Source organism: Mesorhizobium sp. WSM3868, assembly GCF_002294785.1.
In the GTDB taxonomy this organism is placed as follows: Bacteria; Pseudomonadota; Alphaproteobacteria; order Rhizobiales; family Rhizobiaceae; genus Mesorhizobium.
Window position 1 is genome coordinate 56,794 of the sequence record NZ_NSGB01000019.1, and the last position, 53,114, is coordinate 109,907.

Consider the following 53,114-nt stretch of genomic DNA (forward strand, 5'->3'; position numbering starts at 1 on the left):
AACGCTTCGGCGTGACCTCCACATGCAGGGCATCGTTCGGCATGTATAACACCAGGGCCGAAGTCGACGCTTTGGCCGATGCGCTGGAAAAGGCGCGAAAGTTCTTCGGATGACGATGATGGACGATGTGACCACCACCGCAGAGACCGCGCCGGAAACGGCCGGTAACGGCCTCGTCTCAGCCTCGGCGATCCCCGCCGATGAGCTGGCGAGGCTGACCGACGATATCGTCTCGGCGCTGAAGACGGTCTACGATCCGGAAATCCCGGCCGACATCTACGAGCTCGGCCTCGTCTACAGGATCGACATCGAGGACGACCGGACGGTCAAGATCGACATGACGCTGACCGCGCCGGGCTGCCCGGTGGCCGGCGAAATGCCGGGCTGGGTCGAGAACGCCGTCGGCGCCGTGGAGGGGGTTTCGGGCGTCGAGGTCAACATGGTGTTCGACCCGCCGTGGACACCCGACCGGATGTCGGAAGAGGCGCAGGTCGCGGTTGGATGGTACTAGCCAGCGACCCCACTAAGGTTGGCTGGCTTGCAGCAAAGGTGAAACTTCACCATCTTAAAGGCAGACTCATTCCGCGGGCCTTGAACCCGCGCGAACGTGGAGAACGACATGGGACGCTTCGCCGTCATCACGATGACCGACAAGGCCGCGGACCGCGTGCGTGAGATCGTCGCTACGCGCGACAACGCGCATGGGATCCGCCTTGGCATCAAGAAGGGCGGCTGCGCCGGGATGGAATACACGGTCGATCTGGTCACCGAGCCGAACCCCAAGGACGATCATATCGAGCGCGACGGCGCGCACGTCTATGTCGCGCCGGAAGCGGCGCTTTTCCTGCTCGGCACCGAGATGGATTTCGAGCAGACGACGCTGCGAACCGGCTTCACCTTCAGGAATCCGAACCAGAGTTCGGCCTGCGGCTGCGGCGAATCCGTCGAGCTGAAGCCGGCCGATCTCAAGGCGCTGGCCGAGGCGCGCGCTTCAAGCGCTGCCTAGGTGATCGCCGAGGCATATCGCTGGCGATGTGCCTGCTGTGACCAGGAGTTCACCGGACTTCCCACCGATATAGCCTTTGGCGCACCGGTGAATCCAGACGCGCTTGACGAGGTAGCTCGGTCGACCTTCCGCAAGAACGACGATTTTTGCGTGGTGAGCTACGCCACGGGGCAAACAGACCGCTTCATTCGTTGCCTGCTGCCCTTGCCCGTACCTCAGTTGTCCGAAGAGTTCTGTTTCGGTGTTTGGATGTCGGTCTCGGAAAGAAGCTGGAATGTCTATCGAGCCGGGTATGATAGCGGCCAATATGAGGACGAGCTCTGCTTCGGGTATTTGATGCACGACATTCCTGAATATCCGAGCTCGATGCACCTGCATGCCAATGTTGTGTTTCAGCCCGGCAATCTGCGTCCCAGGGTCTTTCTGCATGATGCAGACCACCCCTTGGTCGCCGCGCAGCGCGAAGGGGTGGATGTGAGGCAGATCGAGCGCTGGGTTGCGCTAACCCATCGCTGTTAGATGCAGGCTTAGTCTACCCACAAGCCGGTGCGCTTGTGCCAGTCGGCGATCGATTCTTCGGGATAGAGCTCGAACACCTTGTCGTTCCTGCCGATCGCCGGCTCGACCCAGCTCGCCTTGTATTTCAGCATCAGATGCACCTTTTCCGGCGGCTTCGGCAGGTCGCTGTCGATCGCCGAGGCGAAGGGGTGGACGAGGTCCGGCCAAGTCGGGTCGTAGAGCCAGAGCGCGGCGCCGCATTTCTTGCAGAAATTGCGCTCGCCGGTCGAGACCTCGCAGTGCGGATGCTCGTCGTCCTCGATCTCAGCGCGGTAGACGCCGAGATTGGGCTTGCCGGTGACCTTGAGCGTTTCGTTGTCGGCGCCGAGATTGATGGCAAAACCGCCGCCGCCCTGCTGCTTGCGGCAGATCGAGCAGTAGCAGAGCATGAACGGCACGGGCGTGTGACTTTCCACCTCGAAGCGGACGGCGCCGCAGCGGCAGGAGCCTTTGAGCAGGACAGGCATGGCGCGAAACTCCATTTCATGTCTCAACCTGTCAGCATGCTGTTGGTTGCTGCGATGACAAGGCCCACGCCGGATGAGATGCTTGCGGCATGGACAATGACCGCCTCGAAGAATTGTTCGAGAGCCTGGGGCCGATCAGCATCCGAAAACTGTTCGGCGGCAAGGGCATCTATTGCGACGGCGTCATCGTCGCGGTCGTGGTGCGCGGCGAACTGATGCTGAAGGCCGACGAGGAGACGATCCCCGAATTCGAGGCCGCCGGCTGCAGCCAGTGGACCTATACGGGCTCGCGGCACGGCAAGGAGGTGGCGATGCCCTATTGGAGCGTTCCCGACAGCGCCTTCGACGATCCCGACGAAATGGCAGTCTGGGCGCGGCGCGCTTATGAAGCGGGGCGGCGCGCGGGCAGATAAGGCCTACAGCGCCTTCGCGATCTCCGCCGCCAGCCGCGCATTGTTCTCGACCAGCGCGATGTTGGTCTTGAGGCTGCGGCCGCCGGTGAGCTCCAAAATCTTCGACAGGAGGAACGGCGTCACGGCTTTGCCGGTGATGTTCTGCGCTTCGGCCGCCTTCTGCGCGGCCTGGATGTAGCCGTCCATCTCGGCTGCCGGGATCTCGTCGTTCTGCGGCACCGGGTTGGCGACCAGAATGCCGCCGCCCAAGCCCAGCGCCTGCCGCGTGCGGTAGAAATGCGCGATGTCTTCAGGCGCATGCAACGTCAGCGGCGCGCGGAAGGGCGATTGCCTGGACCAGAAGGCCGGCATGGTCTCGCAGCCATGGCCGATGACTGGCACGCCGCGCGTCTCCAGCACTTCCAGCGTCTTTTCGATGTCGAGGATCGCCTTGGCGCCGGCCGAGACGACGACGACCGGCGTGCGCGCCAGCTCGTCGAGGTCGGCCGAGATGTCAAAACTCTTTTCGGCGCCCTTGTGCACCCCGCCGATGCCGCCGGTGGCGAAGACCTTTATGCCGGCCATGTGCGCGGCGATCATGGTGGCGGCCACGGTGGTGCCGCCGGTGCGCTTTTGGGCGACGGCAAAGCCGATATCGGCACGCGACAGCTTCATGGCGTCGCCGGTCATGGCAAGCGATTCGCGCTCGCCATCGGAAAGGCCAATCTTGATGCGGCCATCGACCACGGCGATCGTCGCCGGCACGGCGCCGCCCTCGGCGATGATCTGCTCGACCTTGGCGGCCATCGCGCCATTGTCGGGGTATGGCATGCCGTGGGTAATGATGGTGCTTTCCAGCGCCACCACAGGCCGCCCGGCGGCAAGCGCCTCCGCCACTGGCGGATGAATGTCGATGAAGGGGCGGGCGGTTTCGGGCGTCATGTCGGTTCTCCACTCCGGAGAAACTCCGGCAAGATAGTTTGTGGCCCTATGCCACCACCCGCGCCTCGTGCACAAGGGCAAGCGCCTGGCCAAAACTGCCGGCGGTGAAAGACGGTACCGCCTCGGCGCTCTCAATGGCGAGCATCGCTGCGGCAACACCTTCGCGCAGTGCCCTCCGCAAAGAGAGCCCGCGCAGCAGCGCGGCAACCGTGGCTCCGGTCAGGGCGTCGCCGGCGCCGGTCACGTCGGCAACTCGTCGCGGGGCGGGCGGGTCGATGGCGAAGACGCCCGATTGGTCGAAGCCGAGCACCGGAGCACTGCCGGCCGTGATCACGCCTGCCGTCAAGCCCAGTCGCCTGAGTTCCCCGACAAGATCGCGGCCGGAGATATCCGCACCAGCCAGCGCCGCCGCCTCTCGGCGGTTCATGAACAGCAGCGAAAGATTGCCGAGCAGCGGCGCTAGCCGCACCACCTTGGCTGGCGAGATGGCGATGGCGAAAACCGGCTTGTCGCCGGCTTGCGCAACCAGGCGCTCGAGGGCCGCCGTCGGCAGGTTCGCGTCGCAGAGGATCGCGTCTGCCTCGGCGATCGCCTCGCGCACCTTAGCGCGGCGGATCTGCTTGGGGAAGGCGAGGTCGTAAAGGCCCATATCGGCAAAGCCGACGATCAGCTCCCCCTCGCTGTCGATCAGCGCAGTGTAGCTCGGCGTCGTGCGGTCGAGGAACACCGCCGAAAGGTCGGCGATGCCGGCCTCGTTGATCGCCGATGCGACCGCCTCACCCGCCGCATCGCCGCCGCGCACCGAAAGCAGCGAGGCCGAGACGCCGCGCTTCACAATGCTGCGCAGCGCGTTGAAGACGCCGCCGCCGACATCCTCGCGCATGATGCCGGGATTGGATGCGGCGGGCACATAAGGGCCCGAGACCTGGCCGCGCCGGTCGATATGGGCGCCGCCCAGCGCCAGGATGTTTGGGGATGTCGGCATGCCGCGGAGGTGACCTCGTTGATTGTTTGCGTGCGCACACTAGGTTTCCGCGCATCGCCCCGCAATCGGGTCGCGATTCGGGCCGCCCGGATAACGAGATCTCGCTTGGATCAGCAGCACTGGTTCACGCCATCTCTAGTGAGACAAAAATAGAACAAATCCAGATATTGTTTGTTTTCCAGTCATTTGCTGCCTCTTGCCAGATGAGAACAAAAAAGGTACAAACTGGCAGGGATCACGGATTGTCCGGCCTTCATTGACGACCAAGGGGTGATGTATCATGGCTCAGAATAGTTTGCGGCTTGTAGAGGATAAGGCAGTGGACAAATCAAAGGCTCTGGATGCGGCGCTGTCGCAAATCGAGCGCGCTTTCGGCAAGGGCTCGATCATGCGGCTCGGCGCCAATGAGCAGGTGGTCGAGATCGAAACCGTGCCGACGGGATCGCTCGGGCTGGACATCGCGCTCGGCGTTGGCGGGCTGCCGCGCGGCCGCATCATCGAAATCTACGGGCCGGAAAGCTCGGGCAAGACGACGCTGGCGCTGCACACGGTTGCGGAAGCCCAGAAGAAGGGCGGTATCTGCGCCTTCGTCGATGCCGAGCACGCGCTCGATCCGGTCTATGCCCGCAAGCTCGGCGTAGACCTCGAAAACCTCCTGATCTCGCAGCCCGACACGGGTGAGCAGGCGCTGGAGATCTGCGACACGCTGGTGCGCTCCGGCGCCATCGACGTTCTGGTGGTCGATTCGGTGGCGGCACTGACGCCGCGCGCCGAAATCGAGGGCGAGATGGGCGATGCGCTGCCCGGCCTGCAGGCCCGCCTGATGAGCCAGGCGCTGCGCAAGCTGACCGCATCGATCTCGCGCTCCAACACCATGGTCATCTTCATCAACCAGATCCGTATGAAGATCGGCGTCATGTTCGGCTCGCCGGAAACCACGACCGGCGGCAACGCGCTGAAATTCTACGCCTCGGTGCGCCTCGACATCCGCCGCATCGGCTCGGTCAAGGATCGCGACGAAGTGGTCGGCAACCAGACCCGCGTCAAGGTGGTGAAGAACAAGCTGGCTCCGCCCTTCAAAGTGGTCGAGTTCGACATCATGTATGGCGAGGGCGTGTCGAAGACCGGCGAGCTCGTCGATCTCGGGGTCAAGGCCGGCGTGGTCGAGAAGTCGGGCGCCTGGTTTTCCTACAATTCGCAGCGACTCGGCCAGGGCCGCGAGAACGCCAAGCTTTTCCTGCGCGACAATCCGGACACGGCGCGCGAGATCGAGCTGGCGCTGAGGCAGAATGCCGGGCTGATCGCGGAAAAATTCCTCGAGAACGGCGGCTCCGAAGGCGGTGACGACGGCTTCGAGGACGAGGCTGGAGCGATGTAGGCAACTGCCGGAGTTCGGCCATAATCTGGATCCATTATCTAAAGCTGATGTAATCGAGTTCCCCAGTACTGCGTTCGAACCGCCGGCCTTGTGCCGGCGGTTTGCGTTTGGGGGGCGAGGACACAGGCCGCCCAGCCAGGAGGACTGGGCCTGGTTCCGTGTTTCTGGACAGGGTCAAGAGCTACGGCTAAAAGGCCAATCTATCTTCTGACACACGAAAGCCCATTTGCCGCCGGCCTGGCCGGCGGTTTTCGCGAAAAGGCAGTATCTATGAGTGGCGTGAACGAGATCCGGTCGACATTCCTCGACTATTTCCGCAAGGAGGGTCATGAGATCGTCGCCTCCAGCCCGCTGGTGCCGCGCAACGATCCGACGCTGATGTTCACCAACGCCGGCATGGTGCAATTCAAGAACGTGTTCACCGGCCTGGAGAAGCGGTCCAATTCGCGCGCCGCGACCGCGCAGAAGAGCGTGCGCGCCGGCGGCAAGCACAACGATCTCGACAATGTCGGCTACACCGCGCGCCATCTCACCTTCTTCGAGATGCTCGGCAATTTCTCGTTCGGCGATTATTTCAAGGAGCGCGCGATCGAGCTTGCCTGGAACCTGATCACCAAGGAATTCGGCCTGCCGAAGGACAAGCTTCTGGTCACCGTCTATCACACCGATGACGAGGCGGCCGGCTACTGGAAGAAGATCGCCGGCTTCTCAGACGATCGCATCATCCGCATTCCGACCTCTGACAATTTCTGGGCGATGGGCGACACCGGTCCCTGCGGTCCGTGCTCGGAGATATTCATCGATCGCGGCGAGCATATCTGGGGCGGTCCGCCCGGCAGCCCGGAGGAGGACGGCGACCGGTTCCTCGAATTCTGGAACCTGGTGTTCATGCAATATGAGCAGGTGACGAAAGACGAGCGCATCGACCTGCCGCGCCCGTCGATCGATACCGGCATGGGCCTGGAGCGCATGGCTTCGATCCTTCAGGGAGTGGAGAGCGTCTTTGAGACCGACCTGTTCCGGCATTTGATCGATGCGGCATGCTCGGCGCTCGGGCACGGTCACAACCAGGAGAACGCAGCATCCTTCCGCGTGATCGCGGATCATTTGCGCTCGTCATCCTTCTTGGTGGCCGACGGCGTGCTGCCCTCCAATGAAGGCCGCGGCTATGTGCTGCGTCGCATCATGCGTCGCGCCATGCGCCACGCCCAACTGCTCGGCGCCAAGGAGCCGCTGATGTGGAAGCTGGTGCCGGCGCTGGTGCGCGAGATGGGCCAGGCCTATCCGGAACTGGTGCGTGGCGAAGCGCTGATCACCGAGACGCTGAAGCTCGAGGAGACGCGCTTCCGCAAGACGCTGGTCCGCGGTCTCGGCCTGCTTTCGGAGGCGACGGAACAGCTGCACGCCGGCGCCATGCTGGATGGCGAGACGGCTTTCAAACTCTACGACACTTATGGCTTCCCGCTCGACCTGACGCAGGATGCGCTGCGCCAACGCGACATCTCGGTCGATCTTGCCGGCTTCACCGCTGCGATGGAGCGGCAGAAGGCGGAAGCGCGCGCGCATTGGGCGGGGTCGGGCGAAGCGGCGACCGAGACAGTCTGGTTCCCGGTGCGCGAGCAGACCGGCGCCACCGATTTCCTCGGTTACGAGACGGAAGAGGCGGAAGGCCTGATCCAGGCCTTGGTCAAGGATGGCAAGATCGTCGACAGCGCCGGGCAGGGCGACGCGGTTGCCGTCGTCGTCAACCAGACGCCGTTCTATGGCGAATCCGGTGGCCAGATGGGCGATACCGGCATGATGTCCGGCGACGGCTTCTCGATCGAGGTCACCGACACGCAAAAGAAGGCCGACGGGCTCTTCGTGCATTTGGGCAAGGTGACGCGCGGTACGATCAAGACCGGCGCTGCCGTGGAGCTAAAGGTCGATCACGCGCGCCGTTCGAAGCTGCGCGCCAATCACTCCGCGACGCATCTCATCCACGAGGCGCTGCGTGAGGTGCTGGGCACCCATGTCGCGCAGAAGGGTTCGCTGGTCGCGCCTGATCGCCTCCGCTTCGACATCTCGCACAACAAGCCGATCTCGGCCGAGGAGATCGAGGATGTCGAGCGCATGGCCAACGAGATCGTTGTGCAGAACAGTCCGGTGACGACGCGGCTGATGTCGGTGGACGATGCTATTGCCGAGGGCGCGATGGCGCTGTTCGGCGAGAAATACGGCGACGAGGTGCGCGTCGTTTCGATGGGCACCGGCCTGCACGGCGCCAAGGCCAACCGTCCCTATTCGGTCGAGCTCTGCGGCGGCACGCATGTCAGGTCGACCGGCGATATCGGCCTTGTGCGCATCCTGTCGGACAGCGCGGTCGCCGCCGGCGTGCGCCGCATCGAGGCGCTGACCGGCGAGGCGGCGCGCAGGCATCTCGACGAGCAGGACAAGCGCCTGAAGGCAGCCGCGGCGACCTTGAGGATCTCGCCGGCCGACGTTCCGGCGCGTGTCGAGACTTTGCTCGAGGAGCGCAAGAAACTCGAGAAAGAGCTCACCGAGGCGCGCAAGAAACTGGCCCTTGGCGGCGGCGCGGCCGTTGCCGATGCTCCGGCCACCAACGAGACGGTTGCGGGTGTCGGCTTCCTCGGCAAAGCGGTCAGCGGTGTCGCGCCGAAGGACCTGAAGCCGCTTGCGGATGCCGGTAAGAAGACGCTGGGCTCCGGCGTGGTCGTCTTTATCGGCGCCGGCGAGGACAACAAGGCGAGCGTGGTGGTCGGCGTCACCGACGACTTGACCGGCCGCTTCAGCGCTGTCGATCTCGTCCGTGTTGCGTCCGCCGCGCTTGGCGGGCAGGGCGGCGGCGGGCGCCCTGACATGGCGCAAGCCGGCGGCCCCGACGCCTCCAAGGCGGACGACGCCATCGCGGCGGTAAAGGCGGCGCTCGAAGCCGCTTAGTGTTCCTGTGTCAGGAAGGCTTTGCCGCTTTCAGGGCGCGCGCCATTCTGACAGAGTCGCCCCAGGTGGACAGCCAGATGAGGCAATCCGTGGCGACGGCGATCGCCGCGCGCAGGAGGAGAAGCAGCGGGCCTGGTGCCAGCAGATGCTCCTCGGCGTGACGCAGATGGGCCAGCTCTTCCTCGCGGATCGACAGGATGATGGCGTGCAGTCCGGGATCGCGCCCGGCTAGATAGTAGAGCTGGTCGTCAAGATGGCGGTGCACGGTCGCTTCGACAGCGGCGGTGCATGCCCATATGCCTTGTGGGCCGAGCAGGGCAGTGAGAAAGCCCAACAACCAACCACCCCAGCTCCAGAATTGCATGACGCGACATGGACGCGAGTTTCGCACCGGCATGGCGGCACGGAAGGCGGCGCAATGCTGGCGCTCGTGTCCAAGCATCTCCGACAAAGACGGCACGCAATCGCGCCAGAAGTGCCGGGCGACAAAGATTTGCGCTGAATAGATCCTGATCGCTCCAAATTCGCCTGCGTGGTTGACCCGGACTATCCTGGCTATGGTCAGCGCTTCGCGACCGGAAAGCTCATGCATTGGAGAAGCTTGCCCGCCTGACGATGCGATCCCACCAGTCCTGCATGTCTGGAAAGCGGGCAAGCAGCTTTCGCCCTTCGGCGACTTTGAGGAAATAGCCGATAATCGACGCCCCTTCGGCCGCGAAGATGTCGAGAGGGATGAGCTCGTAGTCGACGCCCTTTTCCTCCAGCGCCATTCGCGCGATGCGGACATAGACGCTGTAGTGGGCGCCGTAGAGAAGAGGCTTTGCCACTTCATTCCTCTTTGGCTTGGCTGTCCCGTATCCAGACGCGCAGCGTGCCGGTGGTCTGAAAGCCGCAGGTCAGTGCGTCATCCAGCCCGCCGCCGCGTTCATACCCGACTAGCGCGCGACTTTCAGCAAACGTATTGGCTGCGGCTCGCACAGCGTCTCGATAGGTCGGATTGCCATCCGTGGCAAAGACATTTGACAACCCGATCACGAGCTCGGATCTATTGGCTATGCAGCCGGCGGTGAAGCCGTCGGCCGTCCGTCGGCCAAGGATGGCGATGGCGGGGTCGGCCAGAACTGCAGTCGGAAAGAGACGGCCGCTGGAGCGACCTGCGCCACCCGTCCAGGCAAGTTCCCACATCTCCAAGCTGGCTGCGTCCCGAACGCGTTCCCAACCGGAGGGGGTCGTCGTTGGACGACTTAGGTCCATCCAGATCCAGCTTGCTTCGAAGAGTTGGCTGAACCCGAGCGGTCGGAGATCCAGACGGCAGAACCCATCCTTGACCGAAAAGCTGGCGGCAAGAACAGATCTCAGTCTGGTTATTTCTGCAAGTTGGATCGGTACGTCATCGGCATCCAACGTGGCGGCATTGGGGTAGTAAAGAGGTGCTTGCTCGTCGCTGGACCAGACGGAGCAGCTCCTCCGGTCGCTTAGCCCGTGCACCTTGAAAATAGCCTGGCAGAGGTCGGCATTGTTGCCAGCGCAAAGGCGGACCCTTTCGCTGGCAACAAGGCTCGGCACTTCTTACCCCATCGCCTTCTGCAGGTTCTCGTCGATCTTGTCGAGAAAGCCGGTGGTCGACAGCCAGGGCTGGTCGGGGCCGATCAGCAGCGACAGGTCCTTGGTCATGAAGCCGCCCTCGACGGTCTGGATGCAGACCTTTTCCAGCGTCTCGGCAAAGCGCTTGAGCTCGGCATTGCCGTCGAGCTTGGCGCGGTGGGCCAAGCCACGCGTCCAGGCGAAGATCGAGGCGATCGAGTTGGTCGAGGTTTCCTCGCCCTTCTGATGCTGGCGGTAGTGGCGGGTGACGGTGCCGTGGGCGGCTTCCGCTTCCACGGTCTTGCCGTCCGGCGTCATCAGCACCGAGGTCATCAGGCCGAGCGAGCCGAAGCCTTGCGCCACCGTGTCGGATTGCACGTCGCCGTCATAATTCTTGCAGGCCCAGACATAGCCGCCCGACCATTTCAGGCTGGAAGCGACCATGTCGTCGATCAGGCGGTGCTCGTACCAGAGTTTTCTCGCCTTGAACTCGGCCTCGAATTCCTTCTCGTAGACTTCCTGGAAGATGTCCTTGAAGCGGCCGTCATAGGCTTTGAGAATGGTATTCTTGGTCGAGAGATAGACCGGGAAGTTGCGCAGCAGGCCATAGTTCAGCGAGGCGCGAGCGAATTCGCGGATCGACTCGTCGAGATTGTACATGGCCATGGCGACGCCGGCGCCGGGCGCGTCGAAGACGTCATGCTCGATCACCTTGCCGTCTTCGCCGACGAACTTGATCGTCAGCTTGCCCTTGCCCGGGAAGCGGAAGTCGGTGGCGCGGTATTGGTCGCCGAACGCGTGACGGCCGACGACGATCGGCTTGGTCCAGCCGGGCACCAGGCGCGGCACGTTCTTCATGATGATCGGCTCGCGAAAAATGGTGCCGCCGAGGATGTTGCGGATGGTGCCGTTGGGCGACTTCCACATTTTCTTCAGCTTGAATTCCTCGACGCGCTGCTCGTCGGGCGTGATCGTCGCGCATTTCACGCCGACGCCGTATTTCTTGATTGCGTTGGCCGAGTCGACGGTCACCTGGTCATTGGTGGCGTCCCGGTTCTCGATCCCTAGATCGAAATAGTCCAGCTTGATGTCGAGATAGGGGTGGATCAGCTTGTCCTTGATGAACTGCCAGATGATGCGGGTCATCTCGTCGCCGTCGAGCTCGACGACCGGGTTCGCCACCTTGATCTTCGCCATGGAAAAAATGCCTCGTTGCTGGGGATCTGAACGGCCTTGCCCGTGGCTTCGGCCGGGGTTGGGCAGCGTATATCAAAGCCTTTTTGAGCGCGCAAACCGCGATCAGCCGATCGCAGACCGGTGTCGCGCTTGTGAATGCTTCATTTTCAGGCCCGGATGTGGCAGGGGACGCCGAAACGCCGCAAACCCCATGTACGGAGAGCCATGCCAGCCGCAAACGACACCGCCAAGACCGCCGGACCGGCGATCATCCTTGTCGAGCCGCAGCTCGGCGAGAATATCGGCATGGTCGCGCGCGCCATGGCGAATTTCGGCCTTTCGGAGCTGCGCCTGGTCAATCCGCGCGACGGCTGGCCGAGCGAGAAGGCGCGCGCCGCCGCCAGCCGCGCCGACCACGTCATCGATGCGACAACGGTGTTCGACGACCTTGCCTCGGCAGTGGCCGACCTCAACTTCGTCTTCGCCACCACCGCCCGCGAGCGTGACGGCTTCAAGCCGGTGCGCGGTCCGGTGGATGCGGGCAGGGCGCTCCGGGCCCGCGAGCAGGCGGGGCTGAGCACCGGAATTCTGTTCGGCCGTGAACGTTTTGGCCTCTACAATGAAGAGGTTGGTCTGGCTGACGAGATCGTCACCTTTCCCGTCGATCCTGGCTTCTCATCGCTCAACATCGCGCAGGCCGTGCTTTTGATGTCCTATGAATGGATGAAATCCGGCCTTGCCGAAGAGACCGCGACCAACTTCGCCGGACCGGAGCTCGTTCCGGCGACCAAGGAACAGCTGCACAGCCTGTTCACCTATCTCGAAGGCGCTCTCGAGGCGCGCGGCTATTTCCGCCCGGAAGAGAAGAGGCCTAAGATGGTCGACAATCTGCGCGCCGTGCTGACGCGGGCGGGATTCGCTGAGCCCGAGTTGAAGGTGCTGCGCGGCATCATCTCGTCGCTCCACAGGTTTTCGCCGGCAATGCCGCGCGGCGACGGCTCACCGGGGGATGATCCGAGGCGGGCGCCGGCTACGTGCAGGCGAACAACGGACAAAGAAAGTTAAAATCCGTAAGCTCCGAACCTTCAAGGTAACCGAATATTATGCGGTTTGGTTCATCGTTCTCGAAACGATGGGGCAGCAGATGTTTACGTCCAATATTGGCCGTCTGCATTTCTTCTTCTATTCGCTAGGTCTGTTCATAGCGGAAGCGGTAACGATCGTGCTCTGCATTGCCGCAACGACCGGCTTCGCGGGATTGATCAATTCGATGCCGGGTCCGTCGCGGCAAAGCCTGGCCGGCGCCGCGCTTGTTGTGTCGCTCGTCTTCGTCGCGCTGCGCGGCAACATCGCATGGCGCCGCAGCCGCGATGCCGATGGTTCAGGCTGGATCCTCTGGTCCTATATCGCCTTTTCCGGCATCTATGGATTGCTGCAGGCCGGAACGCTTCTGGTCATCGATTTCGGCAATCCTGAGAGCGCGCCCGGTGGCCTGAACCTGCTCGGCCTTGCCATATTCGGCCTCTGGTGCACGATCCTGTGGGCAAAGCCTGTGGCCGGCAGCAACATCGATGAGCTGACCGAGGTTTTCGACTTTGAAGGCTCGTTGCCGGCGGAGGCGCGCCCCGCGAGGGCGACAGCGAGCGTCGCTCCAGCTGCGCCACGGACTGCTGCGCAACCCGCGCGTCCGGCGCCGGCGCCGGCGCCGCAGCCGTTTGGCCGGGCGCGACCCGCCGGCTTCGGCAAGCGGGGGCTCTGAGTTGCGCAAAAGCTGCTGGCATCTGCCACTTCAAGACCATGATCGTTCAGGATAGAAGCGCGGTTGGCCAAATCTCGGGTCAGCTTCTTCCTGTAGTCGGATGACAATGAACGATCGATCAAACCAGCGTCCGATCCTGATGTTCGATTCCGGTGTCGGCGGACTGACGGTGCTGCGCGAGGCGCGCGTCCTGATGCCGGATCGGCGCTTCGTCTATGTCGCCGACGACGCGGCTTTTCCTTACGGCGCATGGGAAGAGCCGGCGCTCAAGGAGCACATACTCGCCCTGTTCGGCAAATTGCTCGACCGTCTGCAGCCGGCGATCTCAGTGATCGCCTGCAACACCGCCTCGACCCTGGTGATCGATGCGCTGCGCGAAAAATTTCCCGGTCATCTTTTTGTCGGAACGGTGCCCGCGATCAAGCCGGCGGCCGAGCGCACGCGGTCCGGCCTGGTTTCGGTGCTGGCGACCCCGGGCACGGTGAAGCGCCAGTACACGCGTGACCTGATCAGCAAATGGGCGCAGAAATGCCATGTCCGGCTCGTCGGCAGCGACAGGCTTGCCGCATTGGCCGAGATCTATATGCGCGAAGGTTTTGTCGACGAGGAAGCCGTGCGCGCCGAGATCGCGCCCTGCTTCATCGAGCACGACGGGCAGCGCACCGACATCGTCGTGCTCGCCTGCACCCATTATCCGTTCCTGGCCAACCGCATGCGCAAGACCGCTCCCTGGCCGGTCGACTGGATCGATCCGGCGGAAGCCATTGCCCGGCGCGCCATGTCGCTGCTGCAGCCTATCGGCGAACCGTCGGGCGAGACCGAGCCCGATATCGCCCTCTTCACCTCTGGTAAGGTGGATTTCGCCACGCGCAGGCTCATCCAGGGCTTTGGGCTGACCTCGCGCTAGCTGGAACTGCGATAGCGCCGCAGCGTTTCTCTTCCACCACCGCACAGGGAGAAATCGCATGCCAGCCAAATCGCAAGCCCAACAGAAGGCAGCCGGCGCAGCCCTTTCGGCCAAGCGCGGCGAGACCAAGAAAACCGAGCTTAAGGGTGCTTCGCGCGAGATGTACGAGTCCATGAGCGAGAAGCAACTCGAGGAGTTCGCCGAGACCAAACGCAAGGGACTGCCTAGCAAGAAGTCCTGACTTTGTGGCTGCCTGGCTCTCAAGTTGGTGCCTGGATAGAAACCCGCGGCATGCCACGACGTGGCGGATCTCGGCCATGCCAATGCCTGCCATCGCCGGCTCCGGCGTCATGACGGCAGAATGGTTGAGCCGGTGCGTCGCCGACACGAGCTTGACACCGGTTAAATCTCTGTTTAACAGGGCCACCAACACCGGGCGGCGACGTCCGGTGGTTTCTTTTGCATGGGCAAGACCTCACCGGAAGCCACTCTGTCGGCGGTCTTGTTCGAACTGACGTGTCCCGTGGGTTTTCCGTCGCGTTGCGTGGGAAACCCTGTCAGGCCTCGAAAACGGAGGCCAGAGGAGGGCGCGTTTCCTTCACCCGGAGCCAAGGGGTTCCGGGTATATCGTTTTGAAAGGGAATGCGATGAGCAAGCGCGAATCCGCGAAATACAAGATCGACCGCCGTCTCGGCGAAAATATCTGGGGCCGTCCGAAGTCCCCGGTCAACAAGCGCGAATACGGTCCCGGCCAGCATGGCCAGCGCCGCAAGGGCAAGCTTTCCGACTTCGGCCTGCAGTTGCGCGCCAAGCAGAAGCTCAAGGGCCACTATGGCGATGTTTCGGAAAAGCAGTTCCGTAAGGTCTATGAGGAGGCCAACCGCCGCAAGGGCGACACCTCCGAGAACCTGATCGGCCTGCTCGAGTCGCGTCTCGACGCGATCGTCTATCGCGCCAAGTTCGTGCCGACCATCTTCGCGGCCCGCCAGTTCGTCAACCACGGCCACGTCAACGTCAACGGCAAGCGCACCAATATCGGTTCGTACCGCTGCAAGCCGGGCGACGTCATCGAGGTGCGCGAGAAGTCGAAGCAGCTCGTCATCGTGCTGGAATCGGTAGGCTTGGCCGAGCGTGACGTGCCGGACTATATCGAGGCCGACCACAACAAGATGACCGCGACCTACAACCGCGTTCCCGGCCTGGCGGATGTTCCGTTCGCCGTCCAGATGGAACCGAACCTGGTCGTCGAATTCTATTCGCGCTGATCCGACCAATCGGCGACACCCATCCAAGGCCGCCCTCGAGGCGGCCTTTTCTTTGTTTGTCGCGTCGGCCACGGCGGCAATTCCACCCTGGTCATTTTTTTAGCCGCAATTCCGCGACGGCTAGTGATTCCACTTGGCTGCAAAATGCTCTAAGCGAAGCGGCAACAGAACCGTGGGCACCTGCGCCATGAATATGCTGCCAAAGGTCAAATCGCTTGAGCCGATCGCCGACGAGCCGGAAGGCGGATTCCATCCGCTGTTCCGCGACGTGCCATCCTCGGTCGAGTTCAACAAGCTGCGCAAGCGGCTGCTGCGGCTCACGCGCCAGGCGATCGAAGACTTCGCCATGGTCAAGCCCGGCGAGCGCTGGCTGGTGGCGCTCTCCGGCGGCAAGGATTCTTATGGCCTGCTTGCCTTGCTGCTCGATCTCAAATGGCGCGGGCTGCTGCCGGTCGATCTGCTTGCCTGCAATCTCGACCAAGGTCAGCCGAATTTCCCGAAGCACATCCTGCCGGACTACCTCGGCGCCAACGGCATTGCGCATCGCATCGAGTACCAGGACACCTATTCGGTGGTCACCGACAAGCTGCCCGAGGGCAGCACCTATTGCTCGCTCTGCTCGCGGCTGAGGCGCGGCCACCTCTATCGCATCGCGCGCGAGGAGGGTTGCACCGCGCTTGTGCTCGGCCACCACCGGGAGGACATCCTCGAAACCTTTTTCATGAACCTCTTCCATGGCGGGCGTCTCGCCGCCATGCCGCCGAAGCTTCTCAATGACGAGGGCGACGTCATGGTTCTGCGCCCGCTCGCCTATTGCGCCGAGGCAGATCTCGAGAAATTCGCCAATGCACTGAAGTTCCCAATCATCCCGTGCGATCTCTGCGGCAGCCAGGAAGGGCTGCAGCGCAACGCCATGAAGGCGATGCTCGACGATATCGAGAAGCACATGCCTGGCCGCAAGGACACGATGATCCGCGCGATGACCAATGTGCGACCCTCGCATCTGCTCGACCGAAAACTGTTCGACTTCGCCGCGCTCGATGCGCGCCTTACCATGGGAAAAGACATTTCCGATGACGTTTGACATGCAAGCGATCGACTGGCTGGCCGAGCTTCTAGCTGACGCAGCCAGGGCCGAAATCATGCCGCGCTTTCGCCGGTTGGGCGAGGGCGATATTCGCCAGAAGACGTCCGCCGCCGATCTGGTTACGGAGGCGGACGTCAACGCCGAAAGGCTGATCACTGCCAGGCTGCGCGAGCGTTACCCTACAGCGATGATCGTCGGCGAGGAGACCTGCTCCGACAATCCGGCCTTGCTCAAAGGGCTCGGCGATGCCGCGCTGGCCTTCGTCATCGATCCGGTCGACGGCACCTTCAACTTCGCCTCCGGCGTGCCGCTGTTCGGCGTCATGCTCGGCGTCGTGGTCAACGGCGAGACGGTTGCCGGCATCATCCACGACCCGATCGGGAAGGACTGGCTGATCGGCGCCAGGGGGGCGGGCAGCCATATCCGCCACGCACGTGGCGCGCTGGAGAGGGTGCGGGTCGCCGAGCCGGTGCCGATCTCCGAGATGACCGGCGCGATCTCGTGGCAGTATCTGAAGGAACCGGAGCGCTCGCGGCTCGCTCGCAACCACACAAAGGCACTGTCGCAGTTCGGCTATCGTTGCGCCGCGCACGAATACCGGCTGCTGGCGAGCGGCCATGCGCATTTCGTCGTCTACAACAAGCTGATGCCGTGGGACCATCTGGCCGGCGTGCTGATCCATCAGGAAGCCGGTGGTTATGCGGCGCGGATCGACGGCGATGCCTATCTGCCGTCGCATGTCGACGGCGGGTTGTTGGTTGCGCCAGACAAGGATAGCTGGAACGAACTGCGGCGCGAGCTCTGGGCGGAATAGGATCGATTGCGCCAGCGAGGGCCAGCCGGTCGGCTGGAAGATGTCGACCTACAACCTCACGCAAATCCGGAGATGTAAATGAGCACCCGGTCCGCGATGGTCGCTCTGGCTCTCGCCATCGCCGTGACGATCACGGGTGCTGACGAAGCAGCGGCACGGGAGCGCGCCTGCGGCAGTCGCGATCCCGTAAACTCCATAGCGGAAATGTCGGCTGCCATTTACGCCTGCTGGCGGCCGCCTCGCGGAACTGCCGGTCTGTCCTTGACCCTTCGGTTCTCGCTCCGCCGAGACGGAACGCTCATTGGCAAGCCGCGCGCGACCTTCTCCGCACTCGGATCGAACGACGCATTGAACAGAGCCTTCGTTGCCTCGATCCTCGAGGCTCTCGATAAGGCCCTGCCGTTACCCTTTACCGAGAGCATGGGCGAGGCGATCGCAGGGCGCATACTTTCGCCTCGCTTCACGGCTGCGCTTGAACGAAAATCCTGACCGCCTGCCGTGGGCGAGGTCTCACACCGGCGGATTGTGGGGCTGGAACAGCCTTCCGCGCTCCGCGATCAGGATCATCAGCAGGGCAGCGAGGGAAACGCTGCAGAAGCCGGCGGCCAATGGCGTGACCGTGCCGTTATAGGCCTGGCCTATCAGCGTGCCGAGCAGGCCGCCAAGAAAGGTCTGCATGAAGCCGAGGATGGAGGACGCCGTGCCGGCAAGCTCGCCGAGCGGCTCCATCGCAAGCGCGTTGAAATTCGCGCCGAGACAGCCGAACGGAACCATCGCGCCGGCAAAGAAGGCGATGAACAGCCAGAGCGGCATCTCGATCTCCAGCGAGACGACGAGCCAGACAAGGCTGATGGCGAGGAAGAGCAGCAGCGCGCTCTGCGACAGGCGGCGCATGCCGACCTTGCCGACGAGCCGCGCGTTGAGGAAGTTCGAGAAGGCGAGCACGCCCGCGACGCCGGCGAAGATCAGCGGAAACAGCTCGCCGACATGGAAGACTTCGAGATAGATCTGCTGCGCGGAATTGATGAAGCCGAACATGGCGCCGAAGATGAAGGTGCTGGCAAAGGCATAGCAAAGCGCGATGCGGTTGGTGAGCACGATGCGGAAGCCGCCGACGACGGCGTTGACGGTTAAGGGCCGCCGGTATTCCGGACGCAGCGTCTCCGGCAAGCGCAACAGCGACCATGCCGACACGATGAGCGCGCCGACGGCCATGGTGACGAAGATCCAGTGCCAAGTGGCGAAGAGCATGATGAACTGGCCGATGCCGGGCGCGACGACCGGTATCGCCATGAACACCATGAAGATCAGCGACATGACCTCGGCCATGCGGCGGCCCTCGAAGGTGTCGCGCACGATGGAGACGGCGATGACGCGGGTGGCCGCCGCGCCGATGCCTTGCACGACACGGCAGGCGAGAAGGGTGGCAAAGGTCGGAGCAACAGCAGCGGCGGCTACCGCCGCCACGTAGATGATCAGGCCGGCGACCAGCGGCGCACGGCGGCCGAAACGATCGGAAACCGGACCGAAGAAGAGCTGACCGGTGCCGAAGCCAAGGATGTAGGCTGTGATCACATACTGGCGGTGGTTTTCATTCTCGACGCCGAGCGAGGCGCCGATCTGCTGCAGTGCCGGCAGCATGATGTCGATGGCGAGCGAATTGAGCGCCATCAGCGCCGCGCAGAGCGCAATGAATTCCCAGCGCGGAATGGGCAAGCTTTTTGCCGACTGCTGCGCTAGTGCCTGATTGTCCACGGCAAAATCCGATCAATCAAACGAACATGCGCCGGTCGACCGGCGCATCAATTCGTCTCGTTCTCGAGTTCGAAACCCAAAGTGCCGGGGTGGGGCGGCCCCGGATGTCACCGCGCGGCCGGCTGGGCCGGCCAGCGTGAGCTCAATCAGGCGGCGCCTTTGACGCTGACGCCTTTTTCGACCAGGAAATCCTGCAGCTCGCCGGCCTGGAACATCTCGCGCACGATGTCGCAACCGCCGACGAACTCGCCCTTGACGTAGAGCTGCGGAATGGTCGGCCAGTTGGAATAGTCCTTGATGCCCTGGCGCAGCTCGGCCGAGGTCAGCACGTTCACGCCTTTGTAGTCGACCCCGACATAGTCAAGGATCTGCACCACCTGGCCGGAGAACCCGCACTGCGGGAAGCCGGGGGTGCCCTTCATGAAGAGCACGACGTCGTTGCTCTTCACTTCGCTGTCGATGTAGTCGTTGATGCCGCTCATGGGGAATCCTTTCACGCCTGTGGGAGTCAGGCTCGAAGCATGTCCATCAAATAAACCCATAGGTTGGCTGAAACAAGACGTTAGCCGCGACGCACCCGAAATGGCGCAAAGCTTTGGTCCGCCATTGGGCCAAATCCGCCAGCCGGAACTCTTCCCACAGGCGGGCCGGCAGGCCGGTTCTCTTGTCCCGGTGCCGCTGACGGTTTCCCAGGTGCGCACGCGCCAGAATTATAGCTATAGCTAAATCTTGAAGCATGCGCTATCCTTGCCAGTGCCTTGGAGGAACGCGGATATGCGCGAAACGAAATCGCTGCTGGAACAAAAGCTCGATCGAAGGCTGCTTCTGGCCGGTGGCCTGGCGGCCGGCGGCACGGCGGTGATGGCGACCGCGGCGCGCGGGCAGACCGACCACGCCGGTCACGGAACGCCAGGGGCGGCCGAACCGCAGCCGGCGCACCTGTCCGCGCATGGGGCGATGATCACCGTCGGCGAGGTCGAGGATAGCCGCAACGGATTCGATCCAGTGAAGCTGCTGAGCGACTGGGAGACCGGGACGGTGTCGACGCTGCCGGACGGGCGGACACTGCGCAGCTTCGAGGTCACGGCCGAGGACAAGGAGATCGAGATCGCGCCCGGCATCCTGTTCCCCGCGTGGACCTACAATGGCCGTGTGCCGGGGCCGACGCTGCGGGCCACCGAAGGCGATCGCCTGAAGATCCTCTTCCGCAACAACGGCTCGCATCCGCATTCCATGCATTTCCACGGCATTCACGCAGCACGGATGGACGGCGTTCCCGGCGCCGGTTTGATCGGGCCGGGCGAGGAGTTCGTCTACGAGTTCGATGCCAGGCCGTTCGGCTGCCACCTTTATCATTGCCATGCGCTGCCGCTGAAGCGGCACATCCAGAAAGGTATGTACGGCGCGTTCATCATCGATCCCGATCCCGCCCGACATCCGGAGCACGAGGCAGTCGCCCGTTCGCGCCTGCTCGGCACGCCCGAGAATGCCGGCTGGCAGGAATTCGTGATGGTGATGAACGCCTTCGACACCAATTTCGACAACGAGAACGAGGTCTATGCCGTCAACACCGTCGCCCATGCCTACGCGAAGAAGCCGATACGGGTGCTGAAGGACAAGCCTGTCCGGATCTACCTCGTCAACGTGGTCGAGTTCGACCCGATCAACTCCTTCCATCTGCATGCCAATTTCTTCGACTACTACAATCAGGGCACGACGCTGACGCCGACACTCAGGACCGTCGATCTGATCACCCAGTGCCAGGCCGAGCGCGGTATCCTCGAGTTCCATTTCAGGGAGCACGAGCCAGGCCTCTACATGTTCCATCCCCACCAGTCGGAGTTTACGGAACTCGGCTGGTCGGGCATGTTCGACGTCGTGGAGGCCTTGTCGTGACCGATGTCAGTCGCACCTCCCGGGATACACAGGCCGGTCGGCCGCGCTGGCTCTCTCTGCTATGGATCGTACTGCCGTTTGCCGTGCTCGGGCTCGCGGTTGCGTGGATGGTCTCTTCCGACCCGTTGGCGAGCTTTCGCAACGGCGCGCCGCCGGTCGAGAACCTGACCTTCGAGCGGACGATTATCGGAAACGACGGCATTCGAATCCTCGTGCGGGCGGGCGGGTCGGAACCGATGACGATCGCCCAGGTCCAGGTCGACGACGCTTACTGGCAGTTCACGCAGGATCCGCCGGGCCCGATCGCGCGCGGCGCAACGGCATGGATCAGCCTGCCATACCCCTGGGTGCTGGGGGAGGCGCATGCGATCAATGTCGTAACCAGTACCGGGACAACATTCGGGCACGATATCGCCGTCGCCGTACCCACACCGACGCGCAGTTCACCTAGCTTTGCCGCGCAAGCGGTGCTCGGCGGCTTTGTCGGCATCCTGCCCGTGGCGATCGGCCTGATGTTCTATCCGGCACTACGCGGGGTCGGGCGGAACGGCATGGACTTTCTCCTGTCGATGACCGTCGGTCTGCTCGCCTTCCTTTTCGTCGACACGCTCGAGGACGCGTTCGAACTGGCCGGCGAAGCAGCCGCCCTGTTCCAGGGGTCGACCATGATCGTACTCGCAGCCACCGCCAGTTTCCTTCTGCTCATGGCGGCAGGCCGGCGCAGCGGGACACCGACCGGGCTGGCGCTTGCCACCTTCATCGCACTCGGCATCGGCCTGCACAATCTCGGCGAGGGGCTGGCGATCGGCGCCGCCTTCGTCTCGGGCGCAGCCGGGCTCGGCACGTTCCTGGTGCTTGGCTTCACCTTGCACAACATCACCGAAGGCATCGCCATCGCCGCCCCGATCCTGAAGCAGCGACCGCCGCTCAGGACCTTCGCCATGTTGACGCTGCTCGCGGGAGGTCCGGCCGTCGTCGGCCTATGGATCGGCAGCCTCGCCTATGCGCCACAATGGTCGGCGCTGGCGCTGGCGATCGGCGCCGGAGCGATCCTGCAAGTGATCGTCGAGATGGTTTCCCTGCAGCTTCGCCAGCGCCCCGATGGCTCGCGCGCCTTGCTCGCACCGGCTGCGATGGCCGGGCTGACAGCCGGGGTCGGCTTCATGTACCTCACGGCGATGCTGGTAAAGATCTGAACAACCGCGGCGTCAACACTCAGTCCGGAACGCTGGTCTGCAGGGCGAGCGCATGCAGCACGCCGCCCATATTGCCTTTCAGCGCGTCATAGACCATCTGGTGCTGCTGGACGCGGCTTTTGCCGCGGAAGCTCTCGGCCACCACTTCGGCAGCGTAGTGGTCGCCGTCACCAGCCAGATCGCGAATCGTCACCTTGGCGTCCGGAATGCCTTCCTTGATCAGCCGTTCGATGTCGTGCGCATCCATTGCCATGGCAGAAATCCTGTTTTCGAGCGGGCGCAGCCCGTGCGATGAGAGTCGGGGATAAGCGTAGAGCCTTTCCGGTCCGGATTGAAGCCGTTCCATCCGTGACCGAGGCTTCACGGGATATTCCGACCCGGCTGAGCCGCGTCGCCGGCGGACACATCCTCGCGCGTCGAGTAGGTGCGACCGAGGCTGAAGGTCAGCACGTAGAGCGGCACGTTTATCGCGATGCCGACCATCGGCAAGTAGCTCGTCCACTGCCAGACCGGGGAGAAAAACGGCCGGCCGTAGCCATCGCACATAAGCGAAGAACCATACGCCCAAAGCGCTCCGATGGCGGTTGCAATGGCGAAGAGCTTGACGCAAGTGACGATATGCCTTGCCAGGGCCGGCTCCGGCAAAAGGCGCTGCCACAGCACCAGGCACAAAACAGGAATGGCGTAGACGAGGTCCTGAGCGGCCAGCAACGGAATTGCGCCGTTCGCCGCAGCAAGGAACTCGGCTCGCGTTTCGAGCCTTGGACAGACCTCGCTCGAGGTCGTCGACAGCAGCAGAAAGACGAACGGGCCGAGGAACCAGAAAAAGAACAGCGACGGCCAGAAAACCGCTGCAAGCAGCGCCCGGACCGCCAGCCTGGTCAAATGGCCTGATCCATGAAGCGCGGGAACCAGCCCTCATGGGCGGCGGTCAATTCGCTGACCGGAACGGCACGCGCCTCGCCGAGCTTCAGCGTGTCGCCACCGGTCGTGCCGATCCACGGCGCGAAGATGCCGAGCTTGCCCTGCTCCGCGCGGATCCTGTCCCATTCGCCGCTTTGCGGGTCGATCGACAAGGTCAGGAGATAACGTCCTTGATCCTCGCCGAACCAGACCGGGATCGGATCGGTGCCGGTGAGGCCGGGAATGGTGGCGCCGATGCCGGATGCCATCGCCATTTCGGCCAGCGCCACGGCAAGGCCGCCGTCGGAGACATCGTGCGCGGCAGTCACGATGCCGGAAGCGATCAGCGCGCGCACATGGTCGCCAACGCGCTTTTCATGTTCGAGGTCGACGGGCGGCGGCGAACCGTCGGCGCGGCCGTGGATGTCGCGCATATAGACGGACTGGCCGAGATGGCTGCCCCATGTCGGCGGCGCGCCGACCAGCACGATCATCTGGCCCTCGGCGGCAAAGCCGACGCGGGCCATCTTCGACCAATCGGCGATCAGCCCGACGCCGCCGATGGTCGGCGTCGGCAGGATGCCGCGGCCATTGGTTTCGTTGTAGAGCGAGACATTGCCGGAGACGATCGGGAAGCCGAGCGCGCGACAGGCGTCGCCGATACCCTTAACCGCTCCGACAAACTGGCCCATGATCTCCGGCCGCTCCGGATTGCCGAAATTAAGATTGTCGGTGGCGGCAAGCGGCAGGGCGCCCGTTGCCGTCAGGTTGCGCCAGCATTCGGCGACGGCCTGCTTGCCGCCCTCATACGGGTCGGCCTCGCAATAGCGCGGCGTGACGTCGGAAGAGAAGGCGAGCGCCTTGGTTGGATGGCCTTCGACGCGCACCACGCCGGCATCGCCGCCTGGGAGCTGCAGCGAATTGCCCTGGATCAGCGTGTCATACTGCTCCCACACCCAGCGGCGCGAAGAGAGGTCCGGTCCGCCCAGCATCTTGAGCAACGCGTCGGCGACGTCGGCCTTGGGCGCGTCGTTCGCTGCAAGCGGCGCCGGCTTCTTCGTTTCGACCCAGGGGCGGTCATATTCCGGCGCCTGGTCGCCCAGTTCCTTGATCGGCAGGTTGGCGACCTCGTCGCCATGGTGCAGCACGCGGAAGCGCAGGTCGTTGGTGGTCGTCCCGACGATGGCGAAGTCGAGGCCCCATTTGCGGAAGATCGCCTCGGCTTCCTCCTCTTTTTCGGGGCGCAGCACCATCAACATGCGCTCCTGGCTTTCCGACAGCATCATCTCGTAGGCGCTCATGCGCTCCTCGCGCACCGGCACCTTGTCGAGATCGAGCTCGATGCCGAGATCGCCCTTGGCGCCCATCTCGACCGCCGAGCAGGTGAGCCCGGCCGCACCCATGTCCTGGATGGCGATGACCGCGCCCAACGCCATCAGCTCGAGGCAGGCCTCCAGCAGGCACTTTTCGGTGAAAGGGTCGCCAACCTGTACGGTCGGCCGCTTCTCCTCGATCTTGTCGTCGAACTCGGCCGACGCCATGGTGGCGCCGCCGACACCGTCGCGCCCGGTCTTGGCGCCGAGATAGACGACCGGCAGGCCGACGCCCTTGGCCTGCGACAAGAAGATGGCGTTGGTTTTGGCGAGGCCGGCCGCGAAGGCGTTGACCAAGATGTTGCCGTTGTAGCGGGCGTCGAAATTGACCTCGCCGCCGACGGTCGGCACGCCGAAGGAGTTGCCGTAGCCGCCGACACCGGAAACGACTCCAGCAACCAGGTGCCGGGTCTTGGGATGGTCAGGCGCGCCGAAGCGCAACGCGTTCATCGCCGCAACCGGTCGCGCGCCCATGGTGAAGACATCGCGCAGGATGCCGCCGACGCCGGTCGCGGCTCCCTGATAGGGCTCGATATAGGAGGGGTGGTTGTGGCTCTCCATCTTGAAGACGACGCAGTCGCCGTCGCCGATGTCGACCACGCCGGCATTCTCGCCGGGCCCCTGGATAACCTGCGGGCCGCTGGTGGGCAGCGTGCGCAGCCATTTCTTGGAAGACTTGTAGGAGCAGTGCTCGTTCCACATCGCCGAGAAGATGCCGAGCTCGGTGAAGCTCGGCTCGCGGCCAACCAGATCGAGGATGCGCTGGTATTCGTCGGGCTTCAGCCCATGCGCGGCGACGAGCTCGGGGGTGATCGGCACGGAATTGGATATGGTCATGAGCGGCGATTGGTATCCGTGGGAGAGGGGGCTTTTCTGAGTCTTCTCTTATCGCAAGCTTTCGCGCGATACACCCCCAAAGCACGACGAAAACGCCGGAAAACCGCTGCGCCGGCACCGGCCGGTAGCGCGAGGCGCTTAGGAAAGGGCAGGTCAGGAAAAACTGTCGTAGCCGGCGCGGCCCTCGTCGAGCAGGCGGCGGATGACCGCGACGCCACCGGCGACATCCTTGCTTTGCCCGGGTTGCGAAACACCGAAGCGGACGCCGTGGAAGACTTGCTCGGAACGACCGGCCTTGAACTCGTCCTCGTCGTCGATGAGCACGCCCTGCGCCAGGCAGGCATTCTTGAAGGTACCCGAGAGCCAAGGATCCGGCAAGGTGAGCCAGACGAAGGGCACATTGTCCCGCGCCTTGAAATCAAAGCCAACCAGCGTCTCGCGCACGACGTGGAGACGAGCTTGGATCTCGGCAATGCAGCGTCTGCGGATATCGCTGGCCTGGCCGGACATCACCAGCCTTGTTCCGACCTCCGCCAGCAGAAAAGGCAGCCCGCCGGTCATCATCTTGTGCGCCACGCGGATGCGGTGGCGGTAGGCGGGCGGGCAGGACAGCCAGCCGCCGCGCACGCCGGCGGCGACTGACTTCGACAGGCCGCCGGCGACGATCGTGCGCTCAGGGGCGTATTCGGCGAGCAGTGGCGTCGGATCGTCGGTCAATTCGCCATAGAGATCATCCTCGATCAGGACGACATTGTATTCGCGCGCTATGCGCGCGATCGCCTGGCGCCGCTCCGCCGACAGCGTCACCAGCGTCGGGTTCTTCGCCGTCGGCATCACGAACATCATCTTCGGGTGTTTCTGCGCGCAGACGCGTTCGAAATCGTCGGGATCGAGACCTTCATCGTCCGCCGAGACCAGCGCGGTACGGCGCCCGATCAGACCGGCGCTGCGCGAGATCTGCGAATAGGTGAGATGCTCGAAGACGATCGTGTCGCCAGGCGTGGTGAGCGCCGCGATCGCCGCCATCACCGCCGCATGGGTGCCAAGCGTCGGCACGATCGAATCGGGCGAGGGGTGGAAGGAATTGCGCTTGAGCCAAAGACCGCCGGCCTCGAACCAGCGCTCCGGGAAATCCCTGGTATAGCTTGAAATGTCGTGAGGGTGCTCCTCCGCCGTCCGCGCCAGCAGTTCGGCAATCAATGCGCCTTGTCCGACATCGGGGGCGGCGGTGCTGTCGAAGCGCAGCTTGCCGCTGGGCGCGTCGATGAGCCGCGTTCCGAGCGTGGCGGGCTGCAGCTCGGGCTTGGGGCTCTCCGCGCGTTGCGCGAGCACATAGGTGCCGCGCCCGACCTCCCCACTCACCAGCCCGCGCTCGCGCAGCAACTGATAGGCCCGGCCGACCGTGCCGACCGTGGTGCCAATGTCGTAGGCGAGGTCGCGCTGCGGCGGCAGTTTTGAACCCGCATCGATGACGCCCTTGTCGATATCTGACTCAATGCTGTCAGCAAGGCGCTGATAGAGAGGGCCGGAACCGGAAGCGAGGTCTGGGAGCCAATTTGTCATGGTGACAATTTTTAATATTGCATCGCGAGACGAGTCAATCGATATGAAAACGCGGGTGACTAGAGTACAATTGATAAAATTGGTTGATCTCAAGATGAATACAATTGATACATTCCATGACAGCGTCGAATTGCACGGTCGCCCGTCGGGGCGCCGCGGGTTCGTTGACCGCGTCGTATTCGTGCTTCGTGCCATCGCCAGGCAAATCGACCGGATGCTGGAACGCCGTCGCGGACGCCTTGCGCTCTTGGAGATGACCGACGAGCAGCTCAAGGACATCGGCATTTCGCGCTGCGACGCCCATCGCGAAGGTATCAGGCCGTTTTGGGACTAAGCCCGTCGCGACCGCCCTTAGTTGTTGCGATGCATGTCATTCTCCCAAAACACTGCGCGGTTTGGGCATACATCGACCGCGAACAGAGCTTCGACGGTATGTTGATTGACGAGCGCGAAAACCGACCGTCAATCTTGCATTTGCAGGAATTGGCCTACGGCCGAATCACGCGGCGGCGGCGCAAGATGGATTGCCGGCCTGCCAGCGCGCGATGTCGGAGCCTATGCGCGCGCCCAGCGGTTCGGCCATCAACGGCCCGAACACGTCCACTTTGCGGGAATTGCCTTGTGCTTGCACGACCAGCAGCGGCTTGCCGCCATAGTGCTTGGCGGGCACCAGCAGGAAGCGCGGCGTGCCGCTGTAGGAGTTGAGCTCGTTGGCCATCTGATAGGGCTTGAAGGCCGGGTCCTTGCTGGCGATCCAGCACTTGTGAGCGGCGATGGCGACCTGCTCCATGGCAAGCAGGGAAGCGCTCTTGCCAGAGGGGGGCGGCGTGGTCTTCGAGCCGGACTGGCAAGAGGCGAGCGCAAATCCGGCGGCGGCCAGGAGAGCAAGGCGAGTAATCGTCAGTCTCATGGTCAGGCCGCCCCGTTGGTCTGAAAGAATGGTCAGAAGGAATCTTCTGAAAGGATCAAGCGGCGATGCCAAGCGCGCCTTCGAACAGCGCCCGGCCGTCGCTGCCGCCGTGTGCCGCCTCGATCAGGTTCTCCGGGTGCGGCATCAGACCGAGCACATTGCCCTTCTCGCTGACGATGCCGGCGATGTCGTTGATCGAGCCGTTGGGATTGGTGCCTTCGGCATAGCGGAACACCACCTGGCCTTCGCCTTCGAGGCGCGCCAGCGTTTCGGCGTCGGCGAAATAGTTGCCGTCGTGATGCGCGACCGGTGAGCGGATGATCTGGCCGGGCTGATAGCCGCGGGTGAACATCGTGTTCGCGTTGGCGATCTCGAGCTTCACGTGCCGGCAGACGAATTTCAGCGAGGCGTTGCGCATCAGGGCGCCGGGCAGCAGCCCCGCCTCGACCAGGATCTGGAAGCCGTTGCAGACGCCGATCACCATCACGCCCTTGGCCGCCTTTTCGGCCACTGCCCGCATCACCGGCATGCGCGCGGCGATCGCCCCGCAGCGCAGGTAGTCGCCGAAGGAGAAGCCGCCGGGAATGGCGATCAGGTCGACGTCCGGGATTTCGGTGTCGGTTTGCCAGACGGTCGCCGGCGCCTGACCGGAAATCTTGGTCAGAGCCGCGATCATGTCGCGGTCACGGTTGAGCCCAGGCAGGAGGACGACGGCTGATTTCATTTGGGTCGTAGGGCCTCTGGTCTTCGGCGAGTTCGCTGGTGATGCACGCGCTTCAGGAGCCTGTACATCAAATCGCTGGTGGCTTCAGGCATAACCTCTGCGCTGCAACCTCAGGTAATAGCCACACTATAATTCTCAATCACCGTGTTCGCCAGAAGCTTGTCGCACATGGCCTTGAGGTCGGCTTCGGCCTTGGCTTTGTCGGTTCCGGTGAGCTCGATGTCGAAGACCTTGCCCTGCCGCACCTGGCCGACGCCGTCGAAGCCCAGTCCTGAGAGGGCGTGCTCGATCGCCTTGCCCTGCGGGTCGAGAACTCCGTTCTTGAGGGTGACGGTGACGCGGGCTTTCATCGATACTCCTGAGTGATCGGTAGTGCGGAGGGCGGGCACGCCGTTTCCGGCAGGCCCGCGCTGGCAGTCAGTGCTTCGTGCTCTTCGAGGGCTCGGAAGAGGCAACGAGCACCGGGCCTGTCGGGCGCGGCGGCTCGTTCTCGTTCATGATGCCGAGGCGGCGGGCAACTTCCTGGTAGGCCTCGACCAGGCCGCCCATGTCGCGGCGAAAGCGGTCCTTGTCGAGCTTGTCCTGGGTGGCGACGTCCCACAGCCGGCAGGAATCCGGCGAGATCTCGTCGGCGACGACGATGCGCATCATGTCGCCCTCGAACAGGCGCCCGCATTCGATCTTGAAGTCGACAAGCTGGATGCCGACGCCCAGGAACAGGCCGGAGAGGAAGTCATTGACGCGGATAGCCAGCGCCATGATGTCGTCGATCTCCTGCGGGCTCGCCCAGCCGAAGGCGGTGATGTGCTCTTCCGACACCATCGGGTCGTCCAGCGCATCGGCCTTGTAGTAGAATTCGATGATCGAGCGCGGCAGAACCGTGCCTTCCTCGATGCCCAGGCGCTTTGCCAGCGAGCCGGCGGCGACGTTGCGCACCACCACCTCGAGCGGGATGATCTCGACTTCCTTGATCAGCTGCTCGCGCATGTTCAGCCGGCGGATGAAATGGGTCGGGATGCCCATACGATTGAGGTGATTGAAAATGTGCTCGGAGATGCGGTTGTTGAGCACGCCCTTGCCGTCGACCACCTCATGTTTCTTCTTGTTGAAGGCGGTGGCGTCATCCTTGAAGAACTGGATCAGCGTCCCGGGCTCAGGTCCTTCATAGAGGATCTTGGCCTTGCCTTCGTAAATGCGGCGGCGATTTTTCATCTGATTTTTTCTCTGGATTGGCGGGCAGGCGGCAAGCGACCGAGTACCTGTCCGTCTGCCTAAATTAGTTGTGGCGACGGGTGCGTTCAATGCCGGTGTCTATAGCAATCGTAATGTTTGCTCAATCGGCAAATCCAGCCGATCAACCGCTTTCGGAACCGAAATGCCGCAGCGCAGCATGGGACGTTGCATATTGACCGGCCCGCGACCTTTTGGTTTGTGCTGGGTAAGCACACATATTCATAGCCAAGCGAATCGATTTGATCGGAGGGACGCATGAGCAGCATGAAAGACCGCGAAGAGGGCTTCGAGCGCAAATTCGTCTTCGACGAGGAGCTCCGCTTCAAGGCCTCGGCGCGCCGCAACAGAGCGCTCGGCCTGTGGGCCGCCGAAAAGCTGGGCAAGAGCGGAGCCGATGCCGAGGCCTATGCCAAAGCGGTAGTCGTCTCCGACATCGAGGAGGCCGGCGACCATGACGTCTTCCGCAAGATCCGCGAGGACTTCGACGCCGCGGGCGTCAACCAGTCGGACCATCAGATCCGCCGCACCATGGACGAGCTGATGGCGCAGGCGATCGAGCAGGTCAAGAACACGTAAAAATCGTTGGACCAATCGACCGCCCGGCTCAGCCGGGCGGTTTTCTTTGCCTTGCCGCCGTTTCCGGCTGAGACTGCGGATCGTTACCAAGGAAGTTCCAATGTCGCTCAAGTCCCGCCTGGCCGCCGACGAAACGCTGTTCACCGCCTGGTCCGGCGTGCCGGACGCGCTGACGGTAGAAATCATCGCCAAGCAGGGCTTTGATGCCGTTACCCTCGACATGCAGCATGGCGGCCACCACGAGGACAGCGTGCTGCGGGGCCTGGTGCCGGTGCTTGCCGCCAATAAGCCGGCGCTGGTGCGCATCCCGGTCGGGCGCTTCGACATGGCGAGCCGGGCGCTCGATTTCGGCGCCGAGGCGGTGATCGCGCCGATGGTCAATTCCGTGGACGACGCCAGGCAGTTCGCCGCAGCGATGAAGTATCCGCCGATGGGCGAGCGTTCCTGGGGCCCGACCTATGCCTTCCCGCGCCATGGGAAGGGTGACCATGCCGAGTGGCTGCGCGACTCGAACCAGCGCACCATGGCCTTTGCCATGGTCGAGACGCGTGCGGCGTTCGAGGCGCTGGATGGGATCCTCGAGACGCCCGGCATCGATGGCATCTTCGTCGGGCCGTCGGATTTCTCGATCGCCTGGTCGAACGGCACCACCGTCAATTCGACGTTGGAAAGCATGATGGAGACGGTCGCCTCGATCGCCGAGCGGACGCGCAAGGCCGGCAAGCACGCCGCGATCTATGTCATCGAGCCGGCCGTTGCCGGCCGCGTCGTGTCGATGGGCTATCGGCTGCTCGCCATGGGTTCTGACCACACGCTGATCTCGCTCGGAGCCAGGACGCTGCTGAAGAGCATGCGGGATTCGATCGGCGCCTGAGGCGCCGGCGTTTCAAGGCTCCTTCAGTTCCGTCAGGAACTTGGCGAAAGTCATCGATCCCTCCGGCCAGGGGCCGAAGCCCGCGTCCTGGTTGAGATGGCCGGCGTCGCCGGCCTCGATGAACAGCGAACCCCAGGCGGCGGCGATGTCCTCGGCAACCTCAAAGGCGCAGAACGGGTCGTTGCGGCTGGCGATCACGATCGACGGAAAGGGCAGGGGCTCGCGCGAATAGGGCCCGAAGGTCATCAGGTGCCTCGGCCTGATCTCCGGATTGGCGACATCAGGCGGCGCCACGAAGAAGGCTCCCGCGACCGGCTTCTGGAATTGCGGGATCGCCTGCACCGCCGCCGCCACCCCCAGCGAATGCGCGACGATGACGACCGGCCGCTCGGCCTCGTTGACAGCTTTCGCTACACTTGCCGTCCAGTCCTCGCGCACGGGTTTCGTCCACTCGGCCTGCTCGACCCGGCGCGCTGTCGATAGCTTCGACTGCCAGCGGGTCTGCCAGTGCTCGGGCCCGGAATTGGTGTAGCCCGGTATGATGAGAATATCGGCGTCCTTGACTTTCATGGCGCCGATGTAGCGAGCACCCTTGTCTGATGCAACCGGCCGGTGGGACGCAGTGGCATCACAAAGGTGAACAACGTGTTCGATTCTTTCAACCTTGTGTGAACGATGGCGATGAACGATCTGGAGGGGGAACAGGAATGACTAATAAACGTCGGCGCGACTGCCCTTCGTGAGATCGGCGCCCGAACGGAGAGTGTGATGAGCGAACTGCCTTTTGCCGCGACCACCCCGGTCAGCGTCGCGCGTGTCGGATTGAGGGCGCGCGATGCCGAAAACCTTGCCGCCTATTATCGCGCCGTCGTCGGCCTGCAGGAGTTGAGCCGCGCCGATGGCGCGATCACCCTCGGTGCCGCGGGACGCCCGCTGCTGGTGCTGGAGCAGGATGCCTCGGCGAAGCCTGACGACCCACGCAGCGCCGGCCTGTTCCATACTGCCTTCCTGCTGCCATCGCGCGCCGATCTTGGCCGGTGGATCAGCTACGCCGCTGCCAACCGGATAAGCATCGAAGGCGCTTCGGACCATCTGGTCAGCGAGGCGCTCTACCTCACCGACCCTGAAGGCAACGGCATCGAGATCTACGCCGATCGCCGTCCGCAGGATTGGAAATGGAACGGCGACAAGATCGCAATGTCGACCGAGCGGCTGAACCTCCCCGCGGTCGTCGCCAGCGTGCCCGTCGGTGATGCCGGCTGGCAGGGAGCGCCGGAAAACACCATTGTCGGCCACGTCCACCTGCGCGTCGGGCGTCCGGAAGACGCCGAAGCGTGGTGGCATGACGAATTCGGCTTCGACACGGTCGCCAAATATGGCGGTCAGGCTGTGTTCCTGTCCTCCGGCCACTACCACCACCATATCGGTGCCAATTCCTGGCGCAGCGCCGGCGCCGGCCGCCGCGATCCCTCTCGCTCGGGCCTCGCCTGGGTCGAAATGCGCTCGGATAACGTGAAGGCCGAGACGACGCGTGAAGATCCCTGGGGCACGGTGATCAGGACGGTGCCTGGCAAGGCTTGACTAGGGCTGCGCGACACTAGCGGGCCTTCCCCCGGACTCAGGCCTGTCCAAACACCCGCCTGAAGATCGTGTCGACATGCTTGGTGTGATAGCCGAGGTCGAACTTCTCGCGGATCTCGGCCTCGGGCAGTGCCGCTGTCACGTCCTTGTCGGCAAGCAGTTCCTCAAGGAAATCAGCACCTTGCTCCCATACCTTCATGGCGTTGCGCTGCACCAGGCGATAGGCATCCTCGCGTGACACGCCAGCCTGCGTCAACGCCAGCAGCACGCGCTGCGAATGCACCAGGCCGCGGAACTTGTTGAGGTTCTTCACCATGTTCTCGGGGTAAACGAGCAGCTTATCGACGACGCCGGTCAGGCGTGCCAACGCGAAGTCGAGCGTCACCGTCGCGTCCGGCCCGATCATGCGCTCCACCGAGGAGTGCGAGATATCGCGCTCGTGCCACAGCGCCACATCCTCCATGGCCGGCATGGCGTAGGAGCGGACCATGCGGGCAAGGCCGGTGAGATTCTCGGTCAGCACCGGGTTGCGCTTGTGCGGCATCGCCGACGAGCCCTTTTGTCCCGGCGAGAAATATTCTTCCGCTTCCAGCACCTCGGTGCGCTGCAGATGCCGGATTTCGACCGCCAGGCGCTCGACCGACGAGGCGATCACGCCGAGCGTAGCGAAGAAGATCGCATGGCGGTCTCGCGGAATGACCTGAGTCGAGACCGGTTCCGGCTTCAGGCCGAGTTTCTTCGCCACATGCTCTTCGACATAGGGATCGATGTTGGCGAAGGTGCCGACCGCGCCCGAGATGGCGCAGGTGGCGATGTCTTCGCGCGCGTGCAGCAACCGCTCGCGGCAACGCGAGAATTCGGCATAGGCCAGCGCCAGCTTGACGCCGAAGGTGGTCGGCTCGGCATGGATGCCGTGGCTGCGGCCGATGGTGATGGTATCCTTGTGCTCGAAGGCGCGGCGCTTCAGGGCCACAAGCAGCGCGTCAATGTCGGCAAGCAGAATGTCGCTGGCGCGAGTCAATTGGACCGCAAGGCAGGTGTCGAGCACGTCCGACGAGGTCATGCCCTGGTGAATGAAGCGGGCGTCCGGTCCGACGAATTCGGCGAGATGGGTCAGGAATGCAATCACGTCATGCTTGGTGACGCGCTCGATCTCGTCAATCTTATCGACGTCGAATTTGGCCGCGCCGCCCTTTTCCCAAATGGTCTTGGCGGCTTCCTTCGGGATGACGCCGAGCTCGGCCAGCGCATCGCAGGCATAAGCCTCGATCTCGAACCAGATGCGGAACCGGGTTTCGGGCGACCAGATGGCGACCATTTCCGGCCGGGAATAGCGAGGGATCATGGTTTCTTAGTCCTGCTGGGAGAAGCTTTGGCCGCGTCCTAACAGAGGCCGGCTCAATGCTCAACGCCGCCGGCGTGCAAACCAGATGCTGGCGGCGGCAAGTGCGGCAAAGCCGAACGGAAAATAGAGCCGGATGCCAAGGACGAGGAACTGGTAGAGCGCAGCGAGGATCGTGAACACGAACTCAGACCCCCAGGTCCGCGTGAAGGCCGGCGCGTGCCACTCGGCGTAGTAAGAACGGTATTGCAGGGCAAACAGCCCGCCGGTGAAAGCGAGCGTCGCGCCGAGCAGGCATACGAAAGCTGCGGCGAGCGCGGTTTCCCAGTGGCGGCCGCGCGATACCAGCGCGGCGAACGTCAGCCCGACCGGAAAAGCAAGCGCGCCGCCGAGCGCATACAGCAGCACGACGAAGCGGGCGCTGTCCGGCGTCTCCCAATAATACAGATTGAGGAAAGCGCTCGCCGCCATCGCAGGCCCCCACAACAAGGCGCCGACAATTGCCGTGCCTGCCGAGGGCAGAGCGTCGCGCAGGCGGTTTGCCAGGCGCAGACGCAAGGAGGCCGGCTGCAGCGAGGTTACGGTCGCTGGGCCGCGTTCCGCGGCGAAAAGCGGTTCGGCTTGCCTGGTGGCAATGCTCCCTGTCTCATTGGCGTCATGGCTATCACGCCATGGTGAACAAGACGTGCCGCTCGATGCATCCAATCCGGCGGCCGTTTGTTATTGTGGGCGCCCGACAGGGACGCGCGGCCACCCACCGGAGGGACCAGCATGACCGTCGATGTCAGTAAGATACGCGAGCATATGGAAGTAGTCGGCGCCGATGGCGTCCATGTCGGCACCGTCGACAAGGTCGAGGGGCAGCGCATCAAGCTGACCAAGGCCGACAGCGGCATGGGCTCGCACAAAGGCCACCACCATTACGTTCCGCTGGCTCTGGTCGCGGAGATCGAAGGAAAGAAGGTCTGGCTCTCGGCGAATTCGGACGTCGCGGTCACGTTCGAGGAAGAGAAGTCCGACCCGACCTGACCGACGTCCAGAACTCTAGCGGGACGACCAGACCGGAAAGAGATCGCCGTCGGCCGGCCTCGCCGCGTGGACGCCGCGGCTGACGGCGCGGGCCATCGTAGACCCCGCTGCGGCATAGAGATCGATCGCTGCATCGGCGCTGAGTTCGATGCCGCTGCTGCCGGTCGCGATCGCGAAAACGAGATCGCCGTCGGCCGGTGTGTGCGTCGGCCAAATGGCGCGGGCAAATCCGTCATGCGCCGAAATCGCCAGCCGTTTGGCGGCCGACTTGGAAAGCACGGCATCGGTGGCAATGACGGCAATCGTCGTGCTGGCGCCCTCTGGCGGTTCCCCTGCGCGCCTGTCGCGGTATTTCAAGAGTATTTTCCTGGCGTCTTTCGGTATGGGATCGGGATAACCCAGGCCGCCGAATTCATCGCCGATCTCGAAGGGAGCGGCCCAGAAATGGCGGCTGCGTCCGACCGTCACCGAACCGGTCGGGTTGACGGCAGCGAGCGCGCCGATGGTGACGCCGCTGTCGAGCATCGTCGAGGCCGAACCCAGCCCGCCCTTCAGACCGGAAGTCAGAGCGCCGGTACCGGCGCCGACCGTACCGAGCGGGAAGTCGGTCGTTGTCGCCTGAGCCGCCTCGTAGCCAAGCTCGCGATAGGGCGGATAGCGGCCCCAGTCCTTGTCGCCGCCATTGCGCAGGTCGAAGAGGATCGCGGCCGGCACGATCGGCACGCGAAAGCCACCCACCTCGACGCCGATGTTTTTCTCCCGCAGCGCTGCCTGGACGCCGGAAGCGGCATCGAGGCCGAAGGCCGAGCCGCCGGACAGCACGACTGCGTGAATGGTCGCGATCGAGTTTTGCGGCTCGAGCAGGTCGGTCTCACGCGTGCCCGGTGCGCCACCCAGCACCTGGACTCCGGCCGCCGCCGGCTCCTCGCAAAGCACTACCGTGACGCCGGACTTCAGCCTGGCGTCAGCAGCATTGCCGACGGTGACGCCGGCGACGTCGGTGATCAGGTTGCGTGGACCGGTGCGGAACATCAGTTTTCCTCCAGCGGCACGAAATGGGAGCCGTCGAAGCGGAAGGCGCGGAATGGGTTTTGGCTGAGATCACCCTTTTCGTCGAAGCGGACGGTGCCGATAGCGGTCGCGAAATCATGGCCGGTCAGCGTCTTGGCGAGCGGCCTGCCGGAGCTTTCTGCGTCGACCGCTGCCGCCTTGGCGATCTCCACCGCGGCATAAGCCGGCAGCGTGTAGCCGTCGGTCACGATCTTCCTTTCGCCAAAGGCCTGCACGACCTTGGGGTCCGCGACTTCTGACCACTCCGGCAACGCGATCATCAGTGTGCCGGCCGCATAGGGCACATCGCCGGGTGGCGTGCGCAGCGTCTCGCCGCCGGCGAAGGTGATGCCGGCATTGAGCGAGGCAGCGTCGCGCCCCATGATGGCGATGTCGTCGCCGTCGCCGCCGGCAAACACTTTCGTAGCCCCCGCTTTCTTCAGGCGGCCGATCAGCCCGATCTGGTTGTCGAGCTGCGGCCGGAACGTGTCGACGAAGACCGGTTTCAGCGCCGCCTGCTCGGCGGCCGCGCGGAAAGTCTCCGCGATCTCTCGGCCATAGATGGTGCCGTCATCGATAATGGCGAACAATTCGTTCTGCCAGAGCCGAGTGAGGATCGTGGCCACCGCATTGCGTTCGTCGTCGCCGCGCGGCCCAAGCCGGTAGACAGGCCAGCCGGTCTTCGCGCGGCGGTCGGTCAGGCTCTCGGTGCGCACGCCGATCGCGACGACCGGAATGTTGGCGTCCTTCAGGATCGGCAGCGCCGCCTCGATCGCTTCGGTGCAAAGAAAACCGACAACGATATTGACCTTAGCATCCACGAATTGCCTGGCAGCCGCTGCACCGCCGTCGGCCGTGCAGGCGTCGTCAACGGTTCGGACCGCGACCCCTTCGGCGTCCGCCGCCAGCGCGGTCCCCGCCTCGATCTGCTTGCCGAGGATCGCCGACGGCCCGGACAGCGGTGCGGCGACGCCAACCAGCGTCTCGGCATGGACGCTCGCGCCCAGCCAAAGCAGCGCGGCTAAAGTCGTCGTGAGAAGGCGCATTCGGGCGAAGAGGTCCTCCGTGCCGGGAGTATTGTTCCGGCACTATTCCAGCAAAGACCTAAAGGCTGCCTAATCCGGGTGCAACACGCGAATTCAGGATTGCGCTCAAGCACTTCGCTTGTGTCATACAATATGCAGCCATATATAACGAGCTTCCGTTTTGGCAGGTGGATCATCGGGTGCTGAAGATTAATGACATCGGGCCGCAAGCCTATCGCGATGCGATGGCGCATTTTGCCGGCCATGTGCATGTGGTGACCACGGACGGCCCGGCCGGGAGACGAGGCGCAACGGTGATTGCCGCCTGCTCGGTCTCGGATACGCCGCCCGCCGTGCTTGTCTGCCTCAACCGCGAAAATCCCAAGAACGAGGCCTTCATCCGGAACGGCAATTTCGCGCTGAACACACTCGCCTCGGACCAGGAGGCGCTGTCGGTCGGCTTTTCCGGCATCACCGGCCTGCCGTCCGAGGAGCGCTTCGCGCTCGGCGAATGGGACGTGATCTCGACCGGCGCGCCGACGCTGAAAGGCGCGCTCGCCGTCTTCGATTGTCAGATCATCGATACCAAGGATTTGGCCACCCACCGTGTGCTTTTTGGCAAGGTGACAGGCCTGCGCATCGGCGATAATTTGCGGCCGCTGATCTACCACAACCGCGACTACCACGTTCTGTGAAAACCCCTCTTGCGTTTGATGGGTCGAGGCGCCCCCGCGTAGTGAAGGCGATACTGCCGCGTGTCGACGAGTTCCGCGCCGTGCACAATCTGGACGCGCTGGCCGATCCTTGCGCCTCGCTCGACCAGCGGCCGGCCGCAGCGGTTGACCCGCGCTGGCTGCGAACTGGCGACAGGCGGGCCGCGTAGCCATATGTTTCGCACCGATACATTCCTCTGGGACGTTCCCCGGGAAAACAGACTTTGCGAGAAGCGACGATGGACGAGAGCATTTATCTCGATGAGGCCCGCGATCCCCTGATCATCGCGGAAGGCTGGATGAAGGACGGCAAGGATGTCGCCATCGCGACCGTGGTCGAAACCTGGGGTTCGGCGCCGCGCCCGGCCGGCAGCCATCTGGTCATCGACGCCGAAGGGAATTTCCACGGTTCGGTTTCCGGCGGCTGTGTCGAGGGCGCGGTGGTGACCGAGGCGATCGACGTCATCAGCTCGGGCAAACCGAGGATGCTGGAGTTCGGCGTCGCCGACGAAACCGCCTGGCAGGTCGGCCTGTCCTGCGGCGGCCGCATCAAGGTCTATGTCGAGCGGCTGGGTTGACTGCGGATGGACCCATATGTTCTCAAAACATTGAACGAAGAGCGCCGCGCCAGGCGCGCCGCGGTGCTGGTCACCGACCTCGGTGACGGCCGCGACCGCATCGTGTGTGAAGGCGACCGCGTCGCGGGCGAGCTCGGCGCGGCGATCGCCAGTGCGTTTCGCACCGGCATCTCTCGATCGGTGGAAGCGGAAGGGCGGACTTTCTTTCTCAATGCGCATCTGCCGCGCCCGCGCCTTGTGGTGATCGGAGCGGTGCATATCAGCCAGGCGCTCGCGCCAATGGCCAGAATCGCCGGCTATCCAGTCGAGATCATCGATCCGCGCACCGCCTTCGCCACGCCGGAGCGCTTTCACGGTGTAGCGCTGCATGCCGAATGGCCGGAAGATGTGCTGAAGCGCCAGCCGCTCGACAGCTACACCGCGCTTGCCGCCGTCACCCACGATCCGAAGATCGACGATTTCGCGCTGAAGGCGGCGCTCGACGCCAGGTGCTTCTATGTCGGCGCGCTTGGCAGCAGGAAGACTCACGCCAAGCGGGTCGAGCGTCTGCTGGCGCTGGGCGCCAGCGCCGACCAGATCGCCCGCATCCATGCGCCGATCGGTCTCGATATCGGCGCCGCGAGCCCGGCCGAGATCGCCGTAGCGGTGCTGGCACAAACCATCCACGCCTTCCGCTCGCGCGGCCTGGAAAGCAAAGGCGCGGTGGCGTGAAGTTCGGTCCGATCGCGATCGATGAGGCCGAAGGCGCGGTGCTGGCGCATGCAACCACTGCCGGCGAGCGGCGATTCCGCAAGGCGCATCGGCTGAACGGCGAGGACGTTGCGGCGCTGAAGGCGGCCGGCATCAGTGAAGTGGTCGTGGCCGTTCTCTCTCCCCATGATCTCGGCGAGGATGCCGCGGCCGAAAAGATCGCGTTGAGCATGTCCCATCGCCACGTCGAGACGAAGCCCGCTGCAACCGGACGCGTGAACCTGCATGCCGAAACCGCAGGCGTCTTCACCGTCGACGCCAAGATGATCGACGCCATCAATGCCATCGACCCGGCGATCACCATCGCCACCCTGGCGCAGCACGCGCCTGTCGAGGCGGGCCAGATGGTGGCGACGGTGAAGATCATTCCGTTTGCCGTCGCTGCGAGCCTGGTCGATGCGGTGGCCAAGATTTGCGCCGGCGGCGAAATCTTCGCCGTCAACGCCTATCGCCCGGTCAATGTCGGCGTCATCCAGACGACGCTGCCCGGCTTGAAGCCGAGCGTGCTCGACAAGACGCTGCGGGTCACCGAGGCGCGGCTGGCGCGCTCCGGCGGCCGGCTGACTGCGGAGCGGCGCACGCCGCATGACGTGACGCTTGTTGCGGAAGCAGCAAGCGCGCTGGCGCGCGACAACGACATGGTGGTGATCTTCGGCGCCTCGGCGCTGGCCGATTTCGCCGATGTCATCCCTGCCGCGATCGAGAAGGCGGGCGGCAAAGTCATTCGAGCCGGCATGCCGGTCGATCCCGGCAATCTGCTGGTGCTCGGAACGCTCGGCGGCAAGCGCGTCATCGGCGCGCCCGGCTGTGCCCGCAGCCCGAAGGAAAACGGTTTCGACTGGGTGCTGGACCGGCTGGTCGCGGGGCTTGACGTGACGGCGAGCGACATTGCCGGCATGGGCGTCGGAGGCCTGTTGATGGAAATCCCGTCCAGGCCACAGCCGCGCGAGCCGCTGCCGTCGCGGTCGGCAAAAGCGGAGCCGAGGGTCGACATCGTGCTTCTCGCCGCCGGGCGCTCCAGCCGCATGGGCGGGCCGAACAAACTGCTGGCGCTGTTCGACGGCAAGCCGCTGGTGCGGCGCACCGCCGAGCGGGCGCTGGGATCGAAAGCGGCCAACGCCATCGTCGTCACCGGCCATCAGCGCGAGCGGGTGCGCTCGGCGCTCTCAGGTCTCGATATCACGCTTGCCCACAATCCGGACTTCGCCGACGGGTTGGCCTCGTCGCTCAAGGCGGGCATCGCGCGGGTCGCGCCCGACGCGGCCGGCGCCATGATCGTGCTCGGCGACATGCCTGGTATCTCGTCTAAGGATCTCGATAGCCTGATCGATGCGTTCCGCCGATCCGGGGGCCGCGCGGTGGTGCGCGCAGCGCATCACGGCAAACGCGGCAACCCGGTGCTGCTGCCGCGGTCGCTCTTTGCCGCCGTCGCGCAGCTCGAAGGCGATACTGGCGCGCGCCATTTGGTCGAGGCCGAAGGGCTCGACGTCATCGATGTCGAAATCGGGCAGGGCGCTTCGATCGACGTCGATACGCGCGAGGCGCTGGAACGCGCGGGCGGCGTGCTGCAGGATTGACAAACCGAAGCCGAATTTCGCATGGCTTCGGAATGTCTTTGCGCTGCCGAACTTTCCTCACTTTGCTCGCCGCAACAGCTTTTTCGCTCTCTGCCGCCGAGGGCCAGACGTTGTCGCTGAAACCCTTCAAGGACGAGCTTTTCGCTTACCCGGCGACGCTGTCGAGCGGCGACAACGGTGCCTATACGGTGCTCGACTATCGCGAGATGCGCGACATCAATCAGCGCGACGAGGTGCCGGAAAGGCGTGTGCATGCCCAATATACCGACCCCGGCGTGCGCAAGATGCAGCAGGACTTGATGCTGAAGACCGATGTCGGCGATGTCCGGCATGTCGCAGTCGGCAAGACGCAAGGTGCCGCCATCATCGTGCTTTATCTGCACGGGCAGGGCGGCAGCCGCAAGCAGGGCGTCGACGACTTCACCTTCGGCGGTAATTTCAACCGCCTCAAGAATTTGATGGCCGAAAATGGCGGTCTTTATCTTTCGCCGGACTTTCCCGATTTCGGCGACAAGGGCGCCGCCCAGGTCGCGGCGTTGATCGACCACTATGCAGAGACATCGCCCGGCGCGAAAATCTTCGTCGCCTGCGGCTCGATGGGCGGTATCCTCTGCTGGAAGCTGGCGGACCGCAAGGATACTGGCGCCCGCGTCAGTGGGCTGCTGCTGCTCGGCTCGCTCTGGGACCAAAGCTTCTTGACCAGCCCGGCCTTCAAGCGTCGGGTGCCGGTGTTCTTCGGCCAGGGCAGCCGTGACGTGGTTTTCCAGGTTGAGAAGCAGGAAACCTTCTTCCGCTCGATCCTCGCCAAATCGAAGAGCTATCCGACCCGCTTCGTGCGGTTCGAGACCGGCACGCATGGGACGCCGATCCGCATGGTCGATTGGCGCGGCACACTCAACTGGATGCTGACGAAAGCGCCCTGATCAAGGCGGCGTGTTGTAGTCCAGGACGGTCTCGGGATTGATCTCGCCGTCGTAAGACGCATCGACATCATACTGCACCAGCGAGAAATTGCCGTGGCGGAACAGATAGGTGCCGGTCGATGAAGCGTCGCCGACGCCGCGCCATTTGTTCATCGAGGTGATCGTCTTGGTCTTGTCGTCATATTCGGAATTGACCAGCTGGTCGTCGGTCTGGAAGCCGATGATGTGGATGCCCTCGACCTTGCCTTCACTGTTGTTGTTCTCGTAACGGATGTCGAGTTCCGGCGCGGCGAACTGCAACTGCCGGACGCCGGACACATCGTCATAGATGTAATAGACCGCGCTTTCATTGTAGGCGGCCATCGAGCAGAAGAAGCGGAAGAGCCGCGTCTCGCGCTCCGGCTCGTCGGCTCCAGCGTCCTTGTCCTTGTAATGGATCGAGTAGGCGTCCGGCTCGCCGGCCGGCTTGCCTTCCGGGTTCTCCTTGTCGCACTGCTCGCCATAGGCGGCGAGGAACGCCTTCCTGGCCTGTTCCAGCGCCTCGTCCTTCTTGGGCGGCGGCGGGCCGTCGCCGCAGCTTGTCGGCACGGCATCCTGGAAATCCGAAGTCGACGGCTTCAGGGCGCCCTTGTCGATAAAGATCGGCTGGAACGGCGGTTCCTGGATCTGCGCGTTGACCTGGCGAAGCGTGTAGCAGCCGGCAAAGATTTTGGCTTCGCCCTTCTTGTCGGTGGCCTGGATGGCGACAGGGACGCTGTAGTAGATGCTGCCGGCAGCACCCTCGTCCGATACCGCGCCGGTCTTGACCTCGACCGCGTCGGTGCTGTCGTAGCCTTTAACGAAGGCATCGAAATCTTTTGCCGGCTTGGTGTCGCCGAAATAACCCCAGGCGCGGGCGAATTCATGCCGGTTGATCGCGCTGTAGAGCGAGCGAACAACAGCCTCTGCACTGGACCGGTCGTCGATATAAGGGGCTTCGGCTGCAAGCGCCGACCGGCCGATGGCCGCAAGGGAGAACAAGGCAGTCGCTGCGAGAATGGCAGGTCTCATCGGGAATCTCCGCTCGATAACGAAAATACTACCACCGCGATTGCGGCGAGGCGGTGACAGGGGCGCACGGGCTGCTTGAAGAATCGAGCCGGGAAGCGCTAGCTCACGGCCCGCGGCGCTGACGCCGCCTGGGGAGATAACTCACGTGACCATATCCATGTACGATATTTCCGTGGCCGTCTTTTCGGCCCGGCTGAAGGCGCTGGCCAGCGTGCTGTCACTGGCCGAACAGAACGCCGCCGACCGCAAGATCGACCCTCAGGTGTTTCTGACCGCGAGGCTGGCGCCCGACATGTTCGCGCTGACCCGGCAGGTACAGATCGCCACCGATCATGCCAAGGGCGCGCCGTCGCGGCTCGCCGGCCGCGAAGTGCCGAAATACGAGGACAACGAGTCCAGTTTCGCAGAGCTGCACGCCCGAATCGCCAAGACCCTCGATCATCTGGCGACATTCTCGGCCGCCGATCTGGACGGGTCGGAGGAGCGGACGATCGAATTGAGGCTTGCCGGACGCGAGGTCTCAATGGCCGGACTGCAATATCTGCTCAACGCAGCCATGCCGAACTTCTACTTCCACATCACCACGGCATACGACATCCTGCGGCACAATGGCGTGCCGCTGGGCAAGTCGATTTTCCTGGGACGCTGAACACGGAGAGGTTTCCCGGCGCGGCCGAGAACCCTCTTTTTCATCGTTGAATCAGCGTATCGACATCTCGCGGGCGATACGCGGAAAGTCGGCCGGCTTGATGCCGATATCGGCGCGGTCGGCGTTGCTCATCGCGTTCAGCAGCGCGAGCGCCGATCGGTAACGCTGTTGTTCCTGCGGCCGCGGCCGCGCGAACATTTCGGTGAAGAACCCCATATTCCAGCCCCTTGTTTGTCCTCCACACGCCGAGAATATAGGTGATTTGTTACAATTGTGCAGTGCAGCAAGTGCATGGCAGCCATGCCTGGTGAATTTTTTCCGCCAAAATCGCTTCTCTTCTGAAACTTTTGCGGAAACTCGACCGTACGCCACGGTCCTGGCCTCTGGGCGGGCTTTTTCCTCGCCACTCTGGCGACCTGCCGGTCGGTATCAAATGCAGCGCGGCTTTGATCTTTCCGGCCGGCGTCTGCAGCTGCAACACCCGCAATCGTTAATGTCGTCGGCATTCATTTTTAACGACAGCGATCTATGGTCGACGGCAACAATGAATGCCGTTGCGACAGGAGGAGGCTGAGATCGGCACCGGGAACAAGCTGGATTTCGCTTCGTTGCTCGACGACCTCATCATCGCTTCCGAGAAGGGCGAAGACGGGGGCGCCCGGCCCTCTATTCCATTCGACTATCTGTCGGTGGCGGACGAGCTTCACTCCGGCCGCATCAAGGTCGCCGGCGAAAGCGTCGCCGCCGAGTACCGCGAAGCGGGCGCCGACCTTGCCGCCGAGTTCGCCGCGCTTCTCGACCAGGCCAAGCTGGCTCTCGCTGAGGAAGAGCATCGCCCTGAGGAAGAGCTGGCGCCGATCGACCCTGAATCGATTGCCGGCGAGCTCGGCCTCGATCGCCCTGCGAAGGATACCGATTTCGGCCGCATTCGACGCAACTTCGCCTTCGCCAACCATCCGGACCGTGTCGCCCCGCATCTGCGTCAGCGCGCCATGATCCGCATGCAAGTGGCCAACATGCTGATCGACGAGGCCAAGCGGCGCGCGCTGGCCGCGGCACGACGCTAACCGGTTTCCGAATTCACGCAAAAGTCGCCAGGACCGGCTTGGAGAAAATCCGGCCTATGCCTTATGCTTGAATTCCTCCCCGCGCAGCCGCGCGCCCACCTCCCGCCGGAGACATTTCATGCAAAAACGCCGCCTCGGTCGGACAGACCTCCTTGTTTCGCGAATCTGCCTCGGTTCGATGACCTGGGGCCAGCAGAACACCGAAGCCGAAGGCCATGCGCAGATGGATCTGGCCTTTTCGCGCGGCGTGAATTTCATCGACACCGCCGAGCTTTACCCGATCCCGCCCAAAGCCGAGACGCAAGGGTGGACCGAGAGGATCATCGGCAGTTGGATGAAGATCAAGGGCAACCGCGACACGGTAATCATCGCCTCGAAAGTGGTCGGCCGCACGGCCAACGCCTGGTTTCGCGGCGACCGGCCATCGAAGCTTGTGCGCGCCGACATTTTCGATGCGGTCGAGAAGTCGCTCGCCAAGCTCCGCACCGATTACATCGATCTCTACCAGATCCACTGGCCGGACCGGGACATTCCCTGGGGTTCGAACCCGACGCGGGTCGGGGCGGTAGCGCGGCGGGCTGATGCTGTCGGCACGCCGGCGGACGAGACGCCGATCGCCGAGACGCTCGCTGTTTTCGAGGAACTGGTGAAGGCGGGAAAAATACGCCATTTAGGCCTGTCGAACGAAAGCTCGTGGGGCGTCATGCGTTTCCTGGCCGAGTCCGACAAGGGCGTCGGCCCGCGCGTCGCCTCGCTGCAGAACGCCTACAATCTCGTCAACCGCACCTTCGAGGTGAACCTGGCCGAAGTCTGCCAACGCGAAGAGGTCGCGTTTCTACCTTATTCTCCGCTGGCGCAGGGCTACCTCACTGGCAAATATGATCACGGCGCCCGGCCGCAAGGCTCGCGCACGCAGCTCTTTAATCGCGGCCAGCGCTACGAGACGCCGAATGCGGCGGAAGTGCTGCTCCAATACAGTGAGCTGGCGCGCTCCTTCGGCATGGAGCCGGCGCTCTTCGCCAACGCCTATGTGACGAGCCGGCCTTTTGTGACCGCGAACATCGTCGGCGCCACCAGCGTCGCGCAGCTCGACATGGCGCTGTCTTCGGTCGAGGTCCGCTGGACGGAGGAGATGCAGAAGGCAGTCGACGCCATCCACCAGCGCGTCGGCAACCCTTGCCCGTGACTGGAAATCATTGAGAAGGACGAAGGGATGGAGGCGATGGCAGATTTTCCGATCGAGCTCGCGCGCGGACGGTTTCCAGCACTTTCGCTGACCGACAAGAGCCGCCGTCGCATCTATCTCGACAATCCCGCCGGAACCCAGGTGCCGCAGGCGGTGGCGGATGCGGTCTCGCGCTGCCTGCTAACGACAAACGCCAACCTCGGCGGCTTCTTCGAAACGACGGTCGCGGCGCAGCAGGTGGTCGACGATGCGCATGCGGCGATGGCCGATTTTCTCGGTGCGGCGAGCGTCGAGGAAATCATCATCGGCGCCAATATGACGACGCTGACCTACCACATGTCGCGCACACTCGGCCGGACGATGAAGCCGGGCGACGAGATCATCCTCACCCGCATGGACCACGAGGGCAATGTCTCGCCCTGGCTGCAGCTTGCAGAGGATCTCGGCCTTGTCGTGCGTTTCCTGCCCTTCGACGAGAAAAGCTGGCAGGTCGAGGAAGCGGGGCTGGAGGCGCTGCTTTCGGAAAAGACGCGGCTTGTGGCGCTGAACTATGCCTCGAACCTCACCGGCTCGATCAACCGCGTCAGCGAGCTGACGGCACTCGCCAAGCAGGCCGGGGCGCTGGTCTATGTCGACGCGGTGCAATTCGCGCCGCACGGGCTGATCGACGTTCAGGCGCTGGGCTGCGATTTCCTGGTCTGCTCGGCCTATAAATTCTTCGGGCCGCATATGGGCATATTGTGGGGCCGCCGCGACGTCATCGATGCGCTGATACCCTACAAATGCCGCTGTTCGTCCAACCACCTGCCGGAAAGGTTCGAGCTTGGCACCCCGCAGATCGAGCTGATGGCTGGATTGACCGCAGCGGTCGACTACTTCGCCGATCTCGGCGCCGCAGCCGGCGAGGGCGGTTCGCGGCGGCAGCGGATAGCGAGGGCCTTCGAAGTGTCGATCGCTTACGAGAACGCGCTCGCCCTACAGTTGATCGAGGGCCTGTCGGACATCGAGGGGCTGACCATCCGCGGCATCACCGAGCCGGAACGCTTCGGCGATCGCGTGCCGACAATTTCCTTCACGGTAGAGGGCATCGCGCCGGAAACGATCGTGCGACAGATGAATGCCGAAAACATCTTCCTGTGGTCCGGCCACAACTATGCATGGGAGATCGTCCACCAACTCGGCATTCCGCCGGAGCAGGGCGTCGTGCGCATCGGCATCGCGCACTACAACACGACCGCAGAGATCGACGAGACACTGGAAAGCGTACATCGCGTCATTGCAATGCTGAGGCAGCAGCGCGCCTGAACTATCCTTTCTTCCCGCCAAAGCCGGTCAGGAAAGCGGTGAGGTTGTCGCCGAGCGCATCGCAGAGGTAGCCGCCCTCCTGGATGATGACCGTCGGCAGGCCAAGGCCGGCGATCGCCTCGCCGATGCGGGCGAAGCCGGGCGTCGTCACCGAAAGGCCTCCGAACGGATCGCCTTGAAATGCGTCGAGGCCGAGCGCGACAACCAGCGCTTCCGGCGCGAAGGCGTGGATGCGCTGGAAGGCTGTTTCCAACGCCTCCAGAAAGGCCGCGTCGCCGGATTTGCGCGGCAGCGGCAGGTTGAGGTTGTAGCCGAGGCCCGCCCCTTCGCCGCGCTCGTCGGCATGGCCCCAGAAGAAGGGATAGAAGCGCACCGGATCGGCATGCAGCGAGACGGTCAGAATATCAGGCCGGGCGTAAAAGATTCCCTGCGTGCCGTTGCCGTGATGCAGGTCGACATCGAGTATGGCGACGCGTCCCGCGTCCTTTCTCAGCACCTGCGCGGCGACCGCGGAATTGTTGATGAAGCAGAAGCCGCCCGCCACGTCGGCAAAGGCGTGATGGCCAGGCGGGCGGCAGAGCGCGTAAGCCGCCGTCGCGCCGGCCATCACGGCTTCGGCGGCTTCCACTGCGCTCCAGGCGCTCCAGAGCGCACTGTTCCAGGTCTCTGCCGAGATCGGGCAGGCTGTGTCGGCCATATGATAGCCGGCCTGGCCGACCGCCGAGGCCGGATAGGAGCCGCCGCGGCCGATTGGATGGATGTTCGGGATGACCTCCGCCGAGGCGCCTTCGATGCGTTGCCAGCGCGCGAAGATGTGCTCGAGAAAGTCGAGATATTCGGGCGTATGCACGGCGGCGATCGGCCCAATGCCATGGTCCTTCGGCCTCTCGATCGTCACGCCGGCCGATCTTGCGCCGGGTAGCAATCTCTCGACCCGTTCCGGCTTTTCCGGATTGGGCTGCGGCGCGCCGCTGGAAAGGAAGGCCTTCGGGTCATGGCGCTTCTGTTCCTCGGCATAGAAGGCTTTCATCGTTCGTCCTCCAGCGCGTCGGCAAAGGCAAAAAAGGCCTCGCCGACAATCTTCTGCACCTGCTCGTAGCTCGACCAGCCGATACCGAGCTTTTCATAGAACGTCTTGGCGGTCTCGTTATCGGTGTCGACGGAGAGCCTGAGATAGACGCCGCCTGCAGCGCGACACTCCTTGGCCACGCGCCGCAACAGCTTCTCACCGATGCGGCGGCCGCGAAAGCGGTCCTCGACATAGAGGTCCTGCACAAAGACCCCGGGCCGGCCCATCCAGGTCGAAAAGATCGGGAAGTGGAGGCAAAGCCCGGCGAACTCGCCGTCGACCTCGGCGACCAAGGTCGAAAAGGCGGGGTTTGCGCCGAAGCCGTAGCGGCGGAGGTCATCCGGTGTCGAGGTGATCTCCTGATGCGCGCCGATGTGGGTGCCGAGGCGCAGCAAGGCGGCATGGATGGTCTCGGCATCCTCGATCCGGCCGGGACGGAGGATAATCGTGCTCACGACAAGTAGGGCGCCCAGGCACCCCCCTCTCTCCTGCCGGACATCTCCCCCGCAACGGGGGAGATCAGCAGGTGCACCGACGGCGCTGTTCCTGCAACGTCGGCGATTGGCGAAAGCGACAGCGACATCGGATCTTCCCCCTTGCGGGGGAGATGTCCGGCAGGCCAGAGGGGGGTGCGAAGGATCGCGAACATCTCAGGACATCTCAAAGCGCCATTTCACCCTCAGCCGGCCACCGGCAGGTCGAGTTCGGCTGCCAGCGCCTCAAGCGAGTCGCCGATGATTGCGATCATCTCGCCGATCTGCTCGCGCGTGATGATCATCGGCGGCGCCACCATGAAATTGTCGCCGTCGACGCCCCCCTTGACCTTGCGGCCATAGATGATCAGGCCGCGCGCATAGGCGTGGTCGAGCAGGCGCTGCGTTGCCTTTTTCGCCGGCGCGATCGGCGTCAGCGCCTCCGGATCGGCGACCATCTCGGCGCCGAGCAGCAAGCCCTTGCCGCGCACGTCGGCGATGAAAGGGAAACGCTTCTGCAACGCCTTCAACTCTGCGATCAGCACATCGCCCATGGTCGCGGCGTTGGCGATGAGATCGAGCCGGTCCATTTCGCTCAGCACCGCAAGGCCGGCCGCACAGGCAAGCGGATTGCCGGCGTAGGTGTGGCCGTGCTGGAAGCCGCCCGAGGCGAGCAGCGGCTCGACGAGCCGCATGGGAGCCGCCAGCGCGCCGAGCGGCGCATAGCCGGAGCCCAGCCCTTTTGACAGCGCGACGATGTCCGGCTTGCAGCTCCAATGGTCGCCGCCCAAAAATTTACCGGTGCGGCCGGCACCGCTCATCACCTCGTCATGGATGAGCAGGATGCCGTAGCGGTCGCATATCTCGCGGATGCGCGCATAGTAGCTGTCGGGCGCGACAAGGGCTGCCGTTGCCGCGCCGCCGACGGGTTCCATGATGAAGGCGAGCACGCTTTGCGGGCCCTCGGCCTGTATCTTGTCTTCGAGCATGTCGGCATAACGGATGCCGCGCTGCTCCATCGAGAGGTTGTCGCGATCGCGCCAGGCGGCCGGCGCCGGCACCGTCGGCATCACCCGCATCAACGGCGTAAAAGTCTCGGCAAGCGCGTCGTCGCCGGTGATGGCGAGCGAACCCAGCGTGCCACCGTGATAGGACGGGAAGCGGGTGATCACCTTCCAGCGCTTCGGCTGCCCGGTGGCGACCGCCCATTGCCGGGCGAGTTTGATGCAGGATTCGGTCGCTTCCGAGCCGCCCGAGACGAAGAAGATGCGGTCCATGCCTTCGGGCAGCTTGTGAGCCAGTGCCCGCGCCAGTTCTTCCGCCGGTTCGTTCTCGAAATGAAGCCGATAGGCGAAGGTGGTCTTGTCCATCTGCCGCTTCATGGCGTCGAGCACGTTGCGGTTGGAATGGCCGATATTGGCGACCATCGGTCCGCTTGAACCGTCGATGAAGCGGCGGCCGTCCTTGGTCCAGAAATAGATGCCCTCGGCGCGGTCGACGAGTGGCCGGCGCAGGCTGGAGAGATAGAACAAATGCGACGGCGGCCGCGCTTCGGCTTCAGGCGAGGGCTGCACTTCCGGTGTCGGCATATCAGGACTTTCCGAGATAGCGGTCGAGAACATTCTTGGTGACGCGTTCGACCATCGCGTCCTGCCTTAGCAGGCCGGCGACCCATTCGCAGCTTCCGGCGTGGAAGACTTCGCCCTTGCCGCGCGGGAAATTGACGATCATGCCGTTGCCGCGCTTGACCTTGTCGAGATTGGCGTCGCTGGCCTCGCCGAACAAAGTCTCGGCGGTGAAGCGGCCGTCCTCGTCGGTGAGAAACTGGTCTTCGATCGGAATGTCGGCGCTTTCCTCGACCTGGCTCGCCAGGCCGACGGCCAGCACCTGCAAGCCGTCCGGCGCTCCGCTCTCCGCAGTCGGGTAGGGCAGGCCGCCGCGTATCTCGAAATCGAGCCCGTCGACCTCATAGCCATAGACATGGCTGTCGGCGCCAAGCAGGTCGCCATAATAGATGCCGGTGCCGGCGAAGGCCCAGTGCTCGGGGCGGTAAACAGGGAAGCCGCGCACGCCGCGCGGCGCGCAGCCGCCCCAGCCGGCATAGACGCCACGCGTCGCGTTGAGGCCGAAGGTAGCGCTGCCCGGACGCCCGATCTCCGGCGCTTCCCAGGAATTGGTGGCGCGGGTGATGTCGACGCCGCGATAGGCCGGGTCTTCGGCCCGCGCCCGGTATTTGTAGCAAACCTGGCGGCGGCCCTCGTCCTCCAGCCTGGTCTGCCACATGAAATTGCCGGCGAAGCGCGCCGCGTGGCCACCGCGCTCGACATAGGCGTCCACCGCGTCGCGCATCTCCCAGGTCCAGTATTCGTCGTGGCCGACGAAGACGACGCAATCATAGCCGTCGAGGATTTCCGGCGAGAAGTGCAGCTCGTGCTGGCTGGCGAGGTCGACCTGATATCCAGCGCGTTCGGCAAAGCGGAAGAAATGGCTGTCGTAGCTTGCCCAGCCGGAAGACGCGTATTTCTTCGAATGTCCCGTGGCAAAGGCCCATTCCATATGCGGATAACGCGGCACGGTCTTCGGCGGCATCGCGACTTCCAGCGGCACGCGCGGTGCATCCTTGGGCAGCACGACGAAGCCGCGGCACCAAGGGCGCTGCGTGGAGACCATCGTCGCATATCGGTCGCGGTTCGGGCCGGTGATGCCCTGATAGTGGTTGGAGCCGCCCCAGGTGTTATAGGCGAGCCAGGTGCCGGTCGCGGCGATCTGCAGCAGGCGACCAGGCTTGCGGCCGGGCAGGGGCGCGACGATGAAGAGGTGGTGGCTCTCGATCGGCGTGCCGTCCGGCCCTTCAGCCGAAAGCCTGACACGGTAAGCTCCCGACGGCCAGTCATCGCCGATGCGGAATTCGAACGAGGCTTCCCAGCCGCAGCCGTCGACCGAACATTGCTCGGGCGTTTCCTGCCAGCGCGCCGACAGTCCCGACCCATCGAAGACCTTGGTTTCATCGCCGCCGTGGCGGACGATGACAATTCTGAATTGCGGGGCCGTCGAGCTGACGAAAAGCGTCACCGTCTCGCCCGGACGATAGGAAAAGCGGTCGCTGTAGCACCAGATCTCGCCGCTCGAGCCATCCATGCCGGGCCACTCGTAATAATGCCCACGCACCGCCTCCCGGCGCTGCTCGGGCGTCAGTCCGAAATCGGGAAAGTCGGCGGGCCGTTGCGTCATGGAAAAACCGAAACCAAGAGGTCGCCATTGAGACCGTAGGGCGGCCAAGCGTCAAATGGAAACGATCGGGCCAGCAGGCGCTTGGCCTTATCCGGCAAACGGCTTATTTGATCTTCAGGCGATGTTTGAACGCCGGGAGCCAAGATGCTGCGCGTGCAAAGGGTCAAGGTCGACGACATCTATGTGCCGATGGCGAGGCGCAAGACGCTGCATCCGGAGACGGTGCGCCATCTTGCCGAGGATATCCTCGAGAACGGCATGAAGATGCCGATCCAGGTGCGCCACGACGGCAAGCGTCATGTCCTGGTCGAAGGGCTGCACCGGCTGGAAGCCGCCAAATGGCTCGGCGAAACCGAGATCGACGCCTACCTCGTCCAGGCGCGGCGCCACTGACGCCATCCTATCTGTTGCCGTGTCAGCCCGGCATCACCGTGAGCGATCGCGTCCTATCAATGCTTTTTAATTGACGCTCCGATGTTCGCCGCTACCGTGCCGGCCTTCCTGTCAATCGGGTACTTGGAAATGGCGAAATACCAGGGCGGATGCCTGTGCGGCGCAGTGCGCTATCGCGCCGAGGCCGAACCAATCAACGAGCGCGTCTGCCATTGCCGGCTGTGCCAGAAGGCGATCGGCGCCGCCTTCAATGCGCGACTCCTGTTTCGCATCGATGATGTCACGATCGAGGGGCCGGTGGCGACGGTCAATTCCTCGCCGGACCTCAAGCGTGGCTTCTGCCCGGCTTGCGGCACGACGATCTTTTCGCGACGTGACTCCAGGGGCATTCTCGGCGTCACATCCGGCTCGCTCGACGATCCGTCCGCGTTCAAGCCCGACATGCATTTCTGGACCGCTTCGAAGCAGCCTTGGGTGCGGCTGGATGACGGCCTGCCGCAATATGAGGGGGCACCGCCGGCATAGAGTTTTCCGTTCTCCCACAACAATGGGAGAAGGAAGAATGCCTGCACAAAAATTTCATCTTCGATTCACGAGATAGCCGGCAAAGCGTCATTGGCGGGCCATCATTGGCTGCCTATCTAAGCGCCACGCGGGAAGGCATCGAGGAGGCGACGGATGAGCGAGAGCAGCAACCCCCTGGACGAGCTTTTGAACGACCCGATGATCCAACTCGTGATGGAGCGAGACCGCGTGCGCCCGGCCGAGCTTCGCCTGCTCTTGGAAAAGGCTCGCGACAGGGCTGCCGACGATTCCCGCTTCGACCAGCCGGTGCTGCCGCCGGCGCATATCGTGGCCAGAAGCTGCCTGAAGCAATGGCTGTACCGCTAAAGCGCATCGCACCGAACTGACGCGCTTTAGCAGGCTGTTGAAGAAGTGCATTTGCGGGCGATGAAATTAGCATCGTCGCCGTTGTGGAAGCAGATTTGGCCCATGATCGAGCCGTCAGGTTGGATTTCGGCC

General features: G+C 63.7%; 62 protein-coding genes and 1 pseudogene (1 of these 63 running past the window's edge). 35 read left to right on the forward strand and 28 right to left on the reverse strand.

All coding sequences use genetic code 11. The features are described from left to right. The 4 genes from CK221_RS24710 to CK221_RS24725 form a co-directional block, all read left to right on the forward strand. On the forward strand, window positions 1-113 hold the 3' portion of the coding sequence (locus CK221_RS24710) for a cysteine desulfurase (protein WP_095779592.1). 1,129 nt of this gene lie to the left of the window's left edge; the window shows 113 of its 1,242 coding nt (coding positions 1,130-1,242); its start codon lies beyond the left edge, outside the window; the stop codon is at window positions 111-113. Window positions 114-118: 5 nt separating this feature from the next. Next, window positions 119-511 carry an SUF system Fe-S cluster assembly protein gene (locus CK221_RS24715; protein ID WP_095779637.1) on the forward strand — a complete coding sequence of 131 codons (393 nt, stop codon included), beginning with the start codon at window positions 119-121 and terminating at the stop codon, window positions 509-511. 108 nt (window positions 512-619) lie between these two features. Beyond that, window positions 620-1,006 carry a Fe-S cluster assembly scaffold SufA gene (gene sufA, locus CK221_RS24720; protein ID WP_066995098.1) on the forward strand — a complete coding sequence of 129 codons (387 nt, stop codon included), beginning with the start codon at window positions 620-622 and terminating at the stop codon, window positions 1,004-1,006. After that, entirely contained in the window at window positions 1,007-1,525 is a 519-nt protein-coding gene (locus CK221_RS24725; RefSeq protein ID WP_095779593.1) for a DUF2199 domain-containing protein, read from the forward strand. Between the two features lie 8 nt (window positions 1,526-1,533). Here CK221_RS24725 and CK221_RS24730 read toward each other — a convergent pair whose 3' ends face one another. Beyond that, window positions 1,534-2,031, reverse strand: a complete 498-nt coding sequence (locus CK221_RS24730) for a GFA family protein (RefSeq protein WP_066995302.1) — start codon at window positions 2,029-2,031, stop codon at window positions 1,534-1,536. 89 nt (window positions 2,032-2,120) lie between these two features. Here CK221_RS24730 and CK221_RS24735 point away from each other — a divergent pair, with 89 nt between their 5' ends. Then, window positions 2,121-2,444: a TfoX/Sxy family protein gene (locus CK221_RS24735; protein ID WP_066995104.1), complete on the forward strand. Its 324-nt coding sequence runs from the start codon at window positions 2,121-2,123 to the stop codon at window positions 2,442-2,444. Window positions 2,445-2,447: 3 nt separating this feature from the next. On the opposite strand, the gene CK221_RS24740 is transcribed toward CK221_RS24735, so the two are convergent. Together CK221_RS24740 and CK221_RS24745 are read right to left on the reverse strand one after the other, a co-directional pair. Then, on the reverse strand, window positions 2,448-3,365 hold the full coding sequence (locus CK221_RS24740) for a pseudouridine-5'-phosphate glycosidase (RefSeq protein ID WP_095779594.1): 918 nt from the start codon (window positions 3,363-3,365) through the stop codon (window positions 2,448-2,450). A 46-nt stretch (window positions 3,366-3,411) separates the two neighbouring features. Further along, window positions 3,412-4,350: a carbohydrate kinase family protein gene (locus CK221_RS24745; protein ID WP_095779595.1), complete on the reverse strand. Its 939-nt coding sequence runs from the start codon at window positions 4,348-4,350 to the stop codon at window positions 3,412-3,414. Between the two features lie 280 nt (window positions 4,351-4,630). Here CK221_RS24745 and recA point away from each other — a divergent pair, with 280 nt between their 5' ends. After that, a complete protein-coding gene (recA, locus tag CK221_RS24750; RefSeq protein ID WP_059185132.1) occupies window positions 4,631-5,728 on the forward strand; it encodes a recombinase RecA in 1,098 nt (365 codons plus the stop codon). Window positions 5,729-5,998: 270 nt separating this feature from the next. Beyond that, window positions 5,999-8,668, forward strand: coding sequence for an alanine--tRNA ligase (gene alaS / locus CK221_RS24755; RefSeq protein WP_095779596.1), 2,670 nt, complete (start codon window positions 5,999-6,001; stop codon window positions 8,666-8,668). Window positions 8,669-8,678: 10 nt separating this feature from the next. On the opposite strand, the gene CK221_RS24760 is transcribed toward alaS, so the two are convergent. The 4 genes from CK221_RS24760 to CK221_RS24775 are packed head-to-tail and all read right to left on the reverse strand — an operon-like array spanning window position 8,679 to window position 11,449. Beyond that, window positions 8,679-9,260 (reverse strand): demethoxyubiquinone hydroxylase family protein, encoded by a 582-nt coding sequence (locus tag CK221_RS24760; protein ID WP_095779597.1) that lies wholly within the window; start codon window positions 9,258-9,260, stop codon window positions 8,679-8,681. Beyond that, complete coding sequence (locus tag CK221_RS24765) at window positions 9,253-9,495, reverse strand: glutathione S-transferase N-terminal domain-containing protein (RefSeq protein ID WP_095779598.1); 243 nt, start codon at window positions 9,493-9,495, stop codon at window positions 9,253-9,255. The genes CK221_RS24760 and CK221_RS24765 overlap by 8 nt, the downstream gene beginning before the upstream one ends. 1 nt (window position 9,496) lies before the next feature. Next, the gene (locus tag CK221_RS24770; protein ID WP_095779599.1) at window positions 9,497-10,234 is read right to left on the reverse strand and encodes a hypothetical protein; all 738 of its coding nucleotides are present in this window, start codon (window positions 10,232-10,234) and stop codon (window positions 9,497-9,499) included. A 3-nt stretch (window positions 10,235-10,237) separates the two neighbouring features. Further along, on the reverse strand, window positions 10,238-11,449 hold the full coding sequence (locus CK221_RS24775) for an NADP-dependent isocitrate dehydrogenase (RefSeq protein WP_066995124.1): 1,212 nt from the start codon (window positions 11,447-11,449) through the stop codon (window positions 10,238-10,240). 204 nt (window positions 11,450-11,653) lie between these two features. Here CK221_RS24775 and CK221_RS24780 point away from each other — a divergent pair, with 204 nt between their 5' ends. The 8 genes from CK221_RS24780 (at window position 11,654) to CK221_RS24815 (ending at window position 17,749) form a co-directional block, all read left to right on the forward strand. Continuing rightward, window positions 11,654-12,493, forward strand: a complete 840-nt coding sequence (locus CK221_RS24780) for an RNA methyltransferase (RefSeq protein ID WP_095779600.1) — start codon at window positions 11,654-11,656, stop codon at window positions 12,491-12,493. Between the two features lie 79 nt (window positions 12,494-12,572). After that, window positions 12,573-13,187, forward strand: a complete 615-nt coding sequence (locus CK221_RS30425; protein ID WP_179295199.1) for a hypothetical protein — start codon at window positions 12,573-12,575, stop codon at window positions 13,185-13,187. A 106-nt stretch (window positions 13,188-13,293) separates the two neighbouring features. Next, a complete protein-coding gene (gene murI, locus CK221_RS24790) occupies window positions 13,294-14,094 on the forward strand; it encodes a glutamate racemase (protein ID WP_067328310.1) in 801 nt (266 codons plus the stop codon). A gap of 58 nt (window positions 14,095-14,152) precedes the next feature. Next, window positions 14,153-14,335: a DUF3008 family protein gene (locus tag CK221_RS24795; RefSeq protein WP_066995133.1), complete on the forward strand. Its 183-nt coding sequence runs from the start codon at window positions 14,153-14,155 to the stop codon at window positions 14,333-14,335. Window positions 14,336-14,741: 406 nt separating this feature from the next. Further along, a complete protein-coding gene (gene rpsD / locus CK221_RS24800; protein WP_066995136.1) occupies window positions 14,742-15,359 on the forward strand; it encodes a 30S ribosomal protein S4 in 618 nt (205 codons plus the stop codon). Window positions 15,360-15,546: 187 nt separating this feature from the next. Next, the gene (ttcA, locus tag CK221_RS24805) at window positions 15,547-16,443 is read left to right on the forward strand and encodes a tRNA 2-thiocytidine(32) synthetase TtcA (protein ID WP_095779602.1); all 897 of its coding nucleotides are present in this window, start codon (window positions 15,547-15,549) and stop codon (window positions 16,441-16,443) included. Further along, window positions 16,433-17,260 (forward strand): inositol monophosphatase family protein, encoded by an 828-nt coding sequence (locus CK221_RS24810; protein ID WP_095779603.1) that lies wholly within the window; start codon window positions 16,433-16,435, stop codon window positions 17,258-17,260. The genes ttcA and CK221_RS24810 overlap by 11 nt, the downstream gene beginning before the upstream one ends. Before the next feature lie 78 nt (window positions 17,261-17,338). Continuing rightward, a complete protein-coding gene (locus CK221_RS24815) occupies window positions 17,339-17,749 on the forward strand; it encodes a hypothetical protein (protein ID WP_095779604.1) in 411 nt (136 codons plus the stop codon). A gap of 21 nt (window positions 17,750-17,770) precedes the next feature. Here the strand turns inward: CK221_RS24815 and CK221_RS24820 are convergent, their stop codons facing one another. Both CK221_RS24820 and grxD read right to left on the reverse strand, forming a co-directional pair. Beyond that, window positions 17,771-18,970 carry a multidrug effflux MFS transporter gene (locus CK221_RS24820; RefSeq protein ID WP_179295200.1) on the reverse strand — a complete coding sequence of 400 codons (1,200 nt, stop codon included), beginning with the start codon at window positions 18,968-18,970 and terminating at the stop codon, window positions 17,771-17,773. Window positions 18,971-19,161: 191 nt separating this feature from the next. Then, on the reverse strand, window positions 19,162-19,497 hold the full coding sequence (gene grxD / locus CK221_RS24825; RefSeq protein ID WP_066995148.1) for a Grx4 family monothiol glutaredoxin: 336 nt from the start codon (window positions 19,495-19,497) through the stop codon (window positions 19,162-19,164). Between the two features lie 292 nt (window positions 19,498-19,789). Between grxD and CK221_RS24835 the strand changes: the two genes are divergently transcribed. Together CK221_RS24835 and CK221_RS24840 are read left to right on the forward strand one after the other, a co-directional pair. Continuing rightward, window positions 19,790-20,911 carry a multicopper oxidase domain-containing protein gene (locus CK221_RS24835; protein ID WP_095779606.1) on the forward strand — a complete coding sequence of 374 codons (1,122 nt, stop codon included), beginning with the start codon at window positions 19,790-19,792 and terminating at the stop codon, window positions 20,909-20,911. Continuing rightward, window positions 20,908-22,107, forward strand: a complete 1,200-nt coding sequence (locus CK221_RS24840; RefSeq protein WP_095779607.1) for a ZIP family metal transporter — start codon at window positions 20,908-20,910, stop codon at window positions 22,105-22,107. The genes CK221_RS24835 and CK221_RS24840 overlap by 4 nt, the downstream gene beginning before the upstream one ends. A gap of 19 nt (window positions 22,108-22,126) precedes the next feature. Here the strand turns inward: CK221_RS24840 and CK221_RS24845 are convergent, their stop codons facing one another. The 4 genes from CK221_RS24845 to CK221_RS24860 form a co-directional block, all read right to left on the reverse strand. Beyond that, complete coding sequence (locus CK221_RS24845; RefSeq protein WP_023674714.1) at window positions 22,127-22,360, reverse strand: BolA family transcriptional regulator; 234 nt, start codon at window positions 22,358-22,360, stop codon at window positions 22,127-22,129. Window positions 22,361-22,467: 107 nt separating this feature from the next. After that, window positions 22,468-22,992 (reverse strand): hypothetical protein, encoded by a 525-nt coding sequence (locus tag CK221_RS24850; protein ID WP_095779608.1) that lies wholly within the window; start codon window positions 22,990-22,992, stop codon window positions 22,468-22,470. After that, on the reverse strand, window positions 22,989-25,220 hold the full coding sequence (gene purL, locus CK221_RS24855) for a phosphoribosylformylglycinamidine synthase subunit PurL (protein ID WP_095779609.1): 2,232 nt from the start codon (window positions 25,218-25,220) through the stop codon (window positions 22,989-22,991). Before purL ends, CK221_RS24850 begins: the two co-directional genes overlap by 4 nt. A 153-nt stretch (window positions 25,221-25,373) precedes the next feature. Beyond that, window positions 25,374-26,783, reverse strand: coding sequence for a PLP-dependent aminotransferase family protein (locus CK221_RS24860; RefSeq protein WP_095779610.1), 1,410 nt, complete (start codon window positions 26,781-26,783; stop codon window positions 25,374-25,376). A gap of 94 nt (window positions 26,784-26,877) precedes the next feature. On the opposite strand from CK221_RS24860, the gene CK221_RS24865 reads away from it, so the two are divergent. After that, entirely contained in the window at window positions 26,878-27,117 is a 240-nt protein-coding gene (locus CK221_RS24865; protein WP_095779639.1) for a DUF1127 domain-containing protein, read from the forward strand. A 165-nt stretch (window positions 27,118-27,282) separates the two neighbouring features. Here the strand turns inward: CK221_RS24865 and CK221_RS24870 are convergent, their stop codons facing one another. The 4 genes from CK221_RS24870 to purC all read right to left on the reverse strand — a co-directional run bounded on the left by CK221_RS24870 (window position 27,283) and on the right by purC (window position 29,629). Next, on the reverse strand, window positions 27,283-27,693 hold the full coding sequence (locus tag CK221_RS24870) for a hypothetical protein (RefSeq protein WP_095779611.1): 411 nt from the start codon (window positions 27,691-27,693) through the stop codon (window positions 27,283-27,285). A 55-nt stretch (window positions 27,694-27,748) separates the two neighbouring features. Continuing rightward, window positions 27,749-28,417: a phosphoribosylformylglycinamidine synthase subunit PurQ gene (purQ, locus tag CK221_RS24875; RefSeq protein ID WP_067328327.1), complete on the reverse strand. Its 669-nt coding sequence runs from the start codon at window positions 28,415-28,417 to the stop codon at window positions 27,749-27,751. Window positions 28,418-28,527: 110 nt separating this feature from the next. After that, a complete protein-coding gene (purS, locus tag CK221_RS24880) occupies window positions 28,528-28,767 on the reverse strand; it encodes a phosphoribosylformylglycinamidine synthase subunit PurS (protein WP_066995172.1) in 240 nt (79 codons plus the stop codon). Window positions 28,768-28,834: 67 nt separating this feature from the next. After that, complete coding sequence (gene purC, locus CK221_RS24885) at window positions 28,835-29,629, reverse strand: phosphoribosylaminoimidazolesuccinocarboxamide synthase (protein WP_040969563.1); 795 nt, start codon at window positions 29,627-29,629, stop codon at window positions 28,835-28,837. A 276-nt stretch (window positions 29,630-29,905) separates the two neighbouring features. On the opposite strand from purC, the gene CK221_RS24890 reads away from it, so the two are divergent. Further along, window positions 29,906-30,226, forward strand: a complete 321-nt coding sequence (locus CK221_RS24890; RefSeq protein ID WP_066995175.1) for a DUF1476 domain-containing protein — start codon at window positions 29,906-29,908, stop codon at window positions 30,224-30,226. Between the two features lie 100 nt (window positions 30,227-30,326). Beyond that, entirely contained in the window at window positions 30,327-31,100 is a 774-nt protein-coding gene (locus CK221_RS24895; protein WP_095779612.1) for an HpcH/HpaI aldolase/citrate lyase family protein, read from the forward strand. A 12-nt stretch (window positions 31,101-31,112) separates the two neighbouring features. Here the strand turns inward: CK221_RS24895 and CK221_RS24900 are convergent, their stop codons facing one another. Continuing rightward, a complete protein-coding gene (locus tag CK221_RS24900; protein ID WP_095779613.1) occupies window positions 31,113-31,670 on the reverse strand; it encodes an alpha/beta hydrolase in 558 nt (185 codons plus the stop codon). Between the two features lie 198 nt (window positions 31,671-31,868). Here CK221_RS24900 and CK221_RS24905 point away from each other — a divergent pair, with 198 nt between their 5' ends. Next, the gene (locus CK221_RS24905; protein WP_095779614.1) at window positions 31,869-32,681 is read left to right on the forward strand and encodes a VOC family protein; all 813 of its coding nucleotides are present in this window, start codon (window positions 31,869-31,871) and stop codon (window positions 32,679-32,681) included. Between the two features lie 37 nt (window positions 32,682-32,718). On the opposite strand, the gene purB is transcribed toward CK221_RS24905, so the two are convergent. Together purB and CK221_RS24915 are read right to left on the reverse strand one after the other, a co-directional pair. Further along, window positions 32,719-34,026: an adenylosuccinate lyase gene (purB, locus tag CK221_RS24910; RefSeq protein ID WP_095779615.1), complete on the reverse strand. Its 1,308-nt coding sequence runs from the start codon at window positions 34,024-34,026 to the stop codon at window positions 32,719-32,721. Between the two features lie 60 nt (window positions 34,027-34,086). Continuing rightward, window positions 34,087-34,575: a hypothetical protein gene (locus CK221_RS24915; protein ID WP_245430738.1), complete on the reverse strand. Its 489-nt coding sequence runs from the start codon at window positions 34,573-34,575 to the stop codon at window positions 34,087-34,089. Between the two features lie 219 nt (window positions 34,576-34,794). Here CK221_RS24915 and CK221_RS24920 point away from each other — a divergent pair, with 219 nt between their 5' ends. Next, complete coding sequence (locus tag CK221_RS24920) at window positions 34,795-35,052, forward strand: DUF2171 domain-containing protein (RefSeq protein WP_066995318.1); 258 nt, start codon at window positions 34,795-34,797, stop codon at window positions 35,050-35,052. 15 nt (window positions 35,053-35,067) lie between these two features. On the opposite strand, the gene CK221_RS24925 is transcribed toward CK221_RS24920, so the two are convergent. Both CK221_RS24925 and CK221_RS24930 read right to left on the reverse strand, forming a co-directional pair. After that, window positions 35,068-36,084: a P1 family peptidase gene (locus CK221_RS24925; RefSeq protein ID WP_095779617.1), complete on the reverse strand. Its 1,017-nt coding sequence runs from the start codon at window positions 36,082-36,084 to the stop codon at window positions 35,068-35,070. Next, entirely contained in the window at window positions 36,084-37,148 is a 1,065-nt protein-coding gene (locus CK221_RS24930; RefSeq protein WP_095779618.1) for a branched-chain amino acid ABC transporter substrate-binding protein, read from the reverse strand. The genes CK221_RS24925 and CK221_RS24930 overlap by 1 nt, the downstream gene beginning before the upstream one ends. A 179-nt stretch (window positions 37,149-37,327) precedes the next feature. Between CK221_RS24930 and CK221_RS24935 the strand changes: the two genes are divergently transcribed. The 6 genes and pseudogenes from CK221_RS24935 to CK221_RS24960 all read left to right on the forward strand — a co-directional run bounded on the left by CK221_RS24935 (window position 37,328) and on the right by CK221_RS24960 (window position 41,668). Continuing rightward, on the forward strand, window positions 37,328-37,822 hold the full coding sequence (locus CK221_RS24935; RefSeq protein ID WP_067328468.1) for a flavin reductase: 495 nt from the start codon (window positions 37,328-37,330) through the stop codon (window positions 37,820-37,822). Between the two features lie 5 nt (window positions 37,823-37,827). Further along, a pseudogene (locus CK221_RS24940) lies at window positions 37,828-38,010 on the forward strand (VWA domain-containing protein); the annotation flags it as partial. A 69-nt stretch (window positions 38,011-38,079) separates the two neighbouring features. Beyond that, on the forward strand, window positions 38,080-38,418 hold the full coding sequence (locus CK221_RS24945; protein WP_095779619.1) for an XdhC family protein: 339 nt from the start codon (window positions 38,080-38,082) through the stop codon (window positions 38,416-38,418). A 6-nt stretch (window positions 38,419-38,424) separates the two neighbouring features. Further along, window positions 38,425-39,129: an XdhC family protein gene (locus CK221_RS24950; RefSeq protein WP_095779620.1), complete on the forward strand. Its 705-nt coding sequence runs from the start codon at window positions 38,425-38,427 to the stop codon at window positions 39,127-39,129. After that, window positions 39,126-40,745: a molybdopterin-binding/glycosyltransferase family 2 protein gene (locus CK221_RS24955; protein ID WP_095779621.1), complete on the forward strand. Its 1,620-nt coding sequence runs from the start codon at window positions 39,126-39,128 to the stop codon at window positions 40,743-40,745. Before CK221_RS24950 ends, CK221_RS24955 begins: the two co-directional genes overlap by 4 nt. Window positions 40,746-40,777: 32 nt before the next feature. Next, the gene (locus CK221_RS24960) at window positions 40,778-41,668 is read left to right on the forward strand and encodes an alpha/beta fold hydrolase (protein WP_095779622.1); all 891 of its coding nucleotides are present in this window, start codon (window positions 40,778-40,780) and stop codon (window positions 41,666-41,668) included. Here CK221_RS24960 and CK221_RS24965 read toward each other — a convergent pair whose 3' ends face one another. Then, window positions 41,669-42,718 carry a DUF1176 domain-containing protein gene (locus CK221_RS24965; protein WP_095779623.1) on the reverse strand — a complete coding sequence of 350 codons (1,050 nt, stop codon included), beginning with the start codon at window positions 42,716-42,718 and terminating at the stop codon, window positions 41,669-41,671. A gap of 145 nt (window positions 42,719-42,863) precedes the next feature. On the opposite strand from CK221_RS24965, the gene CK221_RS24970 reads away from it, so the two are divergent. After that, window positions 42,864-43,367: a DUF1993 family protein gene (locus CK221_RS24970; protein ID WP_095779624.1), complete on the forward strand. Its 504-nt coding sequence runs from the start codon at window positions 42,864-42,866 to the stop codon at window positions 43,365-43,367. A gap of 51 nt (window positions 43,368-43,418) precedes the next feature. Here the strand turns inward: CK221_RS24970 and CK221_RS24975 are convergent, their stop codons facing one another. Then, on the reverse strand, window positions 43,419-43,583 hold the full coding sequence (locus tag CK221_RS24975; RefSeq protein ID WP_082954041.1) for a DUF1127 domain-containing protein: 165 nt from the start codon (window positions 43,581-43,583) through the stop codon (window positions 43,419-43,421). A gap of 332 nt (window positions 43,584-43,915) precedes the next feature. Here CK221_RS24975 and CK221_RS24980 point away from each other — a divergent pair, with 332 nt between their 5' ends. The 3 genes from CK221_RS24980 (at window position 43,916) to CK221_RS24990 (ending at window position 46,925) form a co-directional block, all read left to right on the forward strand. Continuing rightward, window positions 43,916-44,434, forward strand: coding sequence for a hypothetical protein (locus CK221_RS24980; RefSeq protein ID WP_179294479.1), 519 nt, complete (start codon window positions 43,916-43,918; stop codon window positions 44,432-44,434). Between the two features lie 118 nt (window positions 44,435-44,552). Continuing rightward, window positions 44,553-45,620, forward strand: coding sequence for an aldo/keto reductase (locus tag CK221_RS24985; RefSeq protein WP_095779625.1), 1,068 nt, complete (start codon window positions 44,553-44,555; stop codon window positions 45,618-45,620). A 36-nt stretch (window positions 45,621-45,656) separates the two neighbouring features. After that, a complete protein-coding gene (locus tag CK221_RS24990) occupies window positions 45,657-46,925 on the forward strand; it encodes a cysteine desulfurase-like protein (protein WP_095779641.1) in 1,269 nt (422 codons plus the stop codon). A gap of 1 nt (window position 46,926) precedes the next feature. On the opposite strand, the gene CK221_RS24995 is transcribed toward CK221_RS24990, so the two are convergent. The 4 genes from CK221_RS24995 to CK221_RS25015 all read right to left on the reverse strand — a co-directional run bounded on the left by CK221_RS24995 (window position 46,927) and on the right by CK221_RS25015 (window position 51,698). After that, window positions 46,927-47,955 carry a histone deacetylase family protein gene (locus CK221_RS24995; RefSeq protein WP_095779626.1) on the reverse strand — a complete coding sequence of 343 codons (1,029 nt, stop codon included), beginning with the start codon at window positions 47,953-47,955 and terminating at the stop codon, window positions 46,927-46,929. Further along, entirely contained in the window at window positions 47,952-48,449 is a 498-nt protein-coding gene (locus tag CK221_RS25000) for a GNAT family N-acetyltransferase (protein WP_095779627.1), read from the reverse strand. The genes CK221_RS24995 and CK221_RS25000 overlap by 4 nt, the downstream gene beginning before the upstream one ends. A 224-nt stretch (window positions 48,450-48,673) precedes the next feature. Next, entirely contained in the window at window positions 48,674-50,056 is a 1,383-nt protein-coding gene (locus tag CK221_RS25010; RefSeq protein ID WP_095779629.1) for an aspartate aminotransferase family protein, read from the reverse strand. Between the two features lies 1 nt (window position 50,057). Beyond that, window positions 50,058-51,698 (reverse strand): N,N-dimethylformamidase beta subunit family domain-containing protein, encoded by a 1,641-nt coding sequence (locus CK221_RS25015; RefSeq protein ID WP_095779630.1) that lies wholly within the window; start codon window positions 51,696-51,698, stop codon window positions 50,058-50,060. 144 nt (window positions 51,699-51,842) lie between these two features. Between CK221_RS25015 and CK221_RS25020 the strand changes: the two genes are divergently transcribed. The 3 genes from CK221_RS25020 (at window position 51,843) to CK221_RS25030 (ending at window position 52,982) form a co-directional block, all read left to right on the forward strand. After that, the gene (locus CK221_RS25020) at window positions 51,843-52,091 is read left to right on the forward strand and encodes a ParB N-terminal domain-containing protein (RefSeq protein WP_066995224.1); all 249 of its coding nucleotides are present in this window, start codon (window positions 51,843-51,845) and stop codon (window positions 52,089-52,091) included. Between the two features lie 129 nt (window positions 52,092-52,220). Then, window positions 52,221-52,616 carry a GFA family protein gene (locus tag CK221_RS25025; protein ID WP_095779642.1) on the forward strand — a complete coding sequence of 132 codons (396 nt, stop codon included), beginning with the start codon at window positions 52,221-52,223 and terminating at the stop codon, window positions 52,614-52,616. A 153-nt stretch (window positions 52,617-52,769) separates the two neighbouring features. Continuing rightward, entirely contained in the window at window positions 52,770-52,982 is a 213-nt protein-coding gene (locus CK221_RS25030) for a hypothetical protein (RefSeq protein WP_067328366.1), read from the forward strand. Window positions 52,983-53,114 lie beyond the last annotated feature (132 nt).

Coding starts and splice junctions, on each gene's coding strand:
- CK221_RS25020 (WP_066995224.1), top strand. CDS start 51,843: ATGCTGCGCGTGCAAAGGGTCAAGGTCGACGACATCTATGTGCCGATG.
- recA (WP_059185132.1), top strand. CDS start 4,631: ATGGCTCAGAATAGTTTGCGGCTTGTAGAGGATAAGGCAGTGGACAAA.
- CK221_RS24930 (WP_095779618.1), bottom strand. CDS start 37,148: ATGCGCCTTCTCACGACGACTTTAGCCGCGCTGCTTTGGCTGGGCGCG.
- CK221_RS30425 (WP_179295199.1), top strand. CDS start 12,573: ATGTTTACGTCCAATATTGGCCGTCTGCATTTCTTCTTCTATTCGCTA.
- grxD (WP_066995148.1), bottom strand. CDS start 19,497: ATGAGCGGCATCAACGACTACATCGACAGCGAAGTGAAGAGCAACGAC.
- CK221_RS24735 (WP_066995104.1), top strand. CDS start 2,121: ATGGACAATGACCGCCTCGAAGAATTGTTCGAGAGCCTGGGGCCGATC.
- CK221_RS24975 (WP_082954041.1), bottom strand. CDS start 43,583: ATGGGGTTCTTCACCGAAATGTTCGCGCGGCCGCGGCCGCAGGAACAA.
- CK221_RS25010 (WP_095779629.1), bottom strand. CDS start 50,056: ATGCCGACACCGGAAGTGCAGCCCTCGCCTGAAGCCGAAGCGCGGCCG.
- CK221_RS24945 (WP_095779619.1), top strand. CDS start 38,080: ATGGACGAGAGCATTTATCTCGATGAGGCCCGCGATCCCCTGATCATC.
- purL (WP_095779609.1), bottom strand. CDS start 25,220: ATGACCATATCCAATTCCGTGCCGATCACCCCCGAGCTCGTCGCCGCG.
- CK221_RS24950 (WP_095779620.1), top strand. CDS start 38,425: ATGGACCCATATGTTCTCAAAACATTGAACGAAGAGCGCCGCGCCAGG.
- CK221_RS24925 (WP_095779617.1), bottom strand. CDS start 36,084: ATGTTCCGCACCGGTCCACGCAACCTGATCACCGACGTCGCCGGCGTC.
- purC (WP_040969563.1), bottom strand. CDS start 29,629: ATGAAAAATCGCCGCCGCATTTACGAAGGCAAGGCCAAGATCCTCTAT.
- CK221_RS25030 (WP_067328366.1), top strand. CDS start 52,770: ATGAGCGAGAGCAGCAACCCCCTGGACGAGCTTTTGAACGACCCGATG.
- alaS (WP_095779596.1), top strand. CDS start 5,999: ATGAGTGGCGTGAACGAGATCCGGTCGACATTCCTCGACTATTTCCGC.
- CK221_RS24985 (WP_095779625.1), top strand. CDS start 44,553: ATGCAAAAACGCCGCCTCGGTCGGACAGACCTCCTTGTTTCGCGAATC.
- murI (WP_067328310.1), top strand. CDS start 13,294: ATGAACGATCGATCAAACCAGCGTCCGATCCTGATGTTCGATTCCGGT.
- CK221_RS24905 (WP_095779614.1), top strand. CDS start 31,869: ATGAGCGAACTGCCTTTTGCCGCGACCACCCCGGTCAGCGTCGCGCGT.
- CK221_RS24715 (WP_095779637.1), top strand. CDS start 119: ATGGACGATGTGACCACCACCGCAGAGACCGCGCCGGAAACGGCCGGT.
- CK221_RS24730 (WP_066995302.1), bottom strand. CDS start 2,031: ATGCCTGTCCTGCTCAAAGGCTCCTGCCGCTGCGGCGCCGTCCGCTTC.
- CK221_RS24865 (WP_095779639.1), top strand. CDS start 26,878: ATGAATACAATTGATACATTCCATGACAGCGTCGAATTGCACGGTCGC.
- CK221_RS24895 (WP_095779612.1), top strand. CDS start 30,327: ATGTCGCTCAAGTCCCGCCTGGCCGCCGACGAAACGCTGTTCACCGCC.
- CK221_RS24920 (WP_066995318.1), top strand. CDS start 34,795: ATGACCGTCGATGTCAGTAAGATACGCGAGCATATGGAAGTAGTCGGC.
- CK221_RS24860 (WP_095779610.1), bottom strand. CDS start 26,783: ATGACAAATTGGCTCCCAGACCTCGCTTCCGGTTCCGGCCCTCTCTAT.
- CK221_RS24890 (WP_066995175.1), top strand. CDS start 29,906: ATGAGCAGCATGAAAGACCGCGAAGAGGGCTTCGAGCGCAAATTCGTC.
- CK221_RS25025 (WP_095779642.1), top strand. CDS start 52,221: ATGGCGAAATACCAGGGCGGATGCCTGTGCGGCGCAGTGCGCTATCGC.
- CK221_RS24775 (WP_066995124.1), bottom strand. CDS start 11,449: ATGGCGAAGATCAAGGTGGCGAACCCGGTCGTCGAGCTCGACGGCGAC.
- CK221_RS24745 (WP_095779595.1), bottom strand. CDS start 4,350: ATGCCGACATCCCCAAACATCCTGGCGCTGGGCGGCGCCCATATCGAC.
- CK221_RS24740 (WP_095779594.1), bottom strand. CDS start 3,365: ATGACGCCCGAAACCGCCCGCCCCTTCATCGACATTCATCCGCCAGTG.
- CK221_RS24990 (WP_095779641.1), top strand. CDS start 45,657: ATGGCAGATTTTCCGATCGAGCTCGCGCGCGGACGGTTTCCAGCACTT.
- CK221_RS24815 (WP_095779604.1), top strand. CDS start 17,339: ATGAGCACCCGGTCCGCGATGGTCGCTCTGGCTCTCGCCATCGCCGTG.
- CK221_RS24810 (WP_095779603.1), top strand. CDS start 16,433: ATGACGTTTGACATGCAAGCGATCGACTGGCTGGCCGAGCTTCTAGCT.
- ttcA (WP_095779602.1), top strand. CDS start 15,547: ATGAATATGCTGCCAAAGGTCAAATCGCTTGAGCCGATCGCCGACGAG.
- purQ (WP_067328327.1), bottom strand. CDS start 28,417: ATGAAATCAGCCGTCGTCCTCCTGCCTGGGCTCAACCGTGACCGCGAC.
- purB (WP_095779615.1), bottom strand. CDS start 34,026: ATGATCCCTCGCTATTCCCGGCCGGAAATGGTCGCCATCTGGTCGCCC.
- CK221_RS24870 (WP_095779611.1), bottom strand. CDS start 27,693: ATGAGACTGACGATTACTCGCCTTGCTCTCCTGGCCGCCGCCGGATTT.
- CK221_RS24995 (WP_095779626.1), bottom strand. CDS start 47,955: ATGAAAGCCTTCTATGCCGAGGAACAGAAGCGCCATGACCCGAAGGCC.
- sufA (WP_066995098.1), top strand. CDS start 620: ATGGGACGCTTCGCCGTCATCACGATGACCGACAAGGCCGCGGACCGC.
- rpsD (WP_066995136.1), top strand. CDS start 14,742: ATGAGCAAGCGCGAATCCGCGAAATACAAGATCGACCGCCGTCTCGGC.
- CK221_RS24965 (WP_095779623.1), bottom strand. CDS start 42,718: ATGAGACCTGCCATTCTCGCAGCGACTGCCTTGTTCTCCCTTGCGGCC.
- CK221_RS24780 (WP_095779600.1), top strand. CDS start 11,654: ATGCCAGCCGCAAACGACACCGCCAAGACCGCCGGACCGGCGATCATC.
- CK221_RS24795 (WP_066995133.1), top strand. CDS start 14,153: ATGCCAGCCAAATCGCAAGCCCAACAGAAGGCAGCCGGCGCAGCCCTT.
- purS (WP_066995172.1), bottom strand. CDS start 28,767: ATGAAAGCCCGCGTCACCGTCACCCTCAAGAACGGAGTTCTCGACCCG.
- CK221_RS24900 (WP_095779613.1), bottom strand. CDS start 31,670: ATGAAAGTCAAGGACGCCGATATTCTCATCATACCGGGCTACACCAAT.
- CK221_RS25015 (WP_095779630.1), bottom strand. CDS start 51,698: ATGACGCAACGGCCCGCCGACTTTCCCGATTTCGGACTGACGCCCGAG.
- CK221_RS24835 (WP_095779606.1), top strand. CDS start 19,790: ATGCGCGAAACGAAATCGCTGCTGGAACAAAAGCTCGATCGAAGGCTG.
- CK221_RS24960 (WP_095779622.1), top strand. CDS start 40,778: ATGTCTTTGCGCTGCCGAACTTTCCTCACTTTGCTCGCCGCAACAGCT.
- CK221_RS24845 (WP_023674714.1), bottom strand. CDS start 22,360: ATGGCAATGGATGCGCACGACATCGAACGGCTGATCAAGGAAGGCATT.
- CK221_RS24760 (WP_095779597.1), bottom strand. CDS start 9,260: ATGCATGAGCTTTCCGGTCGCGAAGCGCTGACCATAGCCAGGATAGTC.
- CK221_RS24980 (WP_179294479.1), top strand. CDS start 43,916: ATGCCGTTGCGACAGGAGGAGGCTGAGATCGGCACCGGGAACAAGCTG.